Origin of the sequence: Pseudothioclava arenosa, from assembly GCF_002358085.1 — a bacterium.
Classification (GTDB): Bacteria; Pseudomonadota; Alphaproteobacteria; order Rhodobacterales; family Rhodobacteraceae; genus Pseudothioclava; species Pseudothioclava arenosa.
Genome location: NZ_NTJD01000009.1, coordinates 1 through 55,005, shown reverse-complemented (window position 1 = coordinate 55,005; position 55,005 = coordinate 1). Strand labels below are relative to the sequence as shown.

The 55,005-nt window shown below is 66.6% G+C and carries 57 protein-coding genes (1 of these 57 only partly in view); 34 read left to right on the top strand and 23 right to left on the bottom strand.

The window, feature by feature from the left end; all coding sequences use genetic code 11:
• Positions 1-916: the 5' portion of an LPS export ABC transporter permease LptF gene (gene lptF, locus CLN94_RS11785; protein WP_096434149.1), read on the bottom strand. The gene continues 212 nt to the left of window position 1, outside the view; 916 of the gene's 1,128 nt are visible here — the first part of the coding sequence; it begins with the start codon at positions 914-916; its stop codon lies off the left edge, out of view.
• Positions 917-1,098: 182 nt separating this feature from the next.
• Here lptF and CLN94_RS11780 point away from each other — a divergent pair, with 182 nt between their 5' ends.
• From CLN94_RS11780 to tgt, 3 genes are all read left to right on the top strand, one after another.
• Entirely contained in the window at positions 1,099-2,562 is a 1,464-nt protein-coding gene (locus CLN94_RS11780; RefSeq protein ID WP_096434148.1) for a leucyl aminopeptidase, read from the top strand.
• A gap of 4 nt (positions 2,563-2,566) precedes the next feature.
• Positions 2,567-3,025, top strand: a complete 459-nt coding sequence (locus tag CLN94_RS11775) for a DNA polymerase III subunit chi (protein WP_096434147.1) — start codon at positions 2,567-2,569, stop codon at positions 3,023-3,025.
• A 67-nt stretch (positions 3,026-3,092) separates the two neighbouring features.
• Positions 3,093-4,223 (top strand): tRNA guanosine(34) transglycosylase Tgt, encoded by a 1,131-nt coding sequence (tgt, locus tag CLN94_RS11770; protein ID WP_096434146.1) that lies wholly within the window; start codon positions 3,093-3,095, stop codon positions 4,221-4,223.
• 155 nt (positions 4,224-4,378) lie between these two features.
• Here the strand turns inward: tgt and CLN94_RS11765 are convergent, their stop codons facing one another.
• From CLN94_RS11765 to CLN94_RS11750, 4 genes are all read right to left on the bottom strand, one after another.
• Positions 4,379-5,848 carry a carboxypeptidase M32 gene (locus tag CLN94_RS11765; protein ID WP_096434145.1) on the bottom strand — a complete coding sequence of 490 codons (1,470 nt, stop codon included), beginning with the start codon at positions 5,846-5,848 and terminating at the stop codon, positions 4,379-4,381.
• A 2-nt stretch (positions 5,849-5,850) separates the two neighbouring features.
• On the bottom strand, positions 5,851-6,993 hold the full coding sequence (ctaA, locus tag CLN94_RS11760; protein ID WP_096434144.1) for a heme A synthase: 1,143 nt from the start codon (positions 6,991-6,993) through the stop codon (positions 5,851-5,853).
• 81 nt (positions 6,994-7,074) lie between these two features.
• Positions 7,075-7,809, bottom strand: a complete 735-nt coding sequence (locus CLN94_RS11755) for a hypothetical protein (protein WP_096434143.1) — start codon at positions 7,807-7,809, stop codon at positions 7,075-7,077.
• Between the two features lie 67 nt (positions 7,810-7,876).
• On the bottom strand, positions 7,877-8,611 hold the full coding sequence (locus CLN94_RS11750; RefSeq protein WP_096434142.1) for an RNA methyltransferase: 735 nt from the start codon (positions 8,609-8,611) through the stop codon (positions 7,877-7,879).
• Between the two features lie 96 nt (positions 8,612-8,707).
• On the opposite strand from CLN94_RS11750, the gene CLN94_RS11745 reads away from it, so the two are divergent.
• Together CLN94_RS11745 and CLN94_RS11740 are read left to right on the top strand one after the other, a co-directional pair.
• Positions 8,708-9,328: a thiamine phosphate synthase gene (locus tag CLN94_RS11745; RefSeq protein ID WP_096434141.1), complete on the top strand. Its 621-nt coding sequence runs from the start codon at positions 8,708-8,710 to the stop codon at positions 9,326-9,328.
• A gap of 4 nt (positions 9,329-9,332) precedes the next feature.
• A complete protein-coding gene (locus CLN94_RS11740) occupies positions 9,333-10,019 on the top strand; it encodes a nucleoside/nucleotide kinase family protein (RefSeq protein ID WP_245845220.1) in 687 nt (228 codons plus the stop codon).
• Here the strand turns inward: CLN94_RS11740 and CLN94_RS11735 are convergent.
• From CLN94_RS11735 to queF, 12 genes are all read right to left on the bottom strand, one after another.
• Entirely contained in the window at positions 10,016-11,401 is a 1,386-nt protein-coding gene (locus CLN94_RS11735) for a cytochrome P450 (RefSeq protein ID WP_096434140.1), read from the bottom strand. The two genes, CLN94_RS11740 and CLN94_RS11735, sit on opposite strands and share 4 nt — an antisense overlap.
• Complete coding sequence (locus CLN94_RS11730; protein ID WP_096434139.1) at positions 11,398-12,669, bottom strand: hypothetical protein; 1,272 nt, start codon at positions 12,667-12,669, stop codon at positions 11,398-11,400. The genes CLN94_RS11735 and CLN94_RS11730 overlap by 4 nt, the downstream gene beginning before the upstream one ends.
• Positions 12,670-12,723: 54 nt before the next feature.
• A complete protein-coding gene (locus CLN94_RS11725; RefSeq protein WP_096434251.1) occupies positions 12,724-13,416 on the bottom strand; it encodes a M48 family metallopeptidase in 693 nt (230 codons plus the stop codon).
• Positions 13,417-13,447: 31 nt separating this feature from the next.
• Positions 13,448-14,065, bottom strand: coding sequence for a DedA family protein (locus CLN94_RS11720; protein ID WP_096434138.1), 618 nt, complete (start codon positions 14,063-14,065; stop codon positions 13,448-13,450).
• Positions 14,062-14,439 (bottom strand): hypothetical protein, encoded by a 378-nt coding sequence (locus tag CLN94_RS11715; RefSeq protein ID WP_096434137.1) that lies wholly within the window; start codon positions 14,437-14,439, stop codon positions 14,062-14,064. The genes CLN94_RS11720 and CLN94_RS11715 overlap by 4 nt, the downstream gene beginning before the upstream one ends.
• A complete protein-coding gene (locus CLN94_RS11710; RefSeq protein ID WP_096434136.1) occupies positions 14,436-15,617 on the bottom strand; it encodes a vWA domain-containing protein in 1,182 nt (393 codons plus the stop codon). The genes CLN94_RS11715 and CLN94_RS11710 overlap by 4 nt, the downstream gene beginning before the upstream one ends.
• A gap of 1 nt (position 15,618) precedes the next feature.
• A complete protein-coding gene (locus CLN94_RS14020) occupies positions 15,619-15,792 on the bottom strand; it encodes a hypothetical protein (protein WP_096434135.1) in 174 nt (57 codons plus the stop codon).
• A gap of 38 nt (positions 15,793-15,830) precedes the next feature.
• Positions 15,831-17,255, bottom strand: a complete 1,425-nt coding sequence (locus tag CLN94_RS11700; protein WP_096434134.1) for a DUF2927 domain-containing protein — start codon at positions 17,253-17,255, stop codon at positions 15,831-15,833.
• 314 nt (positions 17,256-17,569) lie between these two features.
• Entirely contained in the window at positions 17,570-18,544 is a 975-nt protein-coding gene (locus CLN94_RS11695) for a methyltetrahydrofolate cobalamin methyltransferase (protein ID WP_096434133.1), read from the bottom strand.
• A 2-nt stretch (positions 18,545-18,546) separates the two neighbouring features.
• A complete protein-coding gene (locus CLN94_RS11690) occupies positions 18,547-19,440 on the bottom strand; it encodes a methylenetetrahydrofolate reductase (protein WP_096434132.1) in 894 nt (297 codons plus the stop codon).
• A 12-nt stretch (positions 19,441-19,452) separates the two neighbouring features.
• Positions 19,453-19,764 carry a virulence factor gene (locus CLN94_RS11685; protein WP_096434250.1) on the bottom strand — a complete coding sequence of 104 codons (312 nt, stop codon included), beginning with the start codon at positions 19,762-19,764 and terminating at the stop codon, positions 19,453-19,455.
• Between the two features lie 186 nt (positions 19,765-19,950).
• Entirely contained in the window at positions 19,951-20,412 is a 462-nt protein-coding gene (queF, locus tag CLN94_RS11680; RefSeq protein WP_096434131.1) for a preQ(1) synthase, read from the bottom strand.
• Positions 20,413-20,588: 176 nt separating this feature from the next.
• Between queF and CLN94_RS11675 the strand changes: the two genes are divergently transcribed.
• The 3 genes from CLN94_RS11675 (at position 20,589) to CLN94_RS11665 (ending at position 23,557) form a co-directional block, all read left to right on the top strand.
• Positions 20,589-21,710 (top strand): Ppx/GppA phosphatase family protein, encoded by a 1,122-nt coding sequence (locus CLN94_RS11675; protein WP_096434130.1) that lies wholly within the window; start codon positions 20,589-20,591, stop codon positions 21,708-21,710.
• Entirely contained in the window at positions 21,710-22,444 is a 735-nt protein-coding gene (locus tag CLN94_RS11670; RefSeq protein WP_096434129.1) for an RlmE family RNA methyltransferase, read from the top strand. The genes CLN94_RS11675 and CLN94_RS11670 overlap by 1 nt, the downstream gene beginning before the upstream one ends.
• Positions 22,445-22,561: 117 nt before the next feature.
• Positions 22,562-23,557, top strand: coding sequence for a GAF domain-containing protein (locus tag CLN94_RS11665; RefSeq protein ID WP_096434128.1), 996 nt, complete (start codon positions 22,562-22,564; stop codon positions 23,555-23,557).
• On the opposite strand, the gene CLN94_RS11660 is transcribed toward CLN94_RS11665, so the two are convergent.
• Positions 23,554-24,558: a YeiH family protein gene (locus CLN94_RS11660; RefSeq protein ID WP_096434127.1), complete on the bottom strand. Its 1,005-nt coding sequence runs from the start codon at positions 24,556-24,558 to the stop codon at positions 23,554-23,556. The two genes, CLN94_RS11665 and CLN94_RS11660, sit on opposite strands and share 4 nt — an antisense overlap.
• Before the next feature lie 102 nt (positions 24,559-24,660).
• Here CLN94_RS11660 and CLN94_RS11655 point away from each other — a divergent pair, with 102 nt between their 5' ends.
• Positions 24,661-25,575: a LysR substrate-binding domain-containing protein gene (locus CLN94_RS11655; RefSeq protein ID WP_096434126.1), complete on the top strand. Its 915-nt coding sequence runs from the start codon at positions 24,661-24,663 to the stop codon at positions 25,573-25,575.
• Between the two features lie 157 nt (positions 25,576-25,732).
• Positions 25,733-27,259, top strand: a complete 1,527-nt coding sequence (adh, locus tag CLN94_RS11650) for an aldehyde dehydrogenase (RefSeq protein WP_179300304.1) — start codon at positions 25,733-25,735, stop codon at positions 27,257-27,259.
• A gap of 160 nt (positions 27,260-27,419) precedes the next feature.
• Here adh and CLN94_RS11645 read toward each other — a convergent pair whose 3' ends face one another.
• Both CLN94_RS11645 and miaA read right to left on the bottom strand, forming a co-directional pair.
• Positions 27,420-28,310 carry a helix-turn-helix domain-containing protein gene (locus tag CLN94_RS11645; RefSeq protein WP_245845218.1) on the bottom strand — a complete coding sequence of 297 codons (891 nt, stop codon included), beginning with the start codon at positions 28,308-28,310 and terminating at the stop codon, positions 27,420-27,422.
• A 108-nt stretch (positions 28,311-28,418) separates the two neighbouring features.
• Positions 28,419-29,309, bottom strand: coding sequence for a tRNA (adenosine(37)-N6)-dimethylallyltransferase MiaA (gene miaA / locus CLN94_RS11640; RefSeq protein WP_096434125.1), 891 nt, complete (start codon positions 29,307-29,309; stop codon positions 28,419-28,421).
• A gap of 130 nt (positions 29,310-29,439) precedes the next feature.
• On the opposite strand from miaA, the gene pyrH reads away from it, so the two are divergent.
• From pyrH to CLN94_RS11575, 14 genes are all read left to right on the top strand, one after another.
• On the top strand, positions 29,440-30,171 hold the full coding sequence (gene pyrH, locus CLN94_RS11635; protein ID WP_096434124.1) for a UMP kinase: 732 nt from the start codon (positions 29,440-29,442) through the stop codon (positions 30,169-30,171).
• A gap of 68 nt (positions 30,172-30,239) precedes the next feature.
• A complete protein-coding gene (gene frr, locus CLN94_RS11630) occupies positions 30,240-30,803 on the top strand; it encodes a ribosome recycling factor (protein WP_096434123.1) in 564 nt (187 codons plus the stop codon).
• 27 nt (positions 30,804-30,830) lie between these two features.
• Complete coding sequence (uppS, locus tag CLN94_RS11625; RefSeq protein ID WP_281253553.1) at positions 30,831-31,586, top strand: polyprenyl diphosphate synthase; 756 nt, start codon at positions 30,831-30,833, stop codon at positions 31,584-31,586.
• On the top strand, positions 31,586-32,389 hold the full coding sequence (locus CLN94_RS11620) for a phosphatidate cytidylyltransferase (protein WP_096434121.1): 804 nt from the start codon (positions 31,586-31,588) through the stop codon (positions 32,387-32,389). The genes uppS and CLN94_RS11620 overlap by 1 nt, the downstream gene beginning before the upstream one ends.
• Before the next feature lie 3 nt (positions 32,390-32,392).
• Complete coding sequence (gene dxr / locus CLN94_RS11615; RefSeq protein ID WP_096434120.1) at positions 32,393-33,562, top strand: 1-deoxy-D-xylulose-5-phosphate reductoisomerase; 1,170 nt, start codon at positions 32,393-32,395, stop codon at positions 33,560-33,562.
• Positions 33,563-33,572: 10 nt separating this feature from the next.
• Positions 33,573-34,907, top strand: coding sequence for an RIP metalloprotease RseP (gene rseP / locus CLN94_RS11610; protein ID WP_096434119.1), 1,335 nt, complete (start codon positions 33,573-33,575; stop codon positions 34,905-34,907).
• 75 nt (positions 34,908-34,982) lie between these two features.
• The gene (locus CLN94_RS14015) at positions 34,983-35,153 is read left to right on the top strand and encodes a hypothetical protein (protein WP_179300303.1); all 171 of its coding nucleotides are present in this window, start codon (positions 34,983-34,985) and stop codon (positions 35,151-35,153) included.
• A gap of 210 nt (positions 35,154-35,363) precedes the next feature.
• Positions 35,364-37,607 (top strand): outer membrane protein assembly factor BamA, encoded by a 2,244-nt coding sequence (gene bamA / locus CLN94_RS11605; RefSeq protein ID WP_245845216.1) that lies wholly within the window; start codon positions 35,364-35,366, stop codon positions 37,605-37,607.
• 14 nt (positions 37,608-37,621) lie between these two features.
• Complete coding sequence (locus CLN94_RS11600; protein WP_179300302.1) at positions 37,622-38,278, top strand: OmpH family outer membrane protein; 657 nt, start codon at positions 37,622-37,624, stop codon at positions 38,276-38,278.
• A 117-nt stretch (positions 38,279-38,395) separates the two neighbouring features.
• Complete coding sequence (gene fabZ / locus CLN94_RS11595) at positions 38,396-38,866, top strand: 3-hydroxyacyl-ACP dehydratase FabZ (RefSeq protein WP_096434116.1); 471 nt, start codon at positions 38,396-38,398, stop codon at positions 38,864-38,866.
• Between the two features lie 7 nt (positions 38,867-38,873).
• Complete coding sequence (gene lpxA, locus CLN94_RS11590) at positions 38,874-39,656, top strand: acyl-ACP--UDP-N-acetylglucosamine O-acyltransferase (protein WP_096434115.1); 783 nt, start codon at positions 38,874-38,876, stop codon at positions 39,654-39,656.
• Positions 39,653-40,471 (top strand): LpxI family protein, encoded by an 819-nt coding sequence (locus CLN94_RS11585; RefSeq protein ID WP_096434114.1) that lies wholly within the window; start codon positions 39,653-39,655, stop codon positions 40,469-40,471. Before lpxA ends, CLN94_RS11585 begins: the two co-directional genes overlap by 4 nt.
• Positions 40,468-41,622, top strand: coding sequence for a lipid-A-disaccharide synthase (lpxB, locus tag CLN94_RS11580; protein ID WP_096434113.1), 1,155 nt, complete (start codon positions 40,468-40,470; stop codon positions 41,620-41,622). The genes CLN94_RS11585 and lpxB overlap by 4 nt, the downstream gene beginning before the upstream one ends.
• Positions 41,619-41,879 carry a hypothetical protein gene (locus CLN94_RS11575; protein ID WP_096434112.1) on the top strand — a complete coding sequence of 87 codons (261 nt, stop codon included), beginning with the start codon at positions 41,619-41,621 and terminating at the stop codon, positions 41,877-41,879. Before lpxB ends, CLN94_RS11575 begins: the two co-directional genes overlap by 4 nt.
• Before the next feature lie 7 nt (positions 41,880-41,886).
• On the opposite strand, the gene CLN94_RS11570 is transcribed toward CLN94_RS11575, so the two are convergent.
• The 3 genes from CLN94_RS11570 to CLN94_RS11560 are packed head-to-tail and all read right to left on the bottom strand — an operon-like array spanning position 41,887 to position 44,377.
• A complete protein-coding gene (locus CLN94_RS11570) occupies positions 41,887-42,630 on the bottom strand; it encodes a LamB/YcsF family protein (protein ID WP_096434111.1) in 744 nt (247 codons plus the stop codon).
• On the bottom strand, positions 42,609-43,634 hold the full coding sequence (locus CLN94_RS11565; RefSeq protein ID WP_096434110.1) for a 5-oxoprolinase subunit C family protein: 1,026 nt from the start codon (positions 43,632-43,634) through the stop codon (positions 42,609-42,611). Before CLN94_RS11565 ends, CLN94_RS11570 begins: the two co-directional genes overlap by 22 nt.
• Positions 43,631-44,377 (bottom strand): 5-oxoprolinase subunit B family protein, encoded by a 747-nt coding sequence (locus CLN94_RS11560; protein WP_179300301.1) that lies wholly within the window; start codon positions 44,375-44,377, stop codon positions 43,631-43,633. Before CLN94_RS11560 ends, CLN94_RS11565 begins: the two co-directional genes overlap by 4 nt.
• Before the next feature lie 141 nt (positions 44,378-44,518).
• Between CLN94_RS11560 and CLN94_RS11555 the strand changes: the two genes are divergently transcribed.
• From CLN94_RS11555 to CLN94_RS11510, 10 genes are all read left to right on the top strand, one after another.
• Complete coding sequence (locus tag CLN94_RS11555) at positions 44,519-46,081, top strand: alkaline phosphatase PhoX (RefSeq protein ID WP_096434108.1); 1,563 nt, start codon at positions 44,519-44,521, stop codon at positions 46,079-46,081.
• A gap of 71 nt (positions 46,082-46,152) precedes the next feature.
• Positions 46,153-47,763, top strand: coding sequence for a hypothetical protein (locus CLN94_RS11550; protein ID WP_143598919.1), 1,611 nt, complete (start codon positions 46,153-46,155; stop codon positions 47,761-47,763).
• 201 nt (positions 47,764-47,964) lie between these two features.
• The gene (locus tag CLN94_RS11545) at positions 47,965-49,491 is read left to right on the top strand and encodes a hypothetical protein (RefSeq protein ID WP_143598918.1); all 1,527 of its coding nucleotides are present in this window, start codon (positions 47,965-47,967) and stop codon (positions 49,489-49,491) included.
• A gap of 4 nt (positions 49,492-49,495) precedes the next feature.
• Positions 49,496-50,452 carry a Rossmann-fold NAD(P)-binding domain-containing protein gene (locus tag CLN94_RS11540; RefSeq protein WP_096434105.1) on the top strand — a complete coding sequence of 319 codons (957 nt, stop codon included), beginning with the start codon at positions 49,496-49,498 and terminating at the stop codon, positions 50,450-50,452.
• Positions 50,449-51,285: a sugar phosphate isomerase/epimerase family protein gene (locus tag CLN94_RS11535; protein WP_096434104.1), complete on the top strand. Its 837-nt coding sequence runs from the start codon at positions 50,449-50,451 to the stop codon at positions 51,283-51,285. The genes CLN94_RS11540 and CLN94_RS11535 overlap by 4 nt, the downstream gene beginning before the upstream one ends.
• Positions 51,278-52,270 carry a hypothetical protein gene (locus tag CLN94_RS11530; RefSeq protein ID WP_096434103.1) on the top strand — a complete coding sequence of 331 codons (993 nt, stop codon included), beginning with the start codon at positions 51,278-51,280 and terminating at the stop codon, positions 52,268-52,270. The genes CLN94_RS11535 and CLN94_RS11530 overlap by 8 nt, the downstream gene beginning before the upstream one ends.
• On the top strand, positions 52,267-53,430 hold the full coding sequence (locus CLN94_RS11525) for an FAD-dependent oxidoreductase (protein WP_096434102.1): 1,164 nt from the start codon (positions 52,267-52,269) through the stop codon (positions 53,428-53,430). The genes CLN94_RS11530 and CLN94_RS11525 overlap by 4 nt, the downstream gene beginning before the upstream one ends.
• Positions 53,427-53,840, top strand: a complete 414-nt coding sequence (locus CLN94_RS11520; protein ID WP_096434101.1) for a GtrA family protein — start codon at positions 53,427-53,429, stop codon at positions 53,838-53,840. Before CLN94_RS11525 ends, CLN94_RS11520 begins: the two co-directional genes overlap by 4 nt.
• Positions 53,840-54,643 carry a glycosyltransferase family 2 protein gene (locus tag CLN94_RS11515; RefSeq protein WP_096434247.1) on the top strand — a complete coding sequence of 268 codons (804 nt, stop codon included), beginning with the start codon at positions 53,840-53,842 and terminating at the stop codon, positions 54,641-54,643. The genes CLN94_RS11520 and CLN94_RS11515 overlap by 1 nt, the downstream gene beginning before the upstream one ends.
• Positions 54,644-54,858: 215 nt before the next feature.
• Positions 54,859-55,005 (top strand): transposase (locus tag CLN94_RS11510; protein WP_143598917.1); only part of this gene is annotated, 147 nt, incomplete at its 3' end.

The following is a 55,005-nucleotide window of genomic DNA, read 5'->3' as shown; positions in this document are numbered from 1 at the left end:
CAAAGCGCGAGAACGAGCCGAGCATCAGGATCGAGAAGCCCAGAAGCACCGCAGCCGGCGCCAGCAGCGGCTCGGCGAAACGCTCATGGACAAGCGTGCGCAGCGCCTCGGGGGTGGCGCCCGTGGCCGCAAACACCGCGTCATCGGGCGCGATCAGCCGCGCGGTCGACAATTCCTCGACATCGCGCGCACTGCGCTCGCGCCCGGCGAGGATGGTGCCGAGATCATAGGTGAAATTGGCGAAGCGCGTGACCGAAAGCGCGCTGTCCGACTGCCGCAGCACCTGCGCCATACCATTGAACATCACCAGTTTCGGCCCGGTCTCGGTGCGCACGATCAGCGCCTTTTCGGCGGTATAGGTCGTGCGCGTGCGGTCCGAACGGCGGTCCGAGATATAGATGTCCTTGAGCACGCCCAGATCCGAGATCGAGCGGACATAAACCGTCAGCCCCTCGGCGGGGTGCTGGAAGGTGCCCTCGACCAGAAGCTGCGCGCTCAGGTCGCGCGCAACCTCGGCTTCGCGATCGGCGAGCCGCGCCTTCGCGGCGGGCACCAGAACATGCGTCAGCGCCGAGAGCATCACCATCACGATCAGCCCCATCGCCACCGCCGGCACCGCCAGCCGCCACGGCGAGACGCCAAGCGCCTTCATCACCACGAATTCCGAATCCTGGTTGAGCCGGTTGATCGTCGTCAGCACCGCCGCGAAGGCCGCCACCGGCAGCACCGCCTTGATCACGTTGGGCAGGGTCAGCGCGGTGAATTCCAGCACCACGCTCGCGGTCTGACCGTCACCGATCAGCCGGTCGAACAGCAGAACTGCCCGGTTCATCCAGTAGACGGAGACCAGCACCAGGGCAAAAAACCCGAACAGCACCATGAACTGGGACAGCAGATATCTGTCGAGACGCTTCAAACCAAAAATATCCCCCCGGATATGTCCCCTCTCTAGCGGGAACTCCGGCTCTGGGGAAGGGCCGGAAACCACCCTGCCGAGGCGCTTTTCATTTTTCAGGGGCGGGTCTAGTGTTGGGCGCTGAAATGAACGCGCGGAGCGGTGGATTTCCGCCGATGTCCGCGCCTTGCCCGGAGACAGACATGACCGATCCCGTTGCCATCCAGTTCCGCGAAACCGATATCGAGGCTCTGGCCGGGCGCGAGGGGCGCATCGCGCTGATCGTGAATTCCGAAGGCAAGATGGGCCCCGAGGCGCGCCGCCTGAACAAGCTGACGCGGGGCGCGCTGGCGCGGGCGATCGGCTCCGAGGCCTTCACCAAGCTCAAGCCCGCCGAATCGATTGAGCTGGGCTGGCCGGGCGGGCTGGCCGCCGAGGCGCTGCAGATCATCAAGCTCGACCGCAAGGCCTGCCTTGCCGAGGCGCGCAAGGCCGGTGCGCTGGTCGGCAAGGTGCTGGGCGAAAAGGGCGCGCTGGTGCTGGCGGGCAATCATCCGCTGTCGTGTCAGGTGGCCTTTGGCCTCGCGCTGCGCGCCTATCGCTTCGACTACCACTCCGAGGCGAAACCCGCGCCCGGCCCGGTCGTGGTGATGGTTGCGAACCCCGAGAAAACCGCCGCCCGCGCCGCCCCCCATGCCGCGCTGGCCGAGGGCGTGTTCTTTACCCGCGATCTCGTCAACGAGCCCGCCAACATCCTGACCACCGATGATTTCGCCGCCCGCCTTGCCGCGATGCAGGAGCTTGGCCTCGAGGTCGAGATCCTCGAAGAGGACGAGCTGAAAAAACTGGGCATGCGCGCGCTGCTGGGCGTGGGGCAGGGCTCGGAAAGCCCCTCGAAAGTGGTGGTGATGCGCTGGAACGGCGGTGGCGACGAGGCGCCGCTGGCGCTTGTCGGCAAGGGCGTCGTGTTCGACACCGGCGGCATCTCGATCAAGCCCGCGGGCGGTATGGAAGAGATGACGATGGACATGGGCGGCGCGGGCGTCGTTTCGGGCGTGATGCGCACGCTGGCGCTGCGCAAGGCCAAGGCCAATGTCGTGGGCCTTGTCGGTTTGGTCGAGAACATGCCCGACGGGCGCGCACAGCGTCCGGGCGATATCGTGAAGTCGATGAAGGGCGACACGATCGAGGTCATCAACACCGATGCCGAAGGCCGCCTCGTGCTGGCCGATGTGCTCTGGTACGCGCAAGAACGCTTCGCGCCCCGCGCGATGATCAACCTCGCCACGCTGACGGGCGCGATCATCATCGCGCTCGGCCATGAAAACGCGGGGCTCTTCGGCAATGACGAGGGCTTTGTCGGCCAGATCGCCGAGGCCGCGCGCGCCGAGGGCGAAGGCGCCTGGCCGATGCCGCTGCAACCGGCCTATGACACGCTGATCAAGTCGCGCCTGGCCGATATCAAGAACACCGGCGGGCGGCCTGCGGGCTCGATCACCGCGGCGGCCTTCCTCAAGCGTTTCGTCAAGGATGAGGTGCCGTGGTGCCATATCGACATCGCGGGCGTGGCGCTGCCGCCGGGCGAAACCGCGCTGGCGCCGAAGGGCCCGACGGGCTGGGGCGTGATGACGCTCGATCGCCTGATCCGTGACAAGTTCGAGGGCTAAGCCCTTGGGTGCGGCCAATTTCTACCATGTGACCGAGTCGCCGCTGGAGGCCGTGGTGGCGAACCTGTTGAGCCGCGCGCTGGATCAGGGCTGGCGGATCGAGCTGCGCGGGGGCGACCCGGCGCGGCTTGCCTGGCTCGATCAGTGGCTCTGGGAAAAGACGCCCGAGGACGGGTTCTTGCCGCATGGTCTGGCGGGCGGGCCGCAGGACGCGCATCAGCCGGTGCTGCTGGGCACGGCGCCCGCGCCGGGCGCGTTCGACGCGCTGATGGCGCTCGATGGCGCCGAGGTTTCGGCCGAGGAAATCGCCGCGCGCGAACGGGTCTGGATCTTGTTCGACGGGCGCGACGAGGCCGCGACCCAGGCCGCGCGCGGGCAATGGAAAGCGCTGACGGGTGCCGGCGCGCAGGCCGCCTATTGGGCCGAAGAGGCCGGGCGCTGGCAGAAGAAGGCCGAAAGCTGACGCGCCGCCCGGCTTCCCTTCGGCCCGCATCCGCGCTAATTGCGCGCCTGACCTCAGGAGCCAGCCAATGAGCCAGAAATTCAGCTTTGCCCTTCACGCCACCGATGGCGCGGCCCGAACCGGCGTCATTTCGACTCCGCGCGGCGAGATCCGCACGCCCGCCTTCATGCCGGTGGGCACGGCGGCGACGGTCAAGGCGATGATGCCCGAAAGCGTGCGCGCGACCGGCGCCGACATCATTCTCGGCAACACCTACCACCTGATGCTGCGCCCCACCGCCGAGCGCATCGACCGGCTCGGGGGGCTACACAAGTTCATGAACTGGGAACGTCCGATCCTGACCGACTCGGGCGGGTTTCAGGTGATGAGCCTCGCCAGCCTGCGCAAGCTGACCGAGGAGGGCGTGCGCTTTTCCAGCCATATCGACGGCTCGAAACACATGCTGACGCCCGAACGTTCGATGGAGATCCAGAAGCTCTTGGGCTCGGATATCGTGATGGCGTTTGACGAATGCCCGGCGCTGCCCGCGACCGATGACGAGGTGGCGAAATCCATGCGGCTTTCGATGCGGTGGGCGCAGAGGTCACGCGATGCCTTCGGCGACCGCCCCGGCCATGCGCTCTTTGGCATCATGCAAGGCGGTGTTACCCGCGAGCTGCGCGAGGAAAGCGCCGAGGCGCTGACCCGGATCGGGTTCGACGGCTACGCGGTCGGCGGGCTGGCGGTAGGCGAGGGGCAGGAGGCGATGTTCGGCGTGCTCGATTACGCGCCGGGCTTCCTGCCCGAGGACAAGCCGCGCTACCTGATGGGGGTCGGCAAGCCCGACGATATCGTCGGCGCCGTCGAGCGCGGCATCGACATGATGGATTGCGTGCTGCCCTCGCGTTCGGGCCGGACCGGGCAGGCCTGGACCCGGCGCGGGCAGGTCAATATCAAGAACGCCCGCCATCAGGACGACCCGCGCCCGCTCGACGAGGCCTGCACCTGCCCGGCGTGCCGCAACTATTCGCGCGCCTATCTGCACCATGTCTTCCGCGCCGGAGAGATGATCTCGGGGATGCTGCTGACCTGGCACAACCTGCATTATTATCAGGAGCTGATGCAGGGCCTGCGCGATGCGATCGCGGCGGGGAGCCTGAAGCAATTCGTGGCTGACTTCCACGCGCAGCGCGCGATGGGCGATATCGAGCCGCTCTGAGGGGCAGGGGCGCCGCCCCTCTGGCGCGTTCCGCGCCATTCACCCCGGGATATTTCCGGCAAAATGAAAGCCCCGGCTTTCATCGAGCGTGAAATACTCCGGGGGGAGGCCGCAGGCCGGGGGGCAGAGCCCCCCATCCGCTTGAACCGGCCCGCTCAGAGCCCGTAGATCGCGCTGAATTTCTGTTCCAGATAGTCCAGCAGCGGCTCGGCGGTGGGGGCGAAGCCGCAGGCGGTCTCGATCGTCTCGCGCGGTTGGCGCAGCCCGCCGTGGCGTTGCAGGTTTTCCCGCAGCCAGCCGGTGGCGGGGCTCGCGTCGCCCTGAGCGAGTGCCGCATCGACATGGGGCACCGCCGCGCGCAGCGCCTTGTTGAGGCAGCCTGCGTAGAGATTGCCAAGGCTGTAGGTCGGGAAATAGCCGAACAGCCCCACCGACCAGTGCACATCCTGCAAGAAGCCCTGCGAGGGGCGCTCGGGCGCGCGGCCGAAGTCGGTGGCGAAGCGCGCGTTCCAGGCCTCTTCCAGATCGGCCGCCTCGAGTGTCCCGGCGATCAGGTCACGCTCCAGATCGAAGCGCAGCATGACATGCAGGTTATAGCTCAGCTCGTCGCTTTCGGTGCGGATGAACCCGTCCGAGACACGGTTGACGATGGCGTGGAAGGCCTGCGGGTCGGAGACGCCGAAATCGCCGAACATCTCGACCATGCGAGTGTGCAGCCAGCCGGTGAAAGCGGCGGAGCGGCCAAGCTGGTTTTCATAGATCCGGCTCTGGCTTTCGTGCACACCCATCGAGACCCCGGCGCCGAGCGGCGTGAACAGGTAATCGGGGTCGATGCCCTGTTCGTAGCAGGCGTGGCCGACCTCGTGGATCGTCGAGTAGATGCAGTTGAACGGGTCGGTTTCCGAGATCCGCGTAGTGATGCGCACGTCATGGCCCGAGCCCGAGGAAAACGGATGCACGGCCATATCGAGCCGCCCGCGCGTCCAGTCATAGCCGAAGGCGGTGGCGCAGATCTTGGCCAGCCGCAGCTGTGCGTTTTCCGGGAAGATATGGCTGATTTCGGCGGGCTGGCGATCCGCGCCCAAGACCGCCTCACGCAGCGCGACAAGGCGCGGGCGCAGGGCTTCGAACATGGCCGAGATCTCGGCGCTGGTCATGCCCGGCTCGTAATCGTCCAGAAGCGCATCATAGAGATTGCCCTCGGCAAGGCAGGCGGCCTCTTCGCGTTTCAGCGCCAGCACCTCGGTCAGGGTGGGCAGGAAATCGGCGGGGGCCTCATTGGCGCGGGCCTCGGCCCAGATCCCCTGCGCGAGCGAGGTCAGCCGCGCCAGTTCAGCGGCGAGGCGGGCGGGAATGCGGGTGTTGCGGTTGTAGCTGCGCGCGATCAGGTCCAGCGCGCGTTCGCCGGCGGCATCCGGGGCATTCGCGCGCGCCAGCCAGTCGCCCAGCCGCGGATCGGTGCGCCGCGCATGCAACACGGCCTCAAGCGCGGCGCTTTCCTCGGCGCGTTGCTCGGCCGCGCCGCGCGGCATCATCGTCTCCTGATCCCAGCCCAGTCGCCCCGCCACCGAGGCCAGCGCCTCGGTCTCGCGTTGAAATGCCATCAGCTCGGCGAATGCGTTCATGATCAGCCCTCCCGGATCGAGCGCAGGATCGGGTGCCGCGCAAGGAAGCGCGCGCGGATCACAATCACCCAGACGAGGATCGCGCCGGCCTGGTGCACGAGGCCCAGCGACAGCGGCGCGCCATGGACCAGCGTGACGATGCCAAGCGCAAGTTGCAAGAGCACGACCGCCCCCATCCACAGAAACGCGGTGCGGGTTGCGCCATGGGCCGAGCGGCGGCCCTTGAGCGCGGCGATGCCTGCAAAGATCACCAGCCCATAACCCGCCATCCGGTGCAGGAATTGCGTGAGCACCGGGTTTTCAAAGAAATTCTTCCAGAGGGGTTCGAGATCGAAAGCCTCGGAGGGCAGGATCTCGCCGCCCATCAGCGGCCAGTCGGTCATGCCGCGCCCGGCGTCGAGCCCCGCCACCAGCGCGCCCAGCAGGATCTGCAGGAAGGCGAAATGCATCACGCCCGTGGCCATGCCGAACAGCTTCGGCTCGCCCAGACGGCGCGCCTGCAAGAGGTCGGAGTCCTTGCGCCCCAGTGCCAGCGCATACCAGGCGATCAGCCCGAGGATCGCGAAGGCCAGCCCCAGATGCACCGCGAGGCGATAGGAGGCGACCGAGACCATCTCGCCCCCCAGCCCCGAAGACACCATCCACCAGCCGATCGCGCCTTGCAGCCCGCCCAGCACGCCCAAGCCCAAAAGCCGCCCCGTCCAGCCGGTCGGGATACGCTTCGTCGCCCAAAAGCCGACGAAGCCCACCGCCCAGACCAGACCGATGAAGCGGCCAAGCTGGCGATGCCCCCATTCCCACCAGTAGATGCCCTTGAATTCCTCGACGGTCATCGTCGCATTCAGCGCGGCAAATTGCGGGATCTGTTGGTATTTCTCGAATTCCACCTGCCAGTCGGCGGCGGACATCGGCGGCAGCGCGCCGGTGACGGGCTTCCATTCGGTGATCGACAGCCCGGAGTCGGTGAGCCGCGTCGCGCCCCCCACCAGCACCATCGCCGCGACCAGCGCGAAGAGCGCGAACAGCCAGACCCGGATCGCGGCGCGCGCGCCCTTGGGACGGGTGTCGATCATGCCGCCTTTGGGGGCGGCGGGTTTCGCCGACGTCTCGCCCACCTCTTCGAAAATGCTGCGCTTGCCGCTCATGCGCCTCTCCCTGTTGCGGGCTTCTGATGCGCGCCCAACCTAGGCGGGGGGCGCGGGGCGTTCAAGCTGCGATTGTGCGGCTCAGGCGGGGGAGCGGCCAAGGGTGAAGGGCGCGGCGGGTGTCTGACCCGCGCCGATCTCGCGCAGCGCCTCCAGAAGCCCGCGCCGCCCGCCATTCACCGCCATCCAGTGCAGCACCCCGCAAGCCGCGCGCGCATAAAGCGTGTCGTCCGTTGCCCCTTTGCGTCGAAACTCGGTCAGGCCCTCGACCAGATCGACAGGCGGCGCAAGGCAGCGTTCGGGGCCCATGCCCGCACCCAGATAGCGCGGATCGTCCGAGACGATCACCGCGAGGCCTTCGTTCACCCAGGCCGGGATCTTGCCTTGCAGGCTCGCGCGTAGCCCGGTGATCCGCGCCAGTTCCGCATGCGAGAACTCATGCGCGATGATCGTGGGCGTGAGCCCCCGCGGGCTGAGGTGCAGGACCGAGACGACCGGCGTGCCATAGGTCATCGCCGCAGCCCCCGCCGTGCCCGGCGCGCGCCCCGAAAGCCGCGTGTCGCAGGCGTCGGTCTTGCAGGCGACAAGCTTCACATTCGCATCAAACGCGCCGTAAAACGCGGCCACGCGGGCGCGGGCCGTGTCGATATTGGCCAGAAGCTGCGCGCGCTCGGGCAGGGTGAAAGCGGTGTCGGCGGCTACGCCGGGCGCGAGCGTCACCAGCCCCATGCGCTCGGGGAAGGCGGCCGCGCGCAGCGCGGGGTAAACCCACATCAGCACCAGCCCGCCCAGGATCGAGCCGGTCAGGGTCGCCATCAACGCTATTTTCAGGCTTTGCCACATCCGCCCTAGGTGGGGCCGCGCGCACCGAACGGCAACGCGCCTATTGGTCGCGCCCGCGCATCAGCTGGCGCAGCGCGCCATGGAGCGTCTGCACCTCGGCGCGGGTCATGCCAAAGCGCGTCCACATGTTGCGCAGGTTGCGCTTCATCATCGGGGCCTTGTGCTCGGGAAAGAAGAACCCGGCCTCTTCCAGCCGCTCCTCGAAGTGATCGCCAAGCTTTTCCACCTCGGTCTGGTTGGCGAGGTCGAACCCTGCCAGCCCCGGATCGACCGGCACCGCTTCAAGCGTATGGCGCGAATATTCATAGGAGGTCAGCAGCACCGCCTGCGCGAGGTTGAGCGAAAAGAATTCGGGGTTCACCGGCACGGTGATGATCGCATTCGCGCGCGTGATGTCGTCGTTTTCCAGCCCGGTGCGCTCGGGTCCGAACAGGATGCCCACGCGCTGGCCCGCCTTGATGCGCGCGCGCGCCTCGGTCATCGCGGCCTCGGGGGTGTAGATGGGTTTCGGCAACTCGCGCCCGCGCGCGGTGGTGGCAAAAACGAAATCGCAATCGGCCACGGCGCCCGCGACATCGGCGAAGACGCCCGCGTGATCCAGCACCTTGCCCGCCGCGCCCGAGGCCATCGCCACCGCCTTCGGGTTCGGCCAGCCATCGCGCGGATCGACCAGTCGCAGCTTGTCGAGGCCGAAATTCAGCATCGCGCGCGCCGCGGCGCCGATATTCTCGCCCATCTGCGGGCGCACGAGGATGATCGCGGGGTGGGTGTCCATGGGCCTCTCCTTCGGGGCCCCGCATACTTGCCGCGCTCCCCTCTGGCAAGGGCGCGCGCCTTGCGCTAGAAGCGGGCGAAACCGAAAGGACGCGCCATGGCCGACGAAAACCGCCCGCAGATCTATCTTGTCACGCCGCCCGCCTTTGAACTCGGCAGCTTCCCCGCGATTTTGGGGCGGATGCTGGACGCGCATGAGATCGCCTGCATCCGGCTGGCGCTGGCCACGCGCGACGAAGACACGATCGGGCGCGCGGCCGACGCCTGCCGCGAGATCGCGCATGCGCGCGACGTGGCGCTGGTGATCGACAGCCATCTGCAACTGGTCGAGCGTCACGGGCTCGATGGTGTGCATCTGGGGGACGGTGCGCGTTCGGTGCGCGCCGCACGCAAGGCGCTGGGGCCGGATGCGGTGGTGGGCGCCTTCTGCGGCGGCTCGCGCCATGACGGGATGAACGCGGGAGAGGCGGGGGCCGATTACGTGAGTCTCGGCCCGATCGGCGAAAGCACGCTCGGCACCGGCGCGCGCGCGCCTTTCGAGTTGTTTGAATGGTGGTCGCAGATGATCGAGGTGCCGGTGGTGGCCGAAGGCGCGCTGAGCCTCGATCTGATCCGTGAATTCGCGCCGGTCACTGATTTCTTCGCGATCGGCGAAGAAGTCTGGGGCGCCGAAGATCCGGTCGCCGAGATGGGCCGCCTGATCGCAGCGATGGGCTGAGCGTATGAGCGACTGGCTGGGCGATTCCGACGGGCCGATGGGCGAATGGGGGGCGTTCATGTCCTCCGAGCTGCGCCTGCCGCGCGCCGAGCTGGCCGGGCAGATCGCGCAGCTGGGCGGGGGCCGGGTGATCGTCGCGATCGCGGGCGCGCCGGGCTCGGGCAAGTCGCGACTGGCTGCGGAACTGGCCGAGGCGCTGAACGCGCAAGCGCCGGGCCTGGCGGCGGTGGTGCCGATGGATGGGTTCCATCTGGACAATGCGACGCTCAAAGATCGCGATCTTTTGCACGTTAAGGGCGCGCCGGAAACGTTTGATATCGAAGGGATATCATCCGCTCTCATGGCGTTGCGTGCAGGCGATGCCGATGTTGCCGTGCCGGGGTTCGACCGGGTGGCCGACACGGTTGTTCCGGCGGCGCATCTGGTGCCCGCGCGCGCGCAATTCCTGCTGGTCGAAGGCAATTACCTTCTGCTGACGCGTGCGCCTTGGCGTGACCTGTTCCCCTGCTTCGACCTGACCGTGCGGCTTGATGTTCCGGCTGACGAGTTGCGCGCGCGGCTTGAGGCGCGCTGGCGCGATCTTGGTCTGGCGCCCGAGGAGATTGCGCGGCGTGTGGCGGAGAACGATCTGCCGAACGGGCAGATCACGGTTCAGGAAAACCGCGGCGCGGATTTCGTGATCCGAGATTAAGCAACTGATTTCACGCGATCTTCCAGCTTCAACCAGATCCCGTCCGCGCCCCGCACCGTCAGATGCGCGACCGGCATCGGCGGGCGCTCGGGCAGCGCGGTCAGGCGAAACGCCCGCGTGATCATCGACAGGATCAGTGGCCCCTCGGCCATGGCAAAGCCCGCACCGGGGCAGACCCGCGCGCCCGCCGAGAACGGGATATAGGCACGCCGCAGCCCCTCTTTGCCGTTCTCGCTGTCCCAGCGGGCGGGGTTGAACCCGTCGGGATTGTCCCAGATCCGCGCGTGGCGATGCAGGTGCCAGGGGCTGACGATGACCTGATCGCCGGGGGCGACAGAGCGGTCACGGAAACATTCGGGCCGCGTCGCTTCGCGCACGAACATCGGCACGGGCGGGTAAAGCCGCATTGCCTCGCGGAACACGGCGCGGCTGAGCTTTAGCTTGTTGAGCGTTGAAAAATAAGGGACTTCATGACCAAAGGCCTGTTCGGCCTCGGTTACGACCTGCTCTTGCCACTCGGGATGGGTGGCCAGCAGGTAAAGCGCCCAGGCCAGCGCCGAGGCCGAGGTTTCATGCCCTGCGAGGAAGAAGATCGCGACCTGATCGACCATCTCACCGGTGCCAAAGGTTTTGCCGGTCTCGGGGTCGGGCGTGGTCATGATCTTGGTCGCGAGATCGTCGGGCGCGGTGCCCGCCGCGATCTCGGCGGCGCGGGCGCGCGTCAGCCCTTCGATCAGGGCACGGATGCGCGCGGCGGTACGGCGTGTTTCGCGCCCGTGAAAACGCGGAAACCAGCGTGGCAGCGGCAAGAGCGCGCCCAGATTGACCACCGGCGCCGAGCGCTGATGCGCCTTGAACTCGGAAAACACCGCCGCGGCGGTCTCATTCTCGATCGGGATCGAGAACAGGGTGCGAAAGATCACATCGGCGGCGGCATGCGAGGTTTCGGATTCGATCTCAATGGGTTCCGCGCCGGTCTTGCGGCGCAGGCGCTCGACGCAGGCCTCGCCTGCATCCCACATCGCGCCGAACGTGTCGCGCAGGCGGCCGCCCTCAAACGCCGGGTCGATGATGCGGCGCTGGCGCGCCCAGGTCTCGCCATTGGTGATGAAGACGCTGTCGCGCAAGAGCGGCTTCAGCCCTTCGCGCACGCGGTCGGATTTCGGGAAGTCGAGCGGGCGCTCGCGCAGCACCAGATCGACCAGATCGGGGTCGTTGCACAGGAACGAGCGAAAGAACGGCGTGCGAAACTCGGCCATCCAGGCGCGGTAGAGCCGCGCGGGCTGCGCCGAGAGGATGTCTTGGCGGAACAGCCGGAAATAGCGCCAGAGCGAGACCTTGTCGGGGCGGGCGGGCGGTTTTGGCGGGATCGGGCAGTTCATGCGCAGTCCCTATAGCGGTTGACGGCGCGCTCAATGCGGCTTTTTGACGGGGTGCGTCCGGCGAAGCGCGCGGCCAGCGTCTGCGGCCCGGCGGTTATGCGGAAATAGTCGTAATCGCCGACCCGGTCGAAGGCGCAGAGATATTGGAAATGCAGCCGGAAGAAGCGCCAGCGTAGCGCCGCCCAGCGTTCGGGGCTGAGCGTCTGGGTGAAGGCGGCGGAGATCACCAAGGGGCCGTGTTGATCGGCGGGGGCGACGCCCGAGACCTTGACCGGATCGCAGAGCGCGAAGGCGCAGCCGTCGCCCGGCGCGGTCACATCAACCCAGGCGAGCGCCTCGGAGCCCGCCAGAAACCGCAGGTCGGCGCGCAGGCGGTTGGCCTTGGGCAGGAAGCTCATCATCGGCACGACCTGGCCGAGCGAGAGGAAGGAAAGCGCGGGGGGCGCTGCCCCCCCTTGGCCTGCGGCCAAATCCCCCCCGGAGTATTTCGGGCTCGATGAAAGGGGGCGGGCGCGCAGGAGATCGGCGAGGATCGAGATGGCCAGATGCGCGCCCGAGCTGTGGCCGATGACGAGGACCTCGTCCCAGTCCTCGGTCAGCGCGGTCTCGATGGCATGGCGGAACTCGGCCATGCGGGCTTCGAGCGCGGGCGGGTTGGCGCCTTTCCAGCGGGCCGAGAAGGCGTAGTCATGCATCAGGTAATAGGCGTAGATGCGGTTGTCGTGCTTGCGAAACCAGCGCAGCGTGAGCGCGAGCGTGGCAAGTGCCAGACCCAGCGCAACGAGGCCGCGGCCCGGGAAGGGCGGCAGGAGGCCGGTGAGGGCTGCGACCGCCCAGCCCAGAAGCGCGCCGCCCAGCGCCTGTACCAGCAGCACCGCGATCGGGTAGAGCGCGGCGATCACCGGGCCCTTGCGCAGCCGCATCAGCCGGAACAGCGCGCCCGAGGCGATATAGACCCATGCGGTGCGCAGCAATTGCCAGTAGGTCGCCGGGATCGAGGCGCCCATCGAGGCGCGCACGATGTCGGACCAGACCAGCACCTCGACGTCGGTTTCGGTGTGCTGGCCGTCCTGCGTCGCGCTGACATGCCAGCCGTAGGGGCCGCCCGTCGTTTTCGGGCGCAGCGCGATCTCATAGCCCGAGATTGCGGCTTGGGCGGCGCTTTCGCTGCGATAGAGTTCGCGGTAGCGGCGCGGGTGAATCGGGTCGTAGCCGGGGATGTAGAACACCCTCCGTCGCCGCACCTGTCTATCCGTTCCTGCCTGCATCCGATCCTCGCACCGGGCGCCACGCTAGCGCGGAATGCGCGTCGATGTAAGGGCTTAGGGCGCGGGCGTCCAGCGGGTCGCATGGGCTTCGATCGCGGCGATGCGCTCGGGGCTTTTCGGGTGGGTCAGGAGCCAGGCGGGCACGCCCTCGCCGCCGCCCTTGGTCAGCGCGTCGAGCTTGCGAAACAGCGAGACCTGCGGGCCGATGCCGTAGCCCGCCTTGAGCATCAGCGCCGAGGCGAACTCATCGGCCTCGAATTCGTCGCGGCGCGACAGGCGCGCGGCCAGGGCGGTGGTCAGGATATTGGCAAGCCAGATCCCGATGAAGGGCAGGAACCGCCCGAGCACCGTCATCAACAGCACGCGCAGCGCGTTCTGGCCGGAAAAGTCGATCATCCGGCGGCGCGAATGGCCAAGCGCCACATGGCCCAGTTCATGGGCGACGACGGAGCCGATTTCCTCAGGCGTAACTTCGCCCGCGCGGTATTTCTCCATGAAACCTTCGGTCAGGAAGACGCGGCCATCGGGGGCGGCAAGCCCGTTCACCGGGGCGACCTGATAGACGTAGACCGGGATATCTGGGACATCGAGCGCGCGGGCGAGCCGGTCGAGCACGGGTTGCAGCCGGGTGTCGCGCAGGCGGCGCGAATTGCCGTCGAGCTGGCGCTTCAGCGACCATGCCGAGAAATGCCACAGGGCGAGCCCGTAGAGGATCAGCGCGAGAATGGGCAGGATACGCCAGAACATGGGCTTGATATGGCGCGCGGGTGGCGCCGGGTCAATGCGGGGCGCGATGATGGCCGGGATGGCGTGCCGCATGCCAGAGCCAGGCCCCGAGCGCGAGCGCGAGCGCGCCGGCCGCCATCATCCCCAGCGCGTTCGAGGCAAGGTCCGCGGCCGCCTGCAGGTTCGCGCCAAAGGTGATGCCCAGCCCGACATAGACTGAGACCCAGACCGCCTCGCCCAGAATTCCCGCCAGCGAAAACCGCGTATGGGCAAAGCCCGAGGCGCCTGCGGCAAGGTTCACCCAGGGCCCCAGCGCCGAGAACATCCAGCGCGAGAAGAACACCGTGATCGCGCCGCGCCGCGCGAGCTGCGCCAGCGCCGAGGCGACGAGCTTGCCGCGTTTGGTCTCGGGGGCGGGCAGGAACCGCTCGGCCCTGCGCCCGAGCCAGAACCCGGTCTGATCGCCCAGCACGGCTCCGGTAAAGGCCGCGCTCGTAACCGTCACCAGCGCAAGGTCGCCCGAGGCCACGAAGGCGCCCGAGGCGATCATCATGATCGACGATGGCACCGGGATCGCGAGGCAGCTCAGGAAGGTCGTAAGCCCCAGAAGCCACGGCCCAAAGGCGGGCAGGGCCGCAAGCAGCATATCGACCAGCGCGGTCTCGGTCATTTCCGCGCCCCGGCGGCGTGGTCGGCGGCGCGGGCGGGCAGCTCGGTCGTCAGCCGCGCGATCAGATCCGCGACCGGCACGCCGAGCGCCTGCGCGATCGCCTCAAGCGTGGGGCGCCGCGATCCGACCAGCGCGCGGTCGTCGCCGACGCCGAGGATCGCATCGACCTCTTCCACCGGCAGGTGCCAGCTGCGCGCAAGATAGCCCGGCGTCATCCAGGGTTCGGGCGCCTGATGGCGATGCTCGGGGTCGGCCCAATAGAGGCCGCGTATCACCATCCGCCCGCCGAAAAACAGCGTCAGACCGACCGCCAGCAGAAAGGCGATGAACACCACCCGCTGCTCGCGCCAGAGCCGTTTGAGCACCGGGCTCATCCGAGTTCCTTCATCGCGCGGGTGATGCCCTCAAGCGTCAGCGGATACATCCGGTTCTCGAAGATCTGCCGCACCAGCCCGATCGACTGGGTGTATTGCCAGAGCCGTTCCTGCACCGGATTGAGCCAGACATGGGCGGGCCATTGTTCGCGCGCCCGCGTCAGCCACAGGTGCCCCGGCTCTTCGTTCCAATGCTCGTTCGCGCCGCCGGCATGGGTGATCTCATAGGGCGACATCGAGGCATCGCCCACGAAAATGCATTTGTAATCCGCGCCGTAGCGGTTCAGCACCTCCCAGGTGGGGGTGACCTCGTCCCAGCGGCGGCGGTTCGATTTCCAGACGCCCTCGTAAAGGCAGTTGTGGAAATACCAGTGTTCGAGATGCTTGAACTCGGTTTTTGCCGCCGAGAACAGCTCTTCGACCAGCTTTACATGCGCGTCCATCGAGCCGCCGATGTCGAAAAACAGCACGACTTTCACCGCGTTGTGGCGCTCGGGGCGGGTTTTCACGTCGATATAGCCGGCCTCGGCCGAGGCGCGGATGGTGCCGGGCAGGTCGAGTTCCTCGGCGGCGCCGTGGCGCGCCCATTGCCGCAGCCGCTTCAGCGCGACCTTGATGTTGCGCGTGCCCAGCTCGACCGAGTCGTCGAGGTCGCGGAACTCGCGCTTGTCCCAGACCTTCACCGCGCGCTGGTGGCGCGAGCGGTCCTGGCCGATGCGGATGCCCTCGGGGTTGTAGCCATAGGCGCCAAAGGGCGAGGTGCCGCCGGTGCCGATCCATTTGTTGCCGCCCTGATGGCGGCCTTTTTGCTCTTCGAGCCGCTGCTTGAGCGTCTCCATCAGTTTGTCAAAGCCGCCAAGCGCCTCGATCTGGGCCTTTTCCTCGTCGCTCAGGTGGCGCTCCACCATCTTGCGCAGCCATTCCTCGGGCAGGTCGATCGCCTCCATCACCTGCTCGGGGGTGATCGCCTCGATCCCGGCGAAAGCCTCGGCAAAGGCGCGGTCGAACCGGTCGAGATGGCGTTCGTCCTTCACCATCGTGGTGCGGGCGAAGTAATAGAACCCGTCGATGTCATAGGTCACGAGCCCCGCCGCGAGCCCTTCGAGGAAGCTCAGGTATTCACGCAGCGAGACCGGCACGCCACCGCGGCGCAGCGCGTCGAAGAAGGGCAGGAACATCTCAGCCTCCGCGCATCATCCTGTCGGCGATCAGCGTGATCAGCAGCCCCAGAAGCGCCAGCCCGATCGCGTAGACAGCCGCATATTGCGCGCGGTCAAACCCGTTGCCGCCCGCCTTGGCGGCCCGCAGATAGCCCAGAAACGCGCCGATCACGGCCCCGGCAATGACGATCATCAGCCCCTCGCTTTCGGTCGGACCACACAGGCCCCCGCTCAGTTGATGCGCGCCCCGGCCTCGGCAAGGGCGGCGACTTCGGCCACGCGGCGCAGGACCGCCACGTCGGAGCCAAAGCCATAGCGCGCCCATCGGCCCATGTCGAGCCGGGCCTGCCGCGCAGCCGCCGTGTTGCCAAGGCGCGCCTGCGCCTCTGCGCGGATCATATAAAGCGTGGTCATCAGCGCCGCGTTCTGGCCCGCGCGGGCAGGCCCGAGCGCACGATCGACAAGGCGCGTGGCCTGTTCGGGCTGGCCGGTGCCGAGCGCATGGGCCGCGCGCTGCATGTCGATATGCGCGATCTGGATGCCCGCGCCGGGCAGCGGGTGATAAAGCGCCTCGGCCCGGTCGAATGCCGCGAGTGCGGCGGGCGGATCGGCTTGCAGGCTCAGCCGCCCGATCACGAACCAGGCAAAGGCGGTGCGGCTGTCGGCCCAGCCCTGCGCCTGCGCGATCATCAACGCGCGTTGCGCGCTCGCGTGCCGCTGCGGGGTCGAGCGCGCCCCGCCAAGCGCCCCGGTGACAGCCTCGACATAGGCCTGCGGTGTCGGCGCGGGTGGGGCCACGCCCATCGCAGCGCCGCCTCCGGGATTGAGCCGCGCGAGCAGGCCGGGCAGCCGCGCCATCACCTCGGGCCGGCTCATCCCCGAGCGCATCTCGGGCGCATAGGCCAGACGCAGCATCAGCATGTCGAACCGGGTCAAAACGGCGTGAAAATTGTCATCGTTCCAGACCGTGTCGGGCAGGCGATAGAGGTCGTTCAGCGGCCCGAGACCCTGGCTGATCTCTTCGTGGAGGCAGTCGCGCACCTCTTGCGGGCTCGCGTCCGAGGGGATGAACACGCTGACCAGCTGGCGCGTCTGCAGGCCCGCCCAATCGGTGCGCGGGCCGTTGCGATGGCGCAGGTAATCGGCCCAGCCCGCAACGCCCGGCACGACGAAACAGGCGGCATTCGGGACGCGCGCCTGCATCTGGCGCTTGGGCAGGAACTCGATCTGGATGCGGTTGGCGGCGCCGGGCGCGGTCGAGATCGGCACGCCCGCCTCGTTGCGCAGCCGCGACAGAAGCTGCGCAAGATCGACCTGCGCGGTGGCCGGAATGCGCCCCGCCATCGAGACCGAGATCGGCCCCTCGAAGCGGGAAAATCGGGGCAGCTCGCGCCCGGTTTCCAGCGCGAAGTTCAGTTCAAGGAAATCCTGCGCGAGTTGGCTGTTCGGGGGCAGGCGCGCGCCGGGCGCGGGCGTCGCGGGCAGGGGCGTGGGCTCGGCCAGCGGCAGGATCAGCGCATTGGCGGGCGCCCGCGCGGTTGCTTCGGGCTGGGGCGCGCACCCCGTGAGCCCAAGCGCCGCAAGCCCGAGCCAGAGCGGCAGCGCCGTGAGGAGCGGCGTCTTGCGGCGGGCAAGGGGGCGGAACGGGAGGCGCATGGAGGGCTGCTCGAACAGGAATGATGCGAAAACCATGCCGCAGCGGCAACGCGCTGGCCAGTCACTCTTGCGGGGAGGGGTAAGAAAAGCGGCCGGTCGGGGGATGCGGGATTGTTATCTGTTGTGGAAACAATTGTGGATAAAACTGACCACTTTCGGCGGTTTGTTGCGATATTGGAGATGATTGCGACGAATTTCTCGCGCCGAACGGGTTTCCAAAATGGAAACTATTATGCAGAAAATTGTGGCGTCGTTTCCAAAGCAAAACGCCCCGCAGGCAGGCGGGGCATTTCGGGTCGAATCGTCGGCTCGGATCAGCCGCGCGCGCGGCGGCGGCCACGCCCGCCCGAGGCGGCCGCTGCGGCCGAGGCTTCGGCAAAGCTCGCGCCGTCCTTCATCGCCTCCAGCACCTTCGCCAGCTTGATCCATTCCATGCCGTTCGCGTCGTGATCCATCAGCAGGTTGGCGGCGCGGATCGCCTCCATTTCCTGCGCGCGCACCGGGTTCATGATGGCCGAGGTCATCCCCGCGCCGATCGCCATCGGCAGGAAGGCGGCGTTGATGCCGTGGCGGCCCGGTAGCCCGAAGGAAATGTTCGAAGCGCCGCAGGTGGTGTTGACGCCCAGCTCGGTGCGCAGGCGCTGGACCAGCGTGAAGACCTGGCGCCCGGCGGTCGCCATCGCACCCACCGGCATCACCAGCGGATCGACCACGATGTCATGCGCGGGAATGCCGAAATCGGCGGCGCGCTGCACGATTTTCTTGGCCACTTCGAAACGCACGTCGGGGTCTTCCGAAATCCCGGTGTCGTCGTTCGAGATCGCCACCACCGGCACGTTGTATTTCTTGACCAGCGGCAGCACGCGCTCCAGACGCTCTTCCTCGCCGGTGACCGAATTCAGCAGCGGGCGACCCTCGGCGGCGGCAAGGCCCGCCTCAAGCGCGGCGGGCACCGAGCTGTCGATGCACAGCGGCACATCGGTGATGGCCTGCACGCGGGCGATCAGTTCGGCCATCAGCGGCGGCTCGACGAAATTGTTGTCGGCGTAACGCGGGTCTTCGGCCATCTTGTTCGAGAACACCGCGCCCGAGTTGATGTCCAGCACCGTAGCGCCGCAGATCACCTGCTCGAGCGCATCCTTTTCCACCGTCGAGAAATCGCCCATCTCCAGCTCGGCGGCGAGTTTCTTGCGCCCGGTCGGGTTGATGCGTTCGCCGATCACGCAGAAGGGCTCGTCAAAGCCGATCACGACGGTCTTGGTCTTGGACTCGATTACGGTGCGGGTCATGGTCAGCCTTTCAGGGTTTCGGCGATGAAGGTCGCGTTGGTTTTGATACCGCCGAGCGGGAAGAAATGCACGGCCTCGATCAGCGAGGCGGGATGCGCGGATTTGTAAGCGGCGATTTCCGACAAGAGGTCGGTCGGCTCGAAGGGCAGCAGCAGCTTGGTCACGTCGCGGGCGCGTTTCTGCAACACCTTGAGCGAGGGGCCCACGCCGCAGGCGATGGCGAATTTGACCAGCGTTTGCAGTTTCGCGGGGCCAGCGACGCCCAGATGGATCGGGATCGTCACGCCCGCTTCAGCCAGGCGCTCGGCCCAGGCGATGATCGGGCCGGCTTCAAAGGCGAATTGCGTCACGATCGCCATGTCGGCATCGGTACGCTCCGAGAATTTCTGTTTCCACAGGAGGGCTTCCATCACGTTCTTGTCGCCGCCCGCGGGGTCTATGTCGCGGTTGCCCTCGGGGTGGCCGGCGATGTGAAGGCGCGCAAAGCCGTTGAAGGCGCCGCTTTCGATCAGTTGCATCGAATTGTCGAGCTCGCCCGCCGGGGTTTTCACGCCGCCGCCCAGCAGGAGCGCCTGCTTCACATCGGCCTCGCCCTTGTAGCGCGTCACCCAGTCATTCAGCTGCGCCGCGTCGCGGATGATGCGCGCGGGGAAATGCGGCATCGGCTCGAACCCCTCAAGGCGCAGGCGCTTGGCGGTGGCGATCATCTCTTCGATCGGGGTGCCTTCGATATGGGCGATATAGACGCGCGTGCCCGCGGGCAGGATGTCGCCGAAGCGCTCGACGCCTGCGGCGGTGCGCGGCATCACCTCGATCGAGCAGCCCTCGACCAGGGCCGCAACCTGGCCGTTCACCGGCCCCGCATTTGCCTCGCGGCGAAAATTCACAAGCGCCATGTCTGTTCTCCGTCAGGCGGGCGGGGTCTGATCCCAGCCGTCATTGTCGATGAGCGCGCGCAGGCGCTCGGGGCCATAGTCGGAGAGAATTCGGTCGAGCATCGCCTGCGCCGCTTCGGCGTCCGGCCCGTCGATCTCGCCCGCGGGCGCCTTGCGCCATTCCGCGAGATAGGCGTCGCTGTCTTTCGCACCCACCTTCATCGCGCAGCGGTCGATCGCCTGTTCAAAGCGCTCGGGCAGGGGTTTCTTGACCCCGCGCCGACCTGCCCCCGCAATGATCTGGGCGGGGATGTCGCGCCAAAGAACCAGCGTGATCTGAGCCATCTCGAATCCTTTCCTTCCGCGCAGCATTGCGAAAAACACGACATTTCCGATGACGGATTTCGACATCTGGACGCGCTTGGGCGACGTCATGGGTGTTTCTATCCGGAGCGCGGCCTGCAGGCCACGCCCCGGGATCGGAAAAATCCGCAAGAACTTGATGAGCCGCGCTCAGGAAAGGCGGAGGGATCAGCCCCGGCCGCGATAGGGCGGCACGCCCTGTTCGGGGATCCAGACGCCCGCGGGCGCGGCGCCGGTCTGATAGAAGACGTCGATCGGGATGCCGCCGCGCGGATACCAGTAGCCGCCGATGCGCAGCCATTTCGGATCGAGAAACTCCACCAGCCGCTTGCCGATCGAGACGGTGCAGGCCTCGTGGAAGGCGCCGTGATTGCGGAACGAGCCGAGATAGAGCTTGAGCGCCTTGCTCTCGATCAGCCACTCGCCGGGGATGTAGTCGATCATCAGATGCGCGAAATCGGGCTGGCCGGTGATCGGGCAGAGCGAGGTGAACTCGGGCGCGGTGAAGCGCACGCAGTAATCGGTGCCGGCCTCGGGGTTGGGTACGCGTTCGAGCACGGCCTCCTCGGGCGAGGCGGGCAGGGCGGACGGACCGCCGAGCTGGGTGAGATGGCTGTAGATATCGCTCATGGCAGGCTCCGGATGCGGGCGGGACGGGCTGCGGCTCTGTAGCGCCGGGGCGTGGTTTTGTCACGCACGCAGCGCAGGGCGTGCGCGCGAGACTGTCACATTCGCGACACCTCGTCCCTTGAACCGGCGCGCCCGAGCCGCTACCTTGGGGGTAACTTGAAATCGGAGGGCGTATCATGGCGCCCAGGCGTCCACGGTCCGCGGGCGCGTTCCCGAAGAAAAAGGTAGAGCACCCCGCGACCAAACCCCGCGCCGAGCCGGGCGAGCTTTATGCTGCGCTCGATCTTGGCACCAACAGTTGCCGGATGCTGATCGCCCGACCGACGGGCAATCAGTTTCAGGTCGTGGACAGCTTTTCCAAGGCGGTCCAGCTTGGCCAGGGGCTTGAAGCCTCCGGGAGGCTTTCGCGCAGTTCAATGGCGCGCACCGTGCAGGCGCTGCAAATCTGTCGTCGCAAGATCGAGAGCCATGGCGTCAAGCGGATGCGGCTGGTCGCGACCGAGGCCTGCCGCCGTGCGGCCAACGCCAAGCAGTTTCTGCGCTACGTGCGCAAGGAAACCGGCCTGCCGCTGGAGATCATCCCGGCCGAGGAAGAGGCGCGGCTGGCGGTGATTTCCTGCGCCTCGCTGGTGTCGCCCAAGACCGAGCAGCTTCTGGTGGTGGACATCGGCGGCGGCTCGACCGAGCTGGTCTGGATCGACATTTCCGACGTGGCTCCGCCCGAACGCGCCCGCGCGATCCTCAAGCTCTCGGGCGGGTTCAACCAGCCTTTGGGCGAGGTGCCCGCCGCGCGCGTGCTCGACTGGATCTCGGTGCCGCTTGGCGTGGCGACGCTCAAGGATCAGTTTTCGGATGTCGAGGACGACGCCGCGCGCTTCGCGCTGATGAGCTGGTTCTTCGAGGAAAAGCTTGCCGATTTCTCGCCCTATGCCTCGGGCAGCCCGCAGGAGGGGTTTCAGGTGATCGGCACCTCGGGCACGGTGACGACGGTGGCGGCCTGCCATCTCGGGCTGCGCCGCTATGACCGCAACCGCGTCGACGGGCTGACGATGACCTCGGCGCAGATCGACGCGGTGATCCGCAGCTTCCTCGTGCTCGGCCCCGAAGGGCGGCGCACCGACCCGCGCATCGGGCGCGACCGGCATACGCTGATCATGTCGGGGGCGGCGATCCTGCAGGCGCTGATGCGGGTCTGGCCGACCGACCGGATGTCGATCGCCGATCGCGGCCTGCGCGAGGGGCTGCTATACGCACAGATGGCCGCCGATGGCGTGCTGGAAGAAATGGGACAAATCTGATGGCCAAGACCCCCACGGGCAAGAACACTTCCGGGCGCGGGCAGCGCGACCTGCGGGTGCGCGTGAAGACCGCGAAAGGGCGCAAGCTTTCCTCGACGCTCTGGCTGGAGCGGCAGCTAAACGACCCCTATGTGCAGCGCGCGAAAAAAGAGGGCTACCGCGGCCGCGCGGCCTACAAGATCCTCGAACTTGATGAGAAATACCGCTTCCTCGTGCCGGGCGCGCGGGTGGTGGACCTTGGTTGCGCGCCGGGCGGTTGGTGTCAGGTCGCGGTGAAGCGCGTCAATGCGTTGGGCGAGAAATCCGGCAAGAAGCGCGGCACCGTGCTGGGGGTCGACCTGCAAGAGGTCGATGCGATCGCCGGCGCCGAGATCCACCAGCTCGATTTCCTTGAGGATGACGCCGATGACAAGGTCAAGGCCTGGCTCGGCGGCAAGGCCGATGTGGTGATGTCGGACATGGCGGCGGCGGCTTCGGGCAACCAGCAGGTCGACCACCTGCGGATCATTACGCTGTGCGAACACGCCGCCTATTTCGCCTTCGACGTGCTCGAAGAGGGCGGTACTTTTGTCGCCAAGGTTCTGGCGGGCGGGGCCGAGCAGGAATTGCTTACCGTGCTCAAGAAGAACTTCGACAAGGTCGCCAATGTGAAGCCGCCCTCAAGCCGTCAGGACAGCTCGGAAAAATTCGTTGTCGCGCAGGGCTTCCGGGGCAAACGTCACGAGGACGAGTAACCGGACTGTCTCGATCCCGAGACAGTTTTGCGCGCGCGGCGGCTGAATTTCCTTGCTGGCGGGTCGAATCGGCCTAGTCTTTCCTGAACAGGCATCTGGAAGAGGGGAGGCTTTCGCATGCCGTCTCAAGGAGACGATACGCACCAGAGGGTCGGACGTGGCGGCCCGCGCAATCACGCCGAGATCGTGCGCGACGTGGTCGCCTCATCCTCGGCTGCGGGGCGTGCGGGCTTTGCCGCGAGCTGGCGCCGCTCGCTCATGCATCACAAGATCGACCCGGGCCAGAAGGGCCGTTCGGACCGGCTGAGCGCAGCAGAGATCCGCGCGCGCCGCGAAGCCTCGGGGCTGTTGCTCAAGATCGCGACGCCGGTGCTGGACCGGCTTGCGCGCGCGGCCTGCGACGCGGGCTGCACGGTGCTTTTGTCGGATGCGGGCGGGCTGATTTTGGATGAACGTGTGCGCGCGGGCGATCAGGTCGATTTTCACGCCTCGAACCTTGTGACCGGCTCGGATTGGTCCGAAGGCGCCGAAGGCACCAATGGCATCGGCACCTGCCTTGCCGAAGGGCGCCCCGTCACCGTCTGGCGCGATCAGCATTTCCGCGCGGGCAATATCGGGCTGACCTGCATGGGCGCGCCGGTGTTTGGTGCGAACGGCGATCTGGCAGGGGTGATCGACGTGTCCTCGGCGCGCTCGGATATGACCGAGGGCTATGCGAGCCTCGTGTCGCTGACGGTGCAGGACGCGGCGCAGCGGATCGAGGGCGACCTGTTCCGCGCCTCCTATCAGAGCGCGCGGATCCTCTCGACGGGCTCGGGCGAGAATGCGCCGCAGGGCGTGATGCTGCTGGCGCTGGATCGCGACGATCTGGTGGTCGGGGCGACACGGGCGGCGCGGCGCTATCTTGGCATCGAGGACAGCCAGATCGGCCGGCTGCCGGCAAATGACGTGATCGGGCAGGGGCCGCGCGGGGGCCTTGAAGAGGCGCAGCGCGCGGCGATGGCGCGGGCTCTGGCGCGCAATGGCGGCAATGTCTCGGCGGCGGCGCGCGATCTGGGCATTGCCCGTGCCACCTTCTATCGCAAGGCGAAGGCGCTGAACCTCGGGGTTTAGAGCGCCAGCACCAGCCCCAGGCCAAGCGCCGACACGAACACCCAGGCCAGCGCCCCGAGGATCAGCGGGCGCAGGCCCTTCAGCCGCAATTGCCCAAGGTCGATTTCGAGCCCCATCGCGGCCAGCGCCGTGGTCAGGAAAAAGCTTGCCGTGGTCGCGATCAGCGGCTGCAGGCTGTCGGGCAGGGCGCCGGTCGAGTTGATCGCCACCGCCGCGACAAAGCCCAGCACAAAGAGCGGCATCGGCGCGCGCCCGGCTTCGGCGCCGCGACGGCGGGCGAAGGCGCCAAGGCTCAGGATCAGCGGTGCCAACATCATCACCCGGCTCAGCTTGGCGACGGTCCCGGCCTGTCCGGCGATGTCGCTCTTGGCGAAGGCCGCGCCGATCACCTGCGCCACCTCGTGGATGCTTGCCCCCGCCCAGAGGCCAAGCTGCGTGTCGCTCATCTGCAGGGCGCTGGCCAGCAAGGGAAACCCCAGCATCGAAAGGGTGCCGAACACGGTCACGCAGGCGATCGCATAGGCGACATCGGCGTCGCGCGCCCGCGTCACCGTGTTTACCGCCAAGACCGCCGAGGCGCCGCACACCGCGCTTCCCGCCGCGATCAGCTCGGCCAGGCGCGCCTCCACGCCCAAAAGCCGCCCCGCCGCCTTGGTAAAGACAAAGGTGCCGATCAGAACCGCCACGATCACCGCAAGGCCGGGGCCGCCGACCTCGGCCACCTGCGTGAATGTCAGCCGGAACCCCAAAAGCACAATCCCCGCGCGCAGCACCGGGCGCAGGGCGAAGGCGATGCCGGGGCCGAAGGCGGGGGCGACACCGCGCGTGTTGCGCAGCGCGATCCCGGCCAGCATCGCCAGAACCATCGGGCTGAGCGCGCCGATCCCCGAGGCGCGCTGCACCGCCATCGCCGCCATCGCGATCAACGCGGCAAGGCCGAGCCCCGGCAAAAGGCGCGGCATCAGGGGAAGGGCGGGAGCGCGAAGCGTCAGGCGAGTCATGGCAAATCCGGGGTTTTAACTGCGCCCAGTATCGCGGTGACGGCATCATTCGGTCCAACTCAATATTCTTGCCAGATTAATCGAAAAATGTGATGAATAACCATGACCCTCGATCAGTTGCGCATCTTTCTTGCCGTTGCCGAGCGGCGCCATGTCACCCGTGCGGCGCAGGCGCTGGGACTGACGCAATCCGCGGTCTCGGCGGCGATCGCGGCGCTGGAGGCGCAACATGGCGTGCGGCTCTTCGATCGCGTCGGGCGCGGCATCGAGCTGAGCGAGGAGGGGCGCAGTTTCGTGCCCGCCGCGCGTGCGGTGTTGGCACAGGCCGAGACGGCGCGGCTCCTGTTGCAGGATCTGGCGCAGCAGACGCGCGGATCGTTGCGCATCTTCGCCAGCCAGTCGGTGGCGAGTTATTGGCTGCCCGCGCGGCTGGTCGCGCTGCGCGAACGCCATCCGGGCATCGAGGTTACGCTGAACGTCGGCAACAGCCGGCAGGCGGCGGCCGCGGTACAAGAGGGGGCGGCGGATCTTGGGTTTGTCGAGGGCGAGCTGCCGCCAAGCGCGCTGCGTCAGCAGGTGGTGGCGCGCGACGAACTGGTTCTGATCATGGGTACATCTCACCCGCTTGCTAAACATCCGGGCTTCGGCGCCAGCGAGTATCGCGCGCTGCGCTGGGTGATGCGCGAGCCGGGCTCGGGGACGCGCTCGGTGTTCGAGGCGCATCTGGCGGGGCTCGGGCTGCGGCCTGCCGATCTGGAGGTGGTGCTGGAGCTGCCCTCGAACGAGGCGGTGATCGCGGCGGTGGCGGGCAGCGGCGCGGCGGCGATGATCTCGGGGCGCGCGGTGGGGCCGGGCCGGGTGCCGGGGCTCGCGGTGCGCGCGGTCGACTGGGGGCCACGGCCCTCGCGCCCTTTCGCCGTGCTCAGCCACCCCGAGCGCCACCGCACCCGCGCCGTCGCGGCGATGCTCGCGATCATGGATGAGATGCGCGACCCCGCCCGCGCGGGAGAAGCCTGAAAACCCCCGGTTTCTGCGTCTGCACCTGTCTCGCTGCTGAGACAGATGCGCCGGGATAAGACCTTGGTCGAACTATGCAGGCGCGTTTTCCTCCCGCAGTCTCTGGCTATCTGGCGCCGAGGAGGGTGCCGCAGCTTTGAAAACCTGGGAGGACAACATGGCCAATGACATGGCACCTGAATTCAAGGGCGTGATGGTTTCGCCGTTCCGCGAGCGTTACGACAACTTCATCGGCGGCAAATTCGTGCCCCCGTCGAGCGGCAAGTATTTCGACAACATCACCCCGATCACCGGCGGCAAGGTCTGCGAAGTCGCGCATTCGAACGAAGCCGATATCGAGCTGGCGCTGGACGCGGCGCATGCGGCGAAAGACGCCTGGGGCAACACCTCGCCCGCCGCGCGTTCGAACATCCTGCTGAAGATCGCTGACCGCCTCGAGGAAAACCTCGACCTGCTGGCGGCCGCTGAAACCTGGGACAACGGCAAGCCGATCCGCGAAACCACGGCCGCCGACATCCCGCTCGCGATCGACCATTTCCGCTACTTCGCCGGTGTCCTGCGCTCGCAGGAAGGCACGATGTCGGAAATCGACGCCGATACCGTCGCCTACCACTTCCACGAGCCGCTGGGCGTCGTCGGCCAGATCATCCCGTGGAACTTCTCGATCCTGATGGCGGCCTGGAAACTGGCGCCAGCTCTGGCTGCGGGCAACTGCATCGTGATGAAGCCCGCCGAGCAGACCCCGGCCGCGATCCTCGTGCTGATGGAAGTCATCGCCGACCTGCTGCCGCCGGGTGTGCTGAACATCGTCAACGGCTTCGGTGGCGAGGTTGGCTCGGCTCTGGCGCGCAGCCCGCGCATCGCCAAGATCGCCTTCACCGGCTCGACCGCGACCGGCCGCAAGATCATGCAGGCCGCGACCGAGAACCTGATCCCGGTGACGCTGGAACTGGGCGGCAAATCGCCGAACATCTTCTTCTCGGACGTGATGGCAAAAGATGACGCCTTCCTCGACAAGGCGATCGAAGGCTTCGTTCTGTTCGCCTTCAACCAGGGCGAGGTCTGCACCTGCCCGTCGCGTGCGCTGATCCAGGAAGATATCTACGAAGCCTTCATCGAGCGCGCCATCGCTCGCGTTAACGCCATCAAGCAAGGCGACCCGCGCCTGATGGAAACCATGGTCGGTGCGCAGGCCTCGAAGATGCAGCATGACAAGATCATGTCCTACCTGACCATCGGCCGCGAAGAAGGCGCCGAGGTTCTGGCGGGCGGTGATGCGGCGCGCTTCAACGGCGACATCGCGAACGGCTATTACATCCAGCCGACGATCCTCAAGGGCCACAACAAGATGCGTGTGTTCCAGGAAGAGATCTTTGGCCCGGTGGTGTCGGTCACGACCTTCAAGGACGAAGCCGAGGCGCTCGAGATCGCCAACGACACGCTCTATGGCCTCGGTGCCGGCGTGTGGTCGCGCGATGCGAACACCTGCTACCGCTTCGGTCGCAACATTCAGGCCGGTCGTGTCTGGGTCAACAACTACCACGCCTATCCGGCGCATGCGGCCTTCGGTGGCTACAAGCAGTCGGGTATCGGCCGCGAGACCCACAAGATGATGCTGGACCACTACCAGCAGACCAAGAACATCCTGATGAGCTACAACCCCAACAAGCTCGGGTTCTTCTGATCCTCCCGGGGGTTTCCCCGGCCCTCGGCCGCCTCCCTCCCTCTCTCTCAGGGAGGCGGCCAATTTTTCCTGCCCTTGGCTTTGTGCGAGGCTCGGGGTTGGAAAACAAAAGAAAACGGGGCCGCGAGGCCCCGTTTTTTCATGTCGCTAAAGGGTGGGATTACTTGCCGCGCCGGAAGGCCGAAGGGGTCTTGCCGGTCTTGTGCTGGAAGGCGCGGGCGAAATAGGCCGCCGAGGCAAAGCCCAGCGTTTCCGCGATCTGCTTGATCGGGGCGCGGGTTTCCGACAAGAGCCTGCGCGCTTCGTAAAGGCGGCGTTCCTGCAACAGCTCCGAGGCGCCCCGGCCACAGCTCTGGCGGCAGACGCGGGTCAGATGCGTGGGCGTCACGCCCAGTTCGGCGGCGAAATCGGCCACGCCATGCCCCGAGCGGAAATCGCGTTCGAGCAGTGCGGTATAGCGCGCGACAAGGCGTTTCGAAGCATTCAGCCGCGGCGGTTCGGCCGGGGTCAGCTCGACCTGGCGTTCGAGCCAGACGCCCAGCAGCCCGAGGTAATGGCGCGCGGCGCGTTCCGAGCCGGGCCGGTCGCTCAGCAACTCGCGATGGACCGCGTCGATGGTCGAGGTCAGCTCGGACTGGATATGGGATTCGCGGATGCGCAGGTGATGCGTCGAATGCGGCAGCGTCAGGTCAGTGCCGCGACCGAAATAGACGATCACGCCATGGGTCTGCGGGCCGACCTCGAAGCCGTGCATCACGCCCGGCGGGATGAAGATCGCGTTGTTGGGCCCGTAGCCGCGGGTCACACCGTTGATGGTGATCCGGCCTTGGCCGCGGGTGAACCAGATCAGGCAGGGCTCGGAGAGCGAGCGCATCGCCTCGGCGCGCCAGCGTCCGGCCTGCGCAAGGCGTTGCAGTTGCAAGATCCGCACCGCGCTCGGCGTCTCGGGGATCAGCGTGCCGGTTTTCGCGGGCTGCGCGGCGGTGGCGCCAGCGGCCCCGCTTTGCGGTTTCGCGAATTGCGACAGGGGCGGAGAATTGAACAGTTTCACGGCGGGCCACGCGAGTTCAGGGGCTTTCGGACCGCCTGAGAATATGCCGCGAACCTCTTATTTCCCAACAAAAATTCAGGATCGCTGAAAAATCCCGCCGGGCTCTAGTCAGGGACACGCGATCTTGTGCCAGAGCCCCATTCTGCTACGAGACCATGTGCGCTGACGCTTGGCATATTGGCGCGTGATCGCCTGCGCGCGGGCAATTGCGGCCTCGAGCGGCAGCTTTCCTTGCAGAAATGCAACAAGTTCCGGCGCGCCATGCGCCTTCGCCCAGAGCGCGCCCGAATCCCAGAACGGCAGCACCGCGCGCACCTCGTCGATCGCGCCTTGGTCGATCATCGCCTCGAAACGGCGGTCGATCCGGTTGGCCAGCCAGTCGCGTCCGGCGGCCAGAACCAGCGGCGTGCAGGCCCCGAGCGGCAGGAGCGGGGGCGGCGTGTCGTCTTGCCACTCGGTCAGTCCCCGGCCGGTCGCGCGCTGCACCTCCCAGGCGCGCTGGACGCGCACCGGGTTCAGCGGATCGACCCTCGCGGCGGTCGCGGCGTCAAGCTCGGCCAGAAGCGCCGCATGGCCGTCACGCGCGACGCGGGCGTCGGCCTCGGCGCGGATTTCGGGCGGGGTCGCGGGGATCTCGGCCAGCCCCTCGGTCAGCGCGGCGAAGTAAAGCCCGGTGCCGCCGACGATGATCGGGCGCGGCCCGCCCGCGCGATGGGCGGCGAGGATCGGCGCGACCTCGCGCAGCCAATGGCCGACGGAATAGTCTTCGCCCGGCGCCTTGTGGCCGTAAAGCAGGTGCGGCGCCTGCGATTCTTCTTCGACCGAGGGCCGCGCCGAAAGCAGACGCCAGCACGACCAGACCTGCAGCGCATCGGCATTGACCACCACGCCGCCCTGATCGCGCGCGATTTCCAGCGCCAGTGCGGATTTGCCGCTGGCGGTGGATCCGGCGATCAGCACCGGCAAATTCGGGTCGATTTCAGGCAATTTGCCTTGCATCACAGGCCTTCCGGGCGCGCCCGCGCCTCGGCGGGGCGCGGATGACGCGCTTTGCCTGTCGCGGGCGGTTGAACACGGGCGCCATTTGGGACATTTTGCGCCCTGATGACAACCGGAAAGGGCCTCGCCGATGAGCACCGAAAAAGAAGAGATCACCAGATACAAACGGGTGCTGCTGAAGATCTCGGGCGAGGCGCTGATGGGGGATCAGGGCTATGGGCTCAACCCGCCGACGGTGGCGCGGATCGCGCGCGAGGTGAAATCGGTCCATGATCTCGGCGTCGAGATCTGCATGGTGATCGGCGGCGGCAATATCTTTCGCGGGCTGGCGGGCTCGGCGCAGGGGATGGAGCGCACCACGGCCGATTACATGGGGATGCTCGCCACGGTGATGAACGCGCTTGGCATGCAGGCGCAGCTCGAGGCGCTGGGGCTGCACACCCGCGTGATCTCGGCGATCCCGATGGATCAGGTCTGCGAGCCCTACATCCGCCGCCGCGCCGTGCGCCACCTTGAGAAAAAGCGGATCTGCATCTTTGCCGCGGGCACTGGCAACCCCTATTTCACCACCGACACCGCCGCCACGCTGCGCGCCAACGAGATGAACTGCGAGGCGATCTTCAAGGGCACCAAGGTCGATGGCGTCTATGACAAGGACCCGAAGAAGCACGACGACGCCAAGCGCTACGATGTCGTCAGCTACGACGAGGTGCTGCAGAAGAACCTCGGCGTGATGGACGCCTCGGCGATTGCGCTCGCGCGTGACAACAACCTGCCGATCATCGTGTTCTCGCTCGACGAGCCGGGCGGGTTCCGCGGCATCCTCGCGGGGCAGGGCACCTTCACCAAGGTGCAGGGCTAAAGCTATCTTTCCGGCCGGACCTGGGCTAGAACCGGGAAAAGCCGCTTCAACGAAAACGGAAGAATAACATGTCCGACGATATCGAGATTGACCTGGATGACCTTGAGCGCCGCATGGATGGCGCGATGACGGCGCTGAAACACGAATTCGGCTCGCTGCGCACCGGGCGCGCCTCGGCTTCGATGGTCGAGCCGATCATGGTCGATGCCTATGGCTCGCTCGTGCCGGTGAACCAGGTCGGCACGATCAACGTGCCCGAGCCGCGGATGGTGACGATCAATGTCTGGGACAAGGGCATGATCAACAAGGTGGAAAAGGCGATCCGCGAGTCCGGTCTGGGGATCAACCCGCAGACCAACGGCCCGATCATCATGCTGCCGATCCCTGAGCTGAACGAGGAGCGCCGCAAGGAGCTGACCAAGGTCGCCGCGCAATATGCCGAGCATGCCCGCGTCGCGATCCGCAACGTGCGCCGCGATGGCATGGACCAGATCAAGAAGGCCAAGGCGAACGGCATGTCGGAAGACGATGTGAAGCTGTGGGAATCCGAGGTCGAGGATCTGACCAAGAAGCACATCGGCGTCGTCGACAAGGCGCTTGAGGCCAAGCAAGCCGAGATCATGCAGGTCTGACCCGCGCGGTCCGGCGGGGGGATGCCGATGGCTCTGAGCGACCCAGACACACCCGGTGATCGTCCCGAGGGCGCCGAGGCCGATTATGGCGTCCGCCATGTCGCGATTATCATGGATGGCAATGGCCGCTGGGCCACCAATCGCGGCTGGCCGCGGCTGGCCGGCCATCGCCGTGGCGCCGAGCGGATCAAGGAGATCGTCCGGGTCGCCCCCGAGTTCGGCATCCGCTACCTGACCGTCTACGCCTTTTCGACCGAGAACTGGAAACGCTCCACCGAAGAGGTTCTGGGGCTGATGGGGCTTTTCGCGCGCTATATCGAGCGCGAGGCCGATGCGCTCTCGGCGCAGGGCGTGCGGCTGCGTTTTATCGGTCATCGCGGGCGGCTCGATGCCAAGCTCAAGCGGCTGATGGCCGGGATCGAGGAGCGCACCGCGGGCAACTCGCGTCTCGTGCTGACGATCGCGATCAATTACGGCGGGCGCGATGAGATCGCGCGGGCGGCGGCGCAGCTGGCGCGCGATTACGCGGCGGGGCTCGTGCCCGAAGAGGCGCTTGATGAGCTGTCCTTCGCGGCGCGGCTCGATACCGCCGGGCTGCCCGACCCCGATCTGGTGATCCGCACCAGCGGAGAGACCCGCACCTCGAATTTCCTGCCCTGGCAGGCCGCCTATTCGGAATATGAATTCACCCCGACGCTCTGGCCCGATTTTTCGCCGGGCGAGCTGGTGGAGATCCTGCGCCGTTTCGGCGGGCGCGAGCGCCGTTTTGGAGGAACCAAGTGATGAGCCAGAACGGTGCGGCGGCCTCGGGCCGATGGGGAGACCTGCGAGCGCGGACGCTGTCGGGGATTGCGATGCTGGTGGTCGGGATCGGTGCGATCTGGGCGGGCGGCATGGTGTTCGCGGCGCTGGCGGTGGTGGTGACCGGGCTGATGATCTGGGAACTGGCGCGGATGACCGATCCGGGGCAGGGGCTGCGCGCGCAGCTTCTGGGGCTGTTGGCGGCTTTGGCGCTGGCGGCGGTTCTGGCGCTGCATTCGCCCTTCGCGCTTGGCGCGCTGGTGGTGCCGCCGGTGGCGCTGGCGCTGACGCAGCGGCGGGATCGGGCGCTGGTGCTGTTCTATGGCCTGGCGGTGATGCTCGCGGGGTATGGGCTGGTCGCGCTGCGCGACGGCTTGGGCGTCGAAGTGATCGCCTGGATCGTTGCCGTGGTGGTGATGTCGGATGTCGCGGGCTATTTCGCGGGCCGGGTGCTGGGCGGGCCGAAATTCTGGCCGCGCGTCAGCCCGAAAAAGACCTGGTCGGGCACGATCGCGGGCTGGGTCGGCGCGGCTCTGGTGGGCTTTGCCTTTGCGGGCGCGGATGGCGGCTGGGCGCTGGTGGCGCTGTCGCCCTTCGTGGCCTTTGCCGGGCAGATGGGCGACATTGTCGAAAGCGCGATCAAGCGCCATGTCGGCATCAAGGACAGCTCGAACCTGATCCCGGGGCACGGAGGGGTGCTCGATCGTTTTGACGCGCTGATCGGTGCGGTGCTGGTGGTGCTGCTGATCGCGCAGATCGCGCCTTTGCCCTTTGCCGGAGGCTGAGCGATGCGCCGCATTTCCGTCTTTGGATCGACCGGCTCGATCGGCGTCAACACGCTTGATCTCCTGACCCGTGAGGGCGGGGCCGAGGCGTTCCAGATCGTCGCGCTGAGCGGCGGGCGCAATGTGGACCTTTTGGCCTCGCAGGCGCGCGCGCTGCGCGCCGAGCTGGCCGTCACGGCTTACCCCGAACAACTGCCCGCCCTGCGCGCGGCCTTGCATGGCTCGGGCGTTGAGGCGGCGGCGGGGCCTGAGGCGCTGCTTGAGGCGGCAGACCGCCCGGCAGACTGGATCATGTCGGCGATCGTGGGCGCGGCGGGGCTGGCGCCCGGGTTTCGCGCGCTGCGCCACGGCACCCGGCTGGCGCTGGCGAACAAGGAGAGCCTGGTCACCGCGGGGCCCTTGCTTCTGGCCGAGGCACAGCGCCACGGCGCCACGATCCTGCCCGTCGACAGCGAACATTCGGCGGTGTTTCAGGCGCTTGTCGGCGAGGACATGGACGCGGTCGAGCGCATCATCATCACCGCCTCGGGCGGCGCGTTTCGCGACTGGCCGCTGGAGCGGCTCGCGCAGGCGACCGTGGCCGAGGCCTCCAGCCACCCGAACTGGGCGATGGGCCAGCGCATCACCATCGACAGCGCCTCGATGTTCAACAAGGCGCTCGAAGTGATCGAGACGCGCGAATTTTTCGGCATCGCACCCGAGCGGATCGAGGTGCTGGTGCATCCGCAATCCATCGTGCACGCGCTGGTGGGGTTCAACGACGGGGCGCTGATGGCGCATCTGGGCGCGCCCGACATGCGCCACGCGATCGGCTATGCGCTGAACTGGCCCGAGCGGCGCGATCTGCCGGTGGCGCGGCTCGATCTTGCGCAGATCGGCAGCCTTGAGTTTCGCGCCCCCGATCTGGCGCGTTTCCCCGCGCTGCGGCTCGCGCGCGAGGTGATGGCGATCGGCGGGCTGGCCGGGGCGGTGTTCAACGCCGCGAAAGAGGCCGCGCTCGATCAGTTCATCGCCGGGCGCATCGGTTTTCTCGACATGGCGGCCTTGGTCGAGCGGGTGCTCGCGGAAATGTCAGGACGCCACGGTCTTGGAAATGTCGCATTAAGCCTTGATAACGTTCTCTCCGCGGATGCCGAGGCCCGGCGTCTGGCTTTTGAAATGACCCATAACTGAGGACGCGCCCTTGGAATTTCTCGGCGGCTTCGCAGACCTGCTTTACACGATCGTCAGCTTCGTGATCGCGCTTTCGGTGATCGTGACGGTGCATGAATATGGCCATTACATCATCGGGCGGATTTCCGGGATCAAGGCCGAGGTGTTCAGCCTCGGCTTCGGCCCCAAGCTGATCAGCCGCGTCGACAAGCAGGGCACGCGCTGGCAGATCGCGGCGATTCCGCTGGGCGGTTACGTGAAATTCCTGGGCGATGCGAATGCGGCCTCGGCGGGGGTGGACGAGGGCGCGATGGCGGTGCTTTCACCCGAGGAACGCCGCCACACCATGCATGGCGCGCCGCTCTGGGCGCGCGCGGCGACGGTTGCGGCGGGGCCTGTGTTCAATTTCATCCTCTCGATCCTGGTGATCGCGGGTCTGATGATGTGGTCGGGCACGCCGACCGAGAAACCCGCCATCGCCACGCTGATCGAGCTGCCCGAAGGCACGGGCGATCTGCGTCCGGGCGACCAGATCATCGCGATCGAGGGGCAGGAGACCCCCGATTACGACACGATCAACACGCTGGTCGAAAAGCTGCCCTCGCAGCCGACCCTGACCTGGCGCATCGAGCGTGACGGAGTGTCGCAGGAGATCACCGGGCCGCAGCTCTTCCCGCCGGTTCTGGTGGGGGTTGCGCCGAGTTCAGCGGCCTATGACGCGGGTATCCTGCCCGATGACGTGATCGTCTCGATCGACGGCGCGCCGATCTGGCGCTTTGCCGATCTGCAGGCGGCGGTGCGCGCGGCCGAAGGAAAGCCGCTCGCGCTGGAAATCTGGAGCCCGTCAAGCGGCGAGACGCGCCCCGTCACGCTGTCCGCGCGGCGCACCGATCTGCCGGTGGGTGATGGCGTTTTTGAGACGCGCTGGCTGATCGGGGCCAATGGCGGCTTCGTGTTCGAGCCCGAGACCCGCCCGACGGCGATTTCCGACGCGCTGATTGGCGGCGTGCGCCAGACCTGGGGCATCGTCGCGCAGTCGATCTCGGGGCTCAAGGCCATGATCCTGAAACAGATTTCGAGCTGCAACCTGTCGGGCGCGCTGCGCATCGCGGAAAGCTCGGCGGCGGCGGCCAAGGGGGGCATGCCCGATTTCATCTGGTTCATCGCGGTGCTTTCGACGGCGGTCGGCTTCCTCAATCTGCTGCCGATCCCGGTGCTCGATGGCGGCCATCTGATGTTCCACCTCTGGGAGGGGATCACCGGCAAGCCGCCCTCGGACAAGGTGCTGAACGCGCTGATGGCGATGGGGTTGAGCCTGGTGCTGACGCTGATGCTGTTCGGGCTCTGGAACGACCTGTTCTGCTGACCGGTTTTGCCAAAAACCTGCCCCATTTCAGCCATATTGCGCGACTAGCCTGCACGGTGAGCAGGAGGGTTTGTCATGCATGTTGTTTCGGAAAGCTATCGTGGCCTGTCGGTGGTCTTCGAGGTCTCGCTTGACCGTATTGTGGTGCCGGTCGCAACGGTGGTCGCGCTGGTCGGCGCGGGCATGCTGGGTTTGCACCTGATCGAGATGTTCGGCATGGACCCGCACCTGATCGACCGCCTCTGACTTCGCAACGATCGGTACGTTTTTGCCACGCGCGCCCCCCTCGGGGCGCGTTCGCGTTTTGACAAGACTGGCCTTTCCCGATACTCAATCAGGGACATTTGATTAAGGCCATCTGGGGAGAGGGCGATGACGGATTGGGGGCTTCGGGCAAAGCGCTCGGGCAAAGCGCGTGCTCTTGCGACGAGCGCATTGGTTTTCCTTGCAGTTGCAATGACTTCGCCGGATATGGCGATGGCGCAGAACTACCAGTTCAGCCAGCTCAAGATCGAAGGGAACGAGCGTATCGAACCCGCAACGATCATCAAATACGCGGGAATCGGTCGGAATGAGGCGCTCTCGGCGGGCGGGCTCAACGACGCTTACCAGCGGCTTCAGGCCTCGGGCCTGTTCGAGTCGGTCGAGCTGGTGCCCCAGGGCTCGACGCTGGTGATCCGCGTGCAGGAATATCCCACGGTCTCGATCGTCAATTTCGAAGGCAACAAGAAGCTCAAGGACGATTTCCTGGCCGGGATCGTTCAGACCCAGTCGCGCCGCGTCTATTCCCCCGCGACCGTCGAGGCTGATGCCGCGCGCATCGTCGAGGCCTATGCCCAGGGCGGGCGCATGGCGGCGCGTGTCGATCCCAAGATCATCCGCCGCGACGGCAACCGCGTTGACGTGGCCTTTGAGATCAAGGAAGGCAAGGTCACCGAAGTCGAGCGCGTCTCGTTCACCGGCAACCGCGCCTATTCGGACCGCCGTCTGCGCCGCGAGTTGTCGACGAAACAGGCGGGCCTGCTGCGCGCCTTCATCCAGTCCGACACCTATATCGCCGAGCGCGTCGAGCTGGACCGTCAGATGCTGACCGAGTTCTACCGCTCGCGCGGCTATGTCGATGCGCAGGTCACCGGGGTTTCCTCGGAACTGGCCAATGCGCGCGACGGCGTGTTCATGACCTTTAACATCCGCGAAGGCCAGCAGTTCCGCTTTGGCAACATCACCACGATTTCGACCGTGCCCGAGCTGGATGCGGCCGAATTCGACAAGCTCGCCAAGATTCGCACCGGGGCGACCTATTCGCCGGTGGCCGTGGATTATGCCGTGACCCGGATGGAAGAGCTCGCGCTGCGCAAGGGCGCCGATTTCATCCGCGTCGAGCCGCGCGTCACCCGTAACGACCGCGATCAGACGCTCGATATCGAGTTCGCTATCACCAAGGGCCCGCGCGTCTTTGTCGAGCGCATCGACATCGAGGGCAACAACACCACGCTGGACAAGGTGATCCGTCGTCAGTTCCGCGCGGTCGAAGGGGACCCCTTCAACCCGCGTGAAATCCGCGCCTCGGCGGAGCGTATCCGCGCGCTCGGCCTGTTCTCTTCGGCTGATGTGAACACGCGTCCGGGTTCGGCCTCCGATCAGGTCGTGGTCGATGTGAACGTCGCTGAGCAGCCCACCGGCTCGCTCGCCTTCGGCGCCTCTTACGGGGTGGAATCGGGCATCGGCTTCAACATCAACTACCAGGAATCGAACTTCCTGGGCCGCGGGCAGTATATCAGCCTGTCCTTCGGGTCGGGCACGGACACCAAGAACTACGGCTTTACCTTCGTCGAGCCCTCGTTCCTCGATCGCAACCTGCGTGCGGGCCTCAAGACCTGGTACCGTACCTCGGAATATTCGAACGCGGATTACAACACCAAGGCGGCGGGCATCACGCCCTCGCTGGAATTCCCGATTTCGGACAATGGCCGGCTTGGCCTGCGCTACACGCTTGAACGTGACACGCTGACCGATGTTGATGACGATTCCTCGCAGCTTCTGAAAGACGAGGCGATGATCGAGGATGGCTCGCTCTGGAAATCCTCGATCGGCTACTCCTACACCTATGATACCCGGACCACCGGGCTCGATCCGCGCTTTGGCTGGTATTTCGAATTCGGCCAGGATTTCTACGGAATCGGCGGCGATTATCAGGGTATCAAGACCACCGCGCTCCTGCGCGCGCAGCGCAAGATCATGCAGGAAGAGGTTACGCTGCGTTTTGACCTCGAAGGCGGCGCGATCCATTCCTTCGGTGATTATGACACCCGCATCCTTGAACGCTTCCGCAGCTCGGGGATCATGCGCGGCTTTGAATCGAACGGCTTCGGTCCGCGCGACATGGATGTCGCCAACGAGGACGCGCTTGGCGGTCTGTATTACGCGGTGGCGCGTGCCGAGGCGGAATTCCCGCTGGGTCTGCCCTCGGAATACAACCTCGCTGGCGCGGTCTTTGCCGATGTCGGCTCGCTCTGGGGTCTTGAGAACACCGATGGCGGGCGGATCGACGACGGTCTGAACCTGCGCGCGGTGGTGGGGGCCTCGGTGCTCTGGAACTCGCCGATCGGGCCGCTGCGCCTCGATTTCACCAAGGCGCTCAAGAAAGAAGACTACGACCGCGAGCAGAACTTCGACCTGACGGTTTCGACCCGGTTCTGATCATGGCAAGCCCGATGCGTCTCGCACTGGTTCTGGCGGTGGGCCTTGGCCTGCTGGCGGGGCCGGGCGGGGTCGCGGCGCAGGAGCAAGCCGCGCCGCGGGCCACGCAGCAGATCCTCACGCTCGACTGGGACCGGCTTTACGAGGGCTCGACCTGGGGCAAGCGCGTGGTGCGCGACGTGGCCGAGGCCTCGCGTGCGCTCAACACCGAAAACAACCGCATCGCCGACGCGCTGGTCGCCGAGGAGCGCGCGCTGACCGAACAACGCGCGACGATGGAACTGGCGGCGTTTCGGGCCGCGGCCGAGGCGTTCGACAAGCGCGCGACCGAGATCCGCGCGGCGCAGAAGGCCAAGGCGCAGGCGTTGCAGGCGCGGCTTGATCAGGAACGCGGCGCCTTCATTCAGGCGACACTGCCGATCCTTGATGAATTGCTTGTCGCGCGCGGGGCGGCGATTGTGCTGGACCGCCGGGTCATCATTCGCGGGCTCGCCGATCTGGATGTGACCGCCGAGCTGGTGCGCCTCGTTGACGAGAGGGTGGGCGACGGCGCCGGGGTGGTCTCGGAGGATGCCGCGCGGGAGACGAGCGCGCCCACGGAGGCCCCGATGCCTGTGCCCGAACCGACCAGCCCCGCCGAGGCGACCCCCGATCCGGCGCCCCAGAACTAACCGGGCCTCGGCAAAGGGCGCCGAGCGCCTTGCCATAGCCCCCCCCGATTGCTAGCAAGTTTCGAGCAGAGCGGTGCGTTTCCGACCCGCGCAGCCCCTCGCAGCCAAGGAGCCAAGATGTCCGAGAAACCCGTTCCCGCGCCCCATACGAATGCCGATCTGGACCTGATCAAACAGATCATCCCGCATCGCTACCCGTTCCTGATGATCGACAAGGTGCGCGACATCGTCCCGAACGAGACCGCCGTCGGCATCAAGATGGTCACCTGCAACGAACCTCATTTCGAAGGCCATTTCCCCTCGAAGCCGATCATGCCGGGTGTGCTGATCGTCGAGGCGCTGGCGCAGACCGCCGCCGTTCTGGTGGGCGTTTCGATGGATGTGATCGGCAAGGAGCTGCTGACCTATTTCATGGGCATCGACAAGGCCAAGTTCCGCCGCATGGTGGTTCCGGGCGATTGCCTCGAACTGCATGTGAAAGCGCTGCGCGGCGGCGGCAAGATCTGGAAATTCGAGGGTATCGCCAAGGTCGATGGTGAAATGGCGGCCTCGGCCGAGTTCACCGCGATGATGGACCTCAAGGGCTGAGGACGGAATGGAGACGCGCATTCACCCCTCGGCGGTGATCGAACCCGGCGCCAAGATCGGCCCGGGCTGCGAGATCGGCCCGTTTTGCCACATCGGCCCCGAGGTTACGCTCGGCGCGGGCGTGGTGCTGAAATCCCATGTCGTGATCGCGGGCGAGACCGAGATCGGCGACGAGACCACGGTGTTTCCCTTCGCCTCGCTGGGCCAAATCCCGCAGGACCTGAAGTTCAAGGGCGAAAAGACCCGGCTGATCATCGGCAAGCGCAACCGGATCCGCGAATATGTCACGATGAACGCCGGCACCGAGGGCGGTGGCGGCGTCACGCGGGTCGGCGATGACGGGCTGTTCATGGCCAATTGCCACGTCGCCCATGACGCGCAGATCGGGGACCGGGTGATCCTGGTGAACTCGGTCGCGGTCGCGGGGCATTGCGTTCTGGAGGACGACGTGATCGTCGGCGGGCTCTCGGGGGTGCACCAATGGGTGCGCATCGGGCGCGGCGCGATCATCGGCGCGCTCTCGATGGTGACGGCCGATGTGATCCCGCATGCGCTGGTTGCGGGGCCGCGCGCGGGGCTTGAAGGGCTGAACCTTGTCGGGCTCAAGCGTCGCGGCACGCCGCGCGCCGATATCAGCGCGCTGCGCGAGCTGTACATGGCGCTCTCCGAGGGCAATTTCCGCGAACAGGCGCGCAAGCTGTCCGAGGACGGCCCCGACAGCGATCTGGCGCGCGAGGTGCTCGATTTCATCCTCGGTCCCTCGGACCGCTCGTTCCTGACGCCGCGATGACGGATCGGCCCGATACCGCCCTGATCGCGGGGATGGGCGCCTTGCCGGCGCTTCTGGCCGCCGCGCGCCCCAACATGCTGATCTGCGAGATGGAGGGGTTTCCCGCCTCGGTGCCGGGCGCCGAGACGCTGAAATTCCGGGTCGAGCGGCTGGTGCCCTTCCTCGATCATCTCGTCGATGGCGGGGTGAAGCAGGTGGTGTTTGCGGGTGCCATGCGCCGCCCGCGGCTGGAGCCTGAGCTGTTCGACCCGCGCACCGCAAGCCTCGTGCCGCGGCTCCTGGGGGCGATGCAGGCGGGGGACGATGAAACCCTGCGCGCGGTGATCGAGCTGTTTGAGGAATGGGGCCTCGAGGTCGTCGGCGCCGATCAGATCGCACCCGATCTGGTGCCCGGCGCAGGGATTCTGACCGGGGCGCCCTCCGAGGCGGATCGCCACGACGCTGCGCGCGCAGCATCCATCGTGGCAGCCCTTGGTGCGGTCGATGTGGGGCAGGGTGCGGTTGTCGCGCAAGGCCTTTGTATCGCGACCGAATCTTTGCCCGGAACCGACGAAATGCTGCGCTTCGCTGCGCAGCATAAATCGCTGCGCCCTGACCCGGAGGGCGCGCGCGGCGTGTTCTACAAGGCGCCGAAACCGGGTCAGGACCGGCGTATCGACCTGCCTGCGATCGGGCCGCAAACGGTTGAAAATGCCGCTGCAGCCGGGCTTGCCGGCATCGTCTGGGAGGCGGACGGGGTGCTGTTGCTTGATCGCGCCGCGACCGTTTCTGCGGCCGAACATCACGGGCTTTTCCTGTGGGCGCGCGAACCATGAAGCTTTTCCTGATCGCGGGCGAGGCCTCGGGCGACAAGCTCGGCGCGGCCTTGATGGAGGGGCTCGAAAGCCTCGCGCCCGGGGTCGAGTTTGCGGGCATCGGCGGCCCCGGCATGGAGGCGCGGGGGCTCTCCAGCCTGTTCGCGATGGAAGAGCTCTCGGTCATGGGGATCTGGGAGATCTTGCCGAAATACCGTGCGCTCAAGGCGCGCATCGCCGAGACCGCCGAGGCGGTTCTGGCCTCGGGGGCCGAGGCGCTGATCACCATCGACAGCCCTGATTTCTGCCTGCGCGTGGCGCGGCTCGTGCGCGCGGCGCGCCCCGATTTCAAGGTGATCCATTACGTGGCGCCCTCCGTCTGGGCCTGGCGTCCGGGCCGCGCGGCGAAGATGGCCGAAGTGGTCGATCACGTGCTGGCGCTCTTGCCCTTCGAGCCGCCCTATATGGAGGCCGCGGGGATGAGCTGTGATTTCGTCGGCCATCCGGTGGTGGCGGAACCGCGCGCCAGCGCCGCCGAGGTCGCGGCCTTTCGCGAGACCCATATGATTGCGCCCGACCAGCCGTTGGCGCTCTGCCTGCCGGGGTCGCGGCGCGGTGAGGTCAAGCGCCTCGGTCCGCGTTTCGACGAGGCGCTGATGCGCCTGCGCGACCGCGAGCCGGGGCTGCGCGTGGTGCTGCCGACGGTGCGCGGCGTGTCCGGGCTGGTGCGCGAGATGACGGCGCGCTGGCCGGTCGCGCCGATCGTGGTCGAGGACGCCGCCGACAAGCGCGCGGCCTTTGGCGCCGCCGATATCGCGCTGGCGGCCTCGGGGACGGTGAGCCTTGAGCTGGCCGCCTCGCGCACGCCGATGGTGATCGGCTACGACATGGCGCCGCTGACGCGGATGATGATCGGCTGGATGCTCAAGATCGACACGGTGACGCTGGTCAATCTGGTCAGTGACACCCGCGCCGTGCCCGAGTTTTTGGGTCGGGCCTGCGATCCGGGGCCGATGGCGGCTGCGTTGCTGGAGCTGATCGAGAACCCGGAGGCGCGCGCGGTGCAATTTGCTGCGATGGAGCGCACGATGGAGCTTTTGGGCGAGGGCGGCGAGGCGCCGGGTCTGCGCGCGGCGCGCTCGGTTCTGGCGTTTCTGGAGCGCAAGGGATGAGGCGCGCGCTGGTTCTGGCGCTGTGCTGGGGCGGGGCGGCTTTGGCCGATCCGCTCCCCGAGCAACTCGCGGCGGGGCAGGCGGCGTATCAGGCCAAATGCCAGCGTTGCCATCGCACGCCCGAGCCACTCTTGCGCGCCACCGCCGAGCTGTCGCCCGAGGAAAAGGCTGCGCATTTCGAGGCGGTTTTGGCGACGCATCACAGCCCCGGCCCCGAGGCCGCAGCCGCCATTGCCGCCTGGCTCGCCAGCCTTTGATCGCGGGTCAGGGACGCGCCAGCGTGACGCCTGCGGCCTCCAGCCGGGTGCGGATCGCGCGGGCCATCTCGACGGCTTCGGGGGTATCGCCATGCAGGCAGATCGTGTCGATCCGCGCGGGCAGGCGCGCGCCCGAGGCGGCGATGATCGCGCCCTCGTCGAGCATCTGAAGGATGCGCCGGGCGGCGGCTTCGGCGTCATGCAAGACCGCGCCGGGCTTGGCGCGATCGACCAGCCGCCCGTCGTCCTCATAGGCGCGATCTGCGAAAATCTCCCCGATCCAGGGCGCGCCAAGGGCCCGCGCGGCGGTCTCTTGTTGCGTCGCCGCAATCACCATCAGCCGCAGGTTAGGATCGACCGCCAGCGCCGCCTCGAAACAGGTTTTCGCAAGATCCGCGTCCTCGGCGGCCATATTCGCCAGCGCGCCATGCAGCTTCAGATGCGCGAGCCCCAGCCCCAGCCCTTCGGCCACCGCCTTGGCCGCGCCGATCTGGTAGCGGATCAGGTCGCGCAGATCGTCCGCGCCAAGCGCCATGCGGGTGCGGCCGAAATTCGCGCGATCGTCAAAGCCCGGATGCGCCCCGATCGCAAGGCCAGCGGCCTGCGCCAGCCGCATCGTGCGCGCCATCTCGGCGGGGCTGCCGGCATGCAGCCCGCAGGCGACGTTGGCCGAGGTAATGATCTGCGCGAGCGGGGCATCCTGCCCGCAACCCTCACCCAGATCGGCATTCAGATCGACCCTGCGCGCCATTCTTCCTCCTCGTCGCCGCGAATTGCGCCGCCGATCAGCTGATAGCCCAGAAGTGCGGCGGAGTCACCGGGCAGGGCCGCGACAGGGCGGGCCTCGGCGCGGAGCGCGGCCAGTTCGGCGGGTTCGGTCGGGCAGGTGGCCTCGGCCTCGGCGAGCGTGATTTCCCTGAAGCGCAGCACGGTGCCGGGTGCAGATTGCGCGGCGCGCGGCAGGTCGGCGGGGATCACCGTGCCGATCCGCGGGTAGCCGCCGATGGTCTGGCATTCGGCCAGAAGGATCGCCGGAACCCCCGCGCCGGTCATCTGGATGTCGCCCTCGGCCACGGGTTCGGACAGGATCGAGCGGGCCTCCGCCAAGGTGAACAGACCGCCCGTCAGTGTCAGCCCCTGCCGGTTGCCCTGCGCGGCGCGAAAGGCGGTTGCGTAAAACCGCGCGCGGGTTTCGGGGGCGAAAAGGGCGGTCTGCGGGCCGGGGATCACGCGTAGCGTGCCACCCGTAAAACGGTCGGGCGGGGGCAGGCTGCGGGGTGGCGCATCAGGGGCCGGGTTGGGGGCCAGAGGCAGCCCATCGCCCGCGCGCAGGGGGCGTCCGAGCCCGGCGGGGGCTTGGGTTGCGCGCGCGCCAAGCCGCATCGGTGTTGCGATCCCGCCGGCAAAGCTGAGGTAGCCATAGACGCCCGCTTCGGCCGGGCCGATCTCCAGCACCGCGCCGGCGGGGATCAGGTGGCTTGCATTCCAGGCGAGCGGGGTGCCGTCGAGGCGGGCGCGCATCGGCGCACCGGTCAGCGCGATGCGATGGGGTTGAGCGAGCCGAAACCGCCCGCCCGTGCCCGCCATTTCCAGCGCCGCGACGGGGGCGGGCAGGTCCAGAAGCGCCGCCGCCTCCAAGATCGCGCGCCGGTCGGCCGCGCCGCCGCGCGCGAGCCCCGAGGCCAGCCAGCCCGGGCGGCCGAGGTCTTGCACCGACACTGCCGGGCCCGCTGAGAGGATCGAAAGCATGCTCATCCGCGTCGCTCCAGCCGGGCGCCGCCCAGCGGGTCGCCCGTGTCCAGAAGCGCGTCAAGCTCGGGCGCGGAGATCGGGTGAAAGCGCAGCGCATCGCCCGGGGCCAGCGCGACCGGGGTCTCGGCCTCGGGGGCGAAGGGGCGAAAGGCGGTCCGCCCGAGCCAGCGCCATCCGGTCGGCGAGAGGTTGGCAAACAGCACGACCTGCCGGATCGCGGTGGTGATCGCGCCGCGCGGCACCTGCGGCGTCAGCGCGTCGAGGCGCGGCAGGTCCCAACGCGGCGGCAGCGTGCCGAGATAGGGCTGGCCCGGCGCGAAGCCAAGTGCGAGCACGCGCAGCTCGGTCGCGGTGAATTCAGCGATCAGCGCCTCGGGCGTGGTGCCCGCGAGGGCGGCGGTTTCGGCCAGTTGCGGGCCGTTCAAATCGCCGAAGGCGGCCGGGATATGCCAGAGCCGGGCCGGGCGCGGCGCGGTCTCGGGCAGGGCGGCGAGGCGGGCGTGCAGCTCGGTTTTCAGCGCCGCACGGTCCACCTGCGCGCGGTCGAATCGCAGTTGCAGCGAGGCCAGCGCCGGGGCGCTTTCCAGATATCCTTGGGGCGGATCGGTGCAAAGCGCCTGATGCAGCGCCAGCGCGCGGGCATTCGCCTGATCCGAGAAGCCCCGCGCAAATCGCACCAGAAGCCCGTCCAGCCCAAGCGGCAGGATATCGGGGGACGCGGCAAAAGGCTGATCGGCATGGGACATGGCGCAAGGATGCGGAAAAACGCCGCCCGTGCAAGCGCCGAAGGGTGCGGGGCGGCTGTCATCAACATGTGATCTGGCTGTAAGTTGCCTGTCACACGCCGGGGCTAGCGAAGGCGCCAGCAACATCACCTGGAGCAAACCATGAAAACCCGGATTCTTTCTGCCCTGATCCTCACCACCGCGCTCAGCGCGCCTGCCTTCGCCGAGACGCTCAAGCGCGTCGCCAGCGTGCCGCTGGGTGGCGAAATCACCGGCATGTTCCTCGAAGGGGGCGACCTGTTCTTCAACGTGCAGCACCCGGCTGACGATCTGGGCAATGACTTTGCCCGCGCCGCTGTCGGCGTCGTCGCCAATGCCGATTTCGGTGCGGCGGAACTCGCGCTGGCCGATGGCGATGCGAAGAAGGTCGTGACCAGCTCGATGGGCGCCTATCAGATTCTCGTGCGCGAAGGCGATTTCGGCAAGATCGGCCATATCGCCGGCAAGTCGGGCGAGATCAAGGTCTCGAACGACCCCGATTTCAATGCTTTTGTGCGCACCGGCGAGACCGAGGGCTACCTGTTCACCAACTGGGAAGACCGTCCCGGCGGCATGTCGCGCGTGCGCATGACCCGTTCGGCCGAGGGCCTGTGGTCGGTGGACGAAGCCGATGCGATGATGCTCGATTTCTCGGGCGTCGAGGGCACCTGGGTGAACTGCTTCGGCACGCTGAGCCCCTGGAACACGCCGCTGACCTCGGAAGAGCTTTACTTCGACAACACCGCCGACTGGAACAACCCGAGCTATGAAGAAATCGGTGATGTGGCCGCGCTCGAAGGTTATCTCGGCCATTACCCGAACCCCTACCGCTACGGCTATATCGTCGAGATCACCGATCCGGCGGGCGCCGCGGTGCCGAACAAACTGTTCTCGCTGGGCCGTTTCAGCCACGAAAACGCGGTGGTGATGCCCGACCAGAAAACCGTCTATCTCTCGGATGACGGCACCAATGTGGTGTTCTTCAAATTCGTGGCCGATACCGCGGGCGATCTGACGGTGGGCACGCTTTACGCCGCCAAGATGACCCAGAAAGCCGCGCCGGGCACCCCGGCTGCCGAAGCGGGCTTCGACGTGGAATGGATCGAGCTGGCCCATGCCTCGAACGCCGATATCGCGGGCTGGATCGCGCAATATGACGGCATCTCGCAGGCCGATTACAAGGAAGGCGCGACCTCCTATATCTCGGACGAAGATGTCGCCGCCTGGGCCAAGGGCGAAGCCGCCGACAACCGCGTGGCCTTCCTCGAAAGCCGCAAGGCCGCCGCTGCCAAGGGCGCTACCGCCGAATTCCGCAAGATGGAAGGCGTGAACATCAACCATGATGCCGCCGCCGATGGCTCGGTGCCGTTCATGTATATGGCGATGTCGGAAGTCGCCAAGGGCATGGCCGACGACAAGGGCGACATTCAGGTCGGTGAGAACAAATGCGGCGTGGTCTATGAAATGGCCCTCGACGCGGCGTTCAACGTCTCGACCATGATGCCGGTCGTCGCGGGCGGTGCCTATGACAAGAACAACGAAGCCAATGCCTGCGACGTGGCCGGGATCTCGAACCCCGACAACATCGTGGTGCTGGCCTCGGGCGAGGTTCTGATCGGTGAGGACACCGGCAACCACGAAAACAACGCCATGTGGCTCTGGACGCCCGCGCGCGCCGCGAAGTGATCCGGCTCCGGCCATGACCCATGCGAAAGGGCGGCATCGCGCCGCCCTTTCCATATGAACAGGAGACCCCGATGCGCCGCCTTGCCCTTTGCCTCGCCCTGACCCTGCCGGCCACCGGCTTCGCGCAGGATCTGTCCAGCCTTGATGGCGCCGCGCTGCGCGCGCTGCGCCCCGCCTCCGAGGCGCTTGTCGCCGCCGGTCGGCGTTATAACCCAGAGGCGCCGATCCCGCCGCAATGCTACACCCGCATCGAGGGCCGCTTTAATCCCTGCTATGTCTGCCACCAGACCAACGAGGACGCCACGCGCCCGAATTTCATGCTCGATGGCGGGTTGCAGGCGGAATATGCCTTTTCCGAAGCGGGCCTGACCAATCACCACGTCAATCTTTTCATCGACCGCTCGGCCGAGGTCGCGGCGATTTCCGATGCCGAGATCCGCGACTGGATCGGGCAGGACAATTACAGCGGTCTCGCGCCGCGACTCGCGGCCGAGGGGTTCGGCGGTTGGGTGCCCGATCTGGCCGGTTACGCCGAGGGCGCGGCGGCCTTCGATGCGCGTGGTCTGGCCCTGGATGGCTCGTGGTGGGTCGCTTTCAATTACAAGCCGCAGCCCTCGACCTTCTGGCCGACCAACGGCTCGACTGACGATGTGCTGATCCGGCTGCCCGCGCCGTTTTACACGTTGTCCGACGGGCGCCCGAGCGAAGACCTCTATTTCGCCAATCTCGCGCTTCTGGAGATGGCGTTTCAGGACCTGCCCGAGGTCACCGTGCCGCCCCTCGACGAGGCGGCGATCGGCGTCGATCTGGATGGCGACGGCACGCTGGGGCAGGCGGGCAGGGTGCTCGCTCGCGCCAGTTATCTGGGGGGCGCTGCCGATAAGCCGGTGACGCGGATGCTCTATCCCGAGGGCACCGAGTTCCTGCATTCGGTGCGCTATGTCGGGGTCGATCCGCAGGGCGCCATCACCGTTGCGCGGCGCATGAAAGAGCTGCGCTACATGGTCAAGACCCGCGCGCTCTCGATCCCGCAGATTGCCTCGCGCTATGGCAACGAGCGTCAGGAAAAGATGGACGAAAACCTGCCGCGTTACCTCGATCTGGGCGACAAGGGGATGGATAACGGGCAGGGCTGGACGCTTCTGGCCTTTATCGAGGACGCCTCGGGCGCGCTGCGCCGCCAGACCAACGAAGAGCTGTTCTTTTGCCGCGGCTGCCATGCCTCGGTCGGCGCGAATATCGACCAGACCTGGGCCTTTCCGCGCAAGCTGACGGGCGCTGAGGGCTGGGGCTATATCGACCTGCACGTGCAGCGCGACGTGCCCAATCGCGGCGAGGCGATGGGCGAGATCGCGCAATACCTGCAGCGCGCGGGCGGCGGTGATGAGTTCCGCTCCAACACCGAGATGCGCGCGCGCTGGTTCACGCCCGCCGGGCAGGTCGACCACGCGGCATTGGCGGGCAAGACGGTCTATGAGCTGATCGCGCCTTCGGCTGAGCGTGCGCTGATGCTGAACAAGGCCTACCGGGTGCTGGTCGCGGAGCAGAGCTTTGTTTTTGGCCGCGACGCGACGGTGACCCCGCCCGCGAATGTCCATGCCGGGATCGACGAGGCCACCGCGCCCACACTGCCGCCCGAATACCGCTACCGCCACGATATCCGGCTGGATTGGGCGCGCTAGGCGGTGATTTAACGGAAATCGGCTATCGGTCGCGCCTGCCCGAGGCGCGGCTGGTCCCCCGTTAACCGTGTTCTAAGGCATATTAACCTTTCGTTTTTCACCAATTCTGTCAAAGTTACCTAACGTCCTCTTTTCGGAGGGGGTGGATCATTTTCCTTGGGGATAGTGCAACTCAGCCGGTCGATGTCTTTCGAAAATCGTTTGTTCTATCTTTTGCTGCTGGTTTCGATCCTGCTCTTTGCTCTGGCGGGACGGACGCCGTGGCTTGACGAGTCGATGCTGCTGGTGAACCTGCGCGATATCGGCTGGACGGATGTCGGGCGCCCGCTGCCCTATTACGATCAGGTCGCGCCGCCCGGGCAACTTGCTCTGGGGTTGTTGATCCGCGATCTCTTCGGGTTTGAGGCTGTCTATCCCGGACTCAAGCTGGTTTCCCTTGGCGCCTATCTGGGGCTTGTGCTGATCCTGGCGCAGAGCTTCCGGCCGGAGGGCAGACCAGAGTTTCCTCTGGTGGTTCTGGCGCTGATCCTGATGGCGCCGCTCCTTATGAACCAGGTGACTCAGGCCAAGCATTACATGTTCGACGCCTTTGTCAGCGCGGCGATCCTGGCATCGGGATATCGCCTGACCCAAGGGCCGACGGTCGGACGCCTGAGTGCCTTCGTCGCAATCTGTCTTGCGGGCACCCTGTTCTCTTTCGTCTCGATCATCAGCGCGATGGGCACGCTGGCGGCGGTTTTTATCTATCTCGCGCTTGAGCGCGAGAGGGCCGGGCGCAAGGGCGCCCTTGTGCGCGTGGCGCTCACGGGCCTCGGGCTGGCCGGATATTTCCTGATCTACAAGCGCCTGTTGGTGGATCCGACCGCGATCTATCAACTGACGGCCTACCCCGAGGTCTACCAGAAACATCTCTTCGCCGGGGGGGACCTTGCGGTGACCGGGAGCGAGTTTCTGCGCCTTGTTCTGTTCTCGGTTTCGAACCGGGTCCTCGACACATTGGCCAGTAACGGCGCGCCGGTCTTTGCCTTTTTCCTGTTCAATTTCGCGATCCTGTTGTTTTTGTTCATGGGCTTTCGGCGCGGGGGCACGCTGCGCTTCGTGGCGCTTGCCTGCGGGATGACCCTGCTTGGCACGATGGTCCTGAATGCACTGGGCGCGCTGCCGATCCCCTATGAACGCCATTTCAGTTTTCTTCAGCCCTTCACGCTGACTTTGATTGCGCTGCTTGTGCTCCGGTTTCTGTCGCGCTGGCCGCGGTTTCCGCGATGGGCGGTGGTGCTGTTGCTGGTGTTCGGCCTTGATGGCATCCTGAACGGAATGTTTCGTCCGCGCGGCGAAGACATGGTGGCGATGGCCTATCTCACATCCGATGAGAACGAGGAGGGAGTGCTGCCGGTCTGGATCAGCTTCGCCTCTCAGCCGACCTTCGATTTCGCCAACTGGCAGGGCGCGCCGGTGCATGGGGTTGTCGGGCGTGAGAGCGATTACACCAGTTGGACGGTGCGGGGTGGCGCGCGTGACGAAGAAGGCGAAATCCGCGACGACTATCCGATGCGTTTCGTCGAGGATATGCGTCCCTATGATCGGGCGCGCATGATTTTATCGCACCATTGGGGCACAAAGCCTTTGGTTTTCCTTGAAACCGCCTTCAAGCACGGGTGGGATTGTGAAGAGGAAACCGAGGTCGGAGCGATCATGATCTATCTGTGCGAGCGCGAAGGGGATTAGGCGAATGGCGGGCGATCTGCTGATCGGATCGACGGGGTTCGTCGGGACCAATCTCTTGCGCAGTCGGGGATTTGCCGCGCAGTGCAACTCGGCCACGATCGCGCAGATGCGCGGCGGGCGTTTTGACACGGTGGTTTGTGCGGCGGCGCCGGGCTCGATGGTTGCCGCCAATCGCGCGCCCGAGGCTGACAGGGCCGCGATCGAGAATTTGATCGGGCATCTTGAAACCCTCTCCGCTCGCCGCTTCGTGCTGATCTCGACCATCGCCGTGCTCGCGCAGTTCGATGCGGGCGATGACGAGACAAGTACGGGCTTTCAGGAGGATCTGGCCTATGGTTGTCACCGCCGCCACCTCGAAGCCTTCTGCCAGGCGCGATTTCCCGGCGCGCTGATCTTGCGGCTGCCGGCCCTGTACGGGGCGGGGCTGAAGAAGAATTTCCTTTTCGATCTCGCCAACCCGGTGCCCTCGATGCTGACGGCGCAGGCGTTCGACGCGCTGTCTGCGACGATGCCGGCGCCCCCCTTCGCGGCGCTGGCGTCGTGTCTGAGCTGGCAGGACGGGATCGGGATGCATGTCCTTGACCGAGCCATGCTGAATGCCAGGCCAGAGCGCGCGGCGATCGAGACAGCTTTGGTCGCGCTTGGACGCACGGCGCTGCAATTCACCCATCGGGACAGCCGGTTTCAGTATTTCGGGCTCGCGGGCCTGTCAGAGGTGATCGCGCGCGCCCTTGAGGCAGGGGTTGAGACGTTGCATGTCGCGACCGAGCCGGTCTCGGCCGCCGAGGTGCACCTTCGGCTTCTGGGGCGCGAGATGCCCGAGACAGGGGCCAAGCTCCATCGCGAGGATTTTCACACCCGTCATGCGGGGGTCTTCGGTGGTGCAGCACCCTATCTGCGAGGCCGTGAGGCGGTGATCGCGGATATCGCGCGCTGGTATCGGGATGGGGGGTGGATATGAAGCTGGCCGCGTCCAACATTGCCTGGAACCCGGCGCAGCGGCTGGAGGCCTATCGACTGCTGGCCGAGGCCGGGTTTGGCGGGCTGGAAATCGCCCCGAACCTGTTTCTGGCGTCGCTCGACGACCCGTTCTGTCCTGCGCCCGCCGAGGTTGCGGCCCGCCGCGCCGAGATAGCGGCATTTGGGCTTGATCTGGTGTCTCTGCAGGCGCCGCTGTTCGGGGTTGAGGGGGTGGCGCTGTTCGAGACGGCCGCCGAGCGTCAGCGACTTGTCGAGGGAATGGAACGCGCGATCCGGCTCGCCGGGATGCTGGCTATTCCCAATATTGTCTTCGGGTCGCCGCGCCAGCGCGTGGTGCCGTCTGGGATGAGTGCCGACGTCGCAGAAGGGATCGCCGCCGAGACGCTTGCGGCACTGGCCGATCTGGCACTTGCCGAGGGGTGCAAGATCGCGCTTGAACCTAATGCCAGGGAGTACGGCACGAATTTCCTGACCACGCTGGAGGACACCACTCGTTTTCTCGACCGGATCGACCACCCGGCGCTGACGCTGAACCTCGATTTCGGGACGCTTTGGCTGAGCGGCGAGATCGAGGGGCTTGATCTGAGCGACTGCATCGGCCGGGTCTCGCATGTGCATATCAGCGAGCCGATGCTGGCGCCTGCACCGGCCTCGGCGGCGCATGCGGCGCGTGCTGTGGCGGCGCTGCGGGCGGTGAATTGGGTGGGATCGACCTCGATCGAGATGCGGATGGTCCCGGATGACCCCGGGTTGACGGTGCTTGCGGGCTGCCTGCGGCGGCTTGGCGACGCCCTGGAGGAAAACCATGAGTGATGCTTCCCTGCGCAGCGATATCCTCGTCTCGATCTGTTTCGACGATTTCAGCTATTCGCCGGCTTCCGCCGCCGCGCTGAAGGCGGTCGCAGCCGAGATCGACAGCCGCTACCGGTTTTGGGAGATCCTCGTGGCCTGTGTCGATGGCCGGGGGTGCGCCGAGGACAGCCTGCTGCAGGACATCCGCAACCTGCGCTTGATCCGGCTGAGCGGGAACAGCTCTACGGCCTATGCGCGCCGCTATGCGCTGGCCACCCGTGCGATTGGCGATGTGGTGGTGATGACCTCGCTTGACGAGTTGCCTGTGCTGGACCTGCCGGGCATGATCCGGGATGCGAATGACAGCAATTCGATGGTCAGCTTTCGCTCCGGCACGGGCGGGGCGCTGAACAAGGTCATCGTCGGGCTTGGCCGCGTGGCGGGGTTCAGGGTGGATGCGGCGCGGCTGCGCACGATCGCCATTCCCAAGGAAATCCTGGGCCTGATCCTGCGCCATCCCTCGCGCGAGATCGCATTGCGCTTCCCGCCGATCAACCCGTCCTTCGCATTGCTCGACACCGAGATAGCGGCGCAGGGAACCGGCCTTTCATTGCGCAAGGACCTGAAGCAAAGGCTGTTCCTGCTGGAGCGCCTGATGACGGGGGCGGCGCCCTCGGTGCTGCGCTGGGTGGGCTATCTGTCGGTGGTGGTCGTGGTGATGGCGCTGATCTACGCGATCTATGCGGTGGTGATCTTCCTCACGCGCGACACTGCCGAGGGCTGGTTTACCACCTCGCTCGCGATCAGCGGCACGACGGGTTTCCTCGGGATCGCGCTGATGGCGATCACCTCGGGGATCAACCGGCTGATCGAGCTGCTGGTGCCGGCCTTCGACGACCTGATGGTGCAGGAGCGCGGCTCGCTCGAACTGTTTCGCGAGCTGGAGGATGCGCTGAATGTTGAACGCGATGCGCGCGCCGACAGCCGCGACGAGAGCGGGAGATGACGGCGACCCCACGCCATGATGTGGATTACCTCGTCGCCGGGGGCGGTTTCTATGGGTGTTGCCTCGCGCTTTTTCTACGCTCGCTCGGGGCGCGTGTCCTGCTGATCGAGCGATCCGATGGGCTGTTGACCCGCGCCTCGCAGGTCAATCAGGCGCGTATTCATACCGGGTTTCACTATCCGCGGAGCGCGCTGACGGCGGTGCGCTCGAAACTGCTGAGCCGGCAATTCGCGCGCGATTTTCCCGATGCCGTGGTCGATGATTTCCGCATGCTCTACGCGGTGGCGCGCCATGGTTCCAAGGTGTCGGCCAGCCGGTTCCTGCGGTTCTATCAGGAAATGGGGGCGCCGATAACGCCTGTGCGCCCCGAGGATGCGCGCCTGTTCGAGGATGAGATGATCGAGGCGGTGTTCGAGTGCCAGGAGGCGGCCTTCGACTGGTCGAAGCTTGCGCGCCACCTTGAAACGCGGCTCGATGCCGCCGGGATCGAGCTGCGCTTTGGTACCACGGTCGAGCGCTATCAAGACGGCCCCGAGGGTGTGCTGGCGCAGCTCTCCGACGGCTCCGAGATCAGCGCGCGCTACGGGTTCAACGTGACCTATGCCGAGATCAACGCGCTGTTGCGGCGCTCGGGGCTGCGGCCTGCGATGCTGCGCCATCAGGTGACCGAGCTGGTTCTGATCCGTCCGCCCCCGGGGATGAATGGCGCTGCGGTCACGGTGATGGATGGGCCGTTCTTTTCTTCGATGCCTTATCCCGCGCGCGGTTGCTATTCGCTGACCCATGTGCGCTATACACCGCAGCTGTCCTGGATGGATGCCGACGCGCCGGTTTCGCCCTATGACGCGCTGGCGGCGGCGGCGAAACCTTCGAAATCGCGCTTCATGATCAATGATTGCGCGCGCTACATGCCCTGCATCTCCGAGGCCGAGGTGGTGGACTCGCTTTTTGAGGTCAAGACGCTTCTGGTCCAGTCCGAGGTTGATGATGGCCGCCCGATCCTGTTTCACCGCGCCGGCCCGCAGGCGCGCGTAATCAGCATCATGGGGGGCAAGATTGATAACATCTATGACCTCTTCGACCTGTTGCGCCGCGAGTTGCCAGAGTGCCGCGAGGCCCATCTGGGCTGGCTCGTGCCCGGGGCGGAGGGCGCGCGATGACCGGGTACGCCGCATTCGGGCGGTTTTTCATCGTGACGCTGGCGGGGCTGGGTGTCGATCTGGCGACAAGCTGGCTGGTCTTGCACCTGTTCGCGCCGCCGCTTGCGCTGGCCGCGGCGATCGGGTTTCTGGCGGGGGCGGGGTTCAACTACCTGCTGCACGAGATCTGGACCTTCGGCGGCGGCGCGGGGCGCCTGTCGGGGCGGCGGTTCGGCAAGTATCTGGCTGTCTTGGGGATCGTCCTTGTCGGGCGGTTGGCGGCGGTGGCGGCGCTGTCGCGCCTTGCCCTGCTCGCCGAGTATCCCATGGCGATCCTCGTTTTGGCCAGCGGCGTCTCTATGCTGTTGAACTTCGCGCTGAGCCGGGGGCTTGTCTTTACCGCGCCGCGCGTGCCGAAGGAGATGGAATGATGAGCGAGGGTTCAGACCTGACCGCGCAGCAGGGCTGGCAGGTGCCGGCGCATGACACCCATGTCTTTCGCGAGAAGCGCGCGGAGCATGCGCTGGTGATCCCGGTCATCAACGAGGGCGAGAAGATCCGCGCGCAATTGCGGGCCTTCGCGGCGGCGGGGCTGCCCGTCGATCTGGTGATGGCCGATGGCGGTTCCAGCGATGGCTCGCTGGATGGCGGGATCCTTGCCGAGTGCGATGCGCGCGCGCTTCTGGTCAAGACCGGGCCGGGCAAGCTCGGGGCTCAGCTGCGCATGGCCTATGCCTGGTGCCTGCAAGAAGGCTATGCGGGGATCGTCACCATGGATGGGAATGGCAAGGATGACGTGACCCATGTGCGCCGGTTCCTTGCGGCACTGGAGGCGGGGGCCGATTACGTGCAGGGCTCGCGCTATGCGCCGGGGGGCGCGGCGATCAACACCCCGCGCGACCGCAGTTTCGGCAACCGGATGATCCATGCGCCGATCCTGAGCCTCGCCGCGCGTCGGCGGCTGACCGATACGACGAACGGGTTTCGCGCCTATTCCCGGCGCTACCTGCTTGACCCGCGCGTGGCTCCCTTTCGCGACCTGTTTCAGCGCTACGAGCTGCTGTTCTATCTGACGGTGCGGGCAGGGCAGCTGGGCTATCGCATCGCCGAAGTGCCGGTGAGCCGCCGATATCCCGATCAGGGCAAGATCCCGACCAAGATTGCGGGCTGGCGCGGCAAGGCCGATATTCTTGCGCAGACGCTGAAGGCCGCGCTTGGCCGCTACGCGCCCTGACACGGATCGAATTCTGCTTCGAGGCAGATTTAATGATTGAGGGTGTTCAGATAGGCGTGCAGCGCGGATATCTCTGCATAGCTCAGGTCGAATTCGGGCATGCCGTCCGCGTATTTCAGCGCGCGCCGGAGGGTTCCTTTAGAGACAGTGACCTGCCCCCCGCGAAATCCCTCACTTTAATGTAGAGTCTGCGCCAACTCTGAAGGAGCAGACACATGCGTAAGAGCCGTTTCACCGAGGCGCAGATAATCGGGATGATCAAGGAACAGGAGGCCGGGATGCCGACGGCTGAGGTGTGCCGCAGGCACGGCTTGAGCACCGCGACGTTCTACAAACTGAAGGCCAAGTATGGCGGCATGGAC

Excerpts from the sequence above, each read along its gene's own strand:
- CLN94_RS11780 (WP_096434148.1), top strand. The coding sequence starts at position 1,099 with ATGACCGATCCCGTTGCCATCCAGTTCCGCGAAACCGATATCGAGGCT.
- tgt (WP_096434146.1), top strand. The coding sequence starts at position 3,093 with ATGAGCCAGAAATTCAGCTTTGCCCTTCACGCCACCGATGGCGCGGCC.
- CLN94_RS11765 (WP_096434145.1), bottom strand. The coding sequence starts at position 5,848 with ATGAACGCATTCGCCGAGCTGATGGCATTTCAACGCGAGACCGAGGCG.
- ctaA (WP_096434144.1), bottom strand. The coding sequence starts at position 6,993 with ATGAGCGGCAAGCGCAGCATTTTCGAAGAGGTGGGCGAGACGTCGGCG.
- CLN94_RS11755 (WP_096434143.1), bottom strand. The coding sequence starts at position 7,809 with ATGGCGACCCTGACCGGCTCGATCCTGGGCGGGCTGGTGCTGATGTGG.
- CLN94_RS11750 (WP_096434142.1), bottom strand. The coding sequence starts at position 8,611 with ATGGACACCCACCCCGCGATCATCCTCGTGCGCCCGCAGATGGGCGAG.
- CLN94_RS11745 (WP_096434141.1), top strand. The coding sequence starts at position 8,708 with ATGGCCGACGAAAACCGCCCGCAGATCTATCTTGTCACGCCGCCCGCC.
- CLN94_RS11740 (WP_245845220.1), top strand. The coding sequence starts at position 9,333 with ATGAGCGACTGGCTGGGCGATTCCGACGGGCCGATGGGCGAATGGGGG.
- CLN94_RS11735 (WP_096434140.1), bottom strand. The coding sequence starts at position 11,401 with ATGAACTGCCCGATCCCGCCAAAACCGCCCGCCCGCCCCGACAAGGTC.
- CLN94_RS11730 (WP_096434139.1), bottom strand. The coding sequence starts at position 12,669 with ATGCAGGCAGGAACGGATAGACAGGTGCGGCGACGGAGGGTGTTCTAC.
- CLN94_RS11725 (WP_096434251.1), bottom strand. The coding sequence starts at position 13,416 with ATGTTCTGGCGTATCCTGCCCATTCTCGCGCTGATCCTCTACGGGCTC.
- CLN94_RS11720 (WP_096434138.1), bottom strand. The coding sequence starts at position 14,065 with ATGACCGAGACCGCGCTGGTCGATATGCTGCTTGCGGCCCTGCCCGCC.
- CLN94_RS11715 (WP_096434137.1), bottom strand. The coding sequence starts at position 14,439 with ATGAGCCCGGTGCTCAAACGGCTCTGGCGCGAGCAGCGGGTGGTGTTC.
- CLN94_RS11710 (WP_096434136.1), bottom strand. The coding sequence starts at position 15,617 with ATGTTCCTGCCCTTCTTCGACGCGCTGCGCCGCGGTGGCGTGCCGGTC.
- CLN94_RS14020 (WP_096434135.1), bottom strand. The coding sequence starts at position 15,792 with ATGATCGTCATTGCCGGGGCCGTGATCGGCGCGTTTCTGGGCTATCTG.
- CLN94_RS11700 (WP_096434134.1), bottom strand. The coding sequence starts at position 17,255 with ATGCGCCTCCCGTTCCGCCCCCTTGCCCGCCGCAAGACGCCGCTCCTC.
- CLN94_RS11695 (WP_096434133.1), bottom strand. The coding sequence starts at position 18,544 with ATGACCCGCACCGTAATCGAGTCCAAGACCAAGACCGTCGTGATCGGC.
- CLN94_RS11690 (WP_096434132.1), bottom strand. The coding sequence starts at position 19,440 with ATGGCGCTTGTGAATTTTCGCCGCGAGGCAAATGCGGGGCCGGTGAAC.
- CLN94_RS11685 (WP_096434250.1), bottom strand. The coding sequence starts at position 19,764 with ATGGCTCAGATCACGCTGGTTCTTTGGCGCGACATCCCCGCCCAGATC.
- queF (WP_096434131.1), bottom strand. The coding sequence starts at position 20,412 with ATGAGCGATATCTACAGCCATCTCACCCAGCTCGGCGGTCCGTCCGCC.
- CLN94_RS11675 (WP_096434130.1), top strand. The coding sequence starts at position 20,589 with ATGGCGCCCAGGCGTCCACGGTCCGCGGGCGCGTTCCCGAAGAAAAAG.
- CLN94_RS11670 (WP_096434129.1), top strand. The coding sequence starts at position 21,710 with ATGGCCAAGACCCCCACGGGCAAGAACACTTCCGGGCGCGGGCAGCGC.
- CLN94_RS11665 (WP_096434128.1), top strand. The coding sequence starts at position 22,562 with ATGCCGTCTCAAGGAGACGATACGCACCAGAGGGTCGGACGTGGCGGC.
- CLN94_RS11660 (WP_096434127.1), bottom strand. The coding sequence starts at position 24,558 with ATGACTCGCCTGACGCTTCGCGCTCCCGCCCTTCCCCTGATGCCGCGC.
- CLN94_RS11655 (WP_096434126.1), top strand. The coding sequence starts at position 24,661 with ATGACCCTCGATCAGTTGCGCATCTTTCTTGCCGTTGCCGAGCGGCGC.
- adh (WP_179300304.1), top strand. The coding sequence starts at position 25,733 with ATGGCCAATGACATGGCACCTGAATTCAAGGGCGTGATGGTTTCGCCG.
- miaA (WP_096434125.1), bottom strand. The coding sequence starts at position 29,309 with ATGCAAGGCAAATTGCCTGAAATCGACCCGAATTTGCCGGTGCTGATC.
- pyrH (WP_096434124.1), top strand. The coding sequence starts at position 29,440 with ATGAGCACCGAAAAAGAAGAGATCACCAGATACAAACGGGTGCTGCTG.
- frr (WP_096434123.1), top strand. The coding sequence starts at position 30,240 with ATGTCCGACGATATCGAGATTGACCTGGATGACCTTGAGCGCCGCATG.
- uppS (WP_281253553.1), top strand. The coding sequence starts at position 30,831 with ATGGCTCTGAGCGACCCAGACACACCCGGTGATCGTCCCGAGGGCGCC.
- CLN94_RS11620 (WP_096434121.1), top strand. The coding sequence starts at position 31,586 with ATGAGCCAGAACGGTGCGGCGGCCTCGGGCCGATGGGGAGACCTGCGA.
- dxr (WP_096434120.1), top strand. The coding sequence starts at position 32,393 with ATGCGCCGCATTTCCGTCTTTGGATCGACCGGCTCGATCGGCGTCAAC.
- CLN94_RS14015 (WP_179300303.1), top strand. The coding sequence starts at position 34,983 with ATGCATGTTGTTTCGGAAAGCTATCGTGGCCTGTCGGTGGTCTTCGAG.
- bamA (WP_245845216.1), top strand. The coding sequence starts at position 35,364 with ATGACTTCGCCGGATATGGCGATGGCGCAGAACTACCAGTTCAGCCAG.
- CLN94_RS11600 (WP_179300302.1), top strand. The coding sequence starts at position 37,622 with ATGCGTCTCGCACTGGTTCTGGCGGTGGGCCTTGGCCTGCTGGCGGGG.
- fabZ (WP_096434116.1), top strand. The coding sequence starts at position 38,396 with ATGTCCGAGAAACCCGTTCCCGCGCCCCATACGAATGCCGATCTGGAC.
- lpxA (WP_096434115.1), top strand. The coding sequence starts at position 38,874 with ATGGAGACGCGCATTCACCCCTCGGCGGTGATCGAACCCGGCGCCAAG.
- CLN94_RS11585 (WP_096434114.1), top strand. The coding sequence starts at position 39,653 with ATGACGGATCGGCCCGATACCGCCCTGATCGCGGGGATGGGCGCCTTG.
- lpxB (WP_096434113.1), top strand. The coding sequence starts at position 40,468 with ATGAAGCTTTTCCTGATCGCGGGCGAGGCCTCGGGCGACAAGCTCGGC.
- CLN94_RS11575 (WP_096434112.1), top strand. The coding sequence starts at position 41,619 with ATGAGGCGCGCGCTGGTTCTGGCGCTGTGCTGGGGCGGGGCGGCTTTG.
- CLN94_RS11570 (WP_096434111.1), bottom strand. The coding sequence starts at position 42,630 with ATGGCGCGCAGGGTCGATCTGAATGCCGATCTGGGTGAGGGTTGCGGG.
- CLN94_RS11565 (WP_096434110.1), bottom strand. The coding sequence starts at position 43,634 with ATGAGCATGCTTTCGATCCTCTCAGCGGGCCCGGCAGTGTCGGTGCAA.
- CLN94_RS11560 (WP_179300301.1), bottom strand. The coding sequence starts at position 44,377 with ATGTCCCATGCCGATCAGCCTTTTGCCGCGTCCCCCGATATCCTGCCG.
- CLN94_RS11555 (WP_096434108.1), top strand. The coding sequence starts at position 44,519 with ATGAAAACCCGGATTCTTTCTGCCCTGATCCTCACCACCGCGCTCAGC.
- CLN94_RS11550 (WP_143598919.1), top strand. The coding sequence starts at position 46,153 with ATGCGCCGCCTTGCCCTTTGCCTCGCCCTGACCCTGCCGGCCACCGGC.
- CLN94_RS11540 (WP_096434105.1), top strand. The coding sequence starts at position 49,496 with ATGGCGGGCGATCTGCTGATCGGATCGACGGGGTTCGTCGGGACCAAT.
- CLN94_RS11535 (WP_096434104.1), top strand. The coding sequence starts at position 50,449 with ATGAAGCTGGCCGCGTCCAACATTGCCTGGAACCCGGCGCAGCGGCTG.
- CLN94_RS11530 (WP_096434103.1), top strand. The coding sequence starts at position 51,278 with ATGAGTGATGCTTCCCTGCGCAGCGATATCCTCGTCTCGATCTGTTTC.
- CLN94_RS11525 (WP_096434102.1), top strand. The coding sequence starts at position 52,267 with ATGACGGCGACCCCACGCCATGATGTGGATTACCTCGTCGCCGGGGGC.
- CLN94_RS11520 (WP_096434101.1), top strand. The coding sequence starts at position 53,427 with ATGACCGGGTACGCCGCATTCGGGCGGTTTTTCATCGTGACGCTGGCG.
- CLN94_RS11515 (WP_096434247.1), top strand. The coding sequence starts at position 53,840 with ATGAGCGAGGGTTCAGACCTGACCGCGCAGCAGGGCTGGCAGGTGCCG.